Source organism: Streptomyces sp. NPDC053367, from assembly GCF_044545925.1.
Lineage (GTDB): Bacteria > Actinomycetota > Actinomycetes > Streptomycetales > Streptomycetaceae > Streptomyces.
Genome location: NZ_JBITYN010000003.1, coordinates 1 through 57,671, shown reverse-complemented (window position 1 = coordinate 57,671; position 57,671 = coordinate 1). Strand labels below are relative to the sequence as shown.

Below are 57,671 nucleotides of genomic sequence, written 5' to 3'. Positions count from 1 at the left end.
AGGCCGCGCTCGCCCGCATCCACGATCTTGCGGAATCCTTCCTCGCGAACACCGTGATCGAGGACTTCACCGTCAAGGTCGAGGAAGTCGCGGAGGCCGCGAAGTGACCGCTCGTATCGGCGTCGTCACTTTTCCGGGAAGTCTCGACGACCGGGACACCCAGCGCGCGATCCGTCTGGCGGGCGCCGAACCGGTCGCCCTCTGGCACAAGGACAAGAACCTCCACCAGGTGGACGCGGTCGTCCTGCCCGGCGGTTTCTCCTACGGCGACTATCTGCGCGCCGGCGCCATCTCCCGCTTCTCGCCGGTGATGGAGACCGTGATCGAGCAGGCGAAGGCCGGTATGCCGGTCCTCGGCATCTGCAACGGCTTCCAGATCCTCACCGAGGCCCACCTGCTGCCCGGCGGCATGCTCGGCAACGACCACCTGCACTTCATCTGCCGCGACCAGAAGCTGCGGGTGGAGAACGCGAACACGGCCTGGACCAGCGACTACGAGCAGGGCCAGGAGATCCACATCCCGCTCAAGAACATGGACGGCCGCTACGTGGCCGACCAGTACACGCTGGACAAGCTGGAGGCCGAGGGCCGGGTGGCGTTCCGCTACCTGGACTTCAACCCCAACGGCTCGCTCAACGACATCGCCGGCATCACCAACGAGGCCGGCAACGTCGTGGGCCTGATGCCGCACCCGGAGCACGCCACGGAGCCGCTCATCGGCACCGGCCGCACCGACGGCCTCCCGTTCTTCACCTCGATCCTCAAGAAGCTGGTCAACGCATGAGCCGGACGCCTCTGGACACGGTCGAGCACGCGGCCGCGACCCCCGACGTCGAGCTGCCCTGGGCCGAACTCGGCCTGAAGAAGGACGAGTACGAGCGCGTGGTCGAGATCCTCGGCCGCCGGCCCACCGGTGCCGAGCTCGCCATGTACTCGGTCATGTGGTCCGAGCACTGCTCGTACAAGTCCTCCAAGGTCCACCTCCGCCAGTTCGGCGAGAAGGCCCCCCGGTCCGACGCCATGCTCGTCGGCATCGGCGAGAACGCCGGTGTCGTCGACGTCGGCCAGGGCTACGCGGTCACCTTCAAGGTCGAGTCGCACAACCACCCGTCGTACGTCGAGCCCTACCAGGGCGCGGCCACCGGCGTCGGCGGCATCGTGCGCGACATCATCGCGATGGGCGCCCGGCCGGTCGCGGTCGTCGACCCGCTGCGCATGGGCGCGGCCGACCACCCCGACACCAAGCGCGTCCTGCCGGGCGTCGTCGCCGGCATCGGCGGCTACGGCAACTGCCTCGGCCTGCCGAACATCGGCGGCGAGGTCGTCTTCGACTCCTGCTACCAGGGCAACCCGCTGGTCAACGCCGGTGCCATCGGCGTCATGCGGCACGAGGACATCCACCTCGCGAAGGCGTCCGGCGCGGGCAACAAGGTCATCATGTACGGGGCCCGCACGGGCGGCGACGGCATCGGCGGCGCGTCGATCCTCGCCTCCGAGACCTTCGACGACGCGAAGCCCTCGAAGCGTCCCGCCGTGCAGGTCGGCGACCCCTTCCAGGAGAAGCTGCTCATCGAGTGCACCCTGGAGGCCTTCAAGGAGAAGCTCGTCGTCGGCATCCAGGACCTGGGCGCCGCCGGCATCTCCTGCGCCACCAGCGAGCTGGCCTCCAACGGCTCCGGCGGCATGCGCGTCACCCTGGACGACGTCCCGCTGCGCGACTCCACGCTCTCGCCCGAGGAGATCCTCATGAGCGAGTCGCAGGAACGCATGTGCGCGGTCGTGGAGCCGGAGAAGGTCGAGCGCTTCCTGGAGATCTGCGACAAGTGGGACGTCATCGCCACCGTCATCGGTGAGGTCACCGACGGCGACCGGCTGGAGATCTTCTGGCACGGCGAGAAGATCGTCGACGTCGACCCGCGCACGGTCGCCCACGAGGGCCCGACCTACGAGCGCCCCTACGCCCGCCCGTCCTGGCAGGACGAGCTGCAGGCCGACGACGCGAACAAGCTGCCCCGCCCGGCGACGAGCGAGGAGCTCAAGGACCAGGTCCTGAAGCTGGTCGCGTCCCCGAACCAGGCCTCCAAGAAGTGGATCACCTCCCAGTACGACCACTTCGTGCAGGGCAACACCGTCCTCGCCCAGCCCGAGGACTCCGGCATGATCCGCATCGACGAGGAGACCGGCCTCGGCGTCGCCATCGCCACCGACGGCAACGGCCGCTACGCCAAGCTCGACCCGTACACGGGCGCGCAGCTGGCGCTGGCGGAGGCGTACCGGAACGTGGCGACGACCGGTGCCAAGCCGCTCGCCGTGTCGGACTGCCTGAACTTCGGCTCGCCCGAGGACCCGGCGGTCATGTGGCAGTTCGCGGAGGCCGTACGCGGTCTGGCGGACGGCTGCCTCCAGCTCGGCACCCCGGTGACCGGCGGCAACGTCTCGCTGTACAACCAGACGGGCGAGGTCGCCATCCACCCGACGCCGGTCGTCGCCGTGCTCGGCGTGATCGACGACGTGGCCCGCCGCACCCCGGTCGCCTTCCAGGAGGAGGGCCAGCTCCTCTACCTGCTCGGCGACACCCGCGAGGAGTTCGGCGGCTCGGCCTGGTCCCAGGTGGTCCACGACCACCTCGGCGGTCTGCCGCCGAAGGTCGACCTGGAGCGCGAGCGGCTGCTCGCCGAGATCCTGATCTCCGCCTCCCGCGACGGCATGATCGACTCCGCGCACGACCTGTCCGACGGCGGCCTCGTCCAGGCCGTGGTCGAGTCGGCGCTGCTCGGGGAGAAGGGCGCCCGGCTGATCGTCCCCGACGGCCTGGACGCCTTCACCTTCCTCCTCTCCGAGTCGGCCGGCCGCGCGATCGTGGCCGTCCCGCGTTCGGAGGAGGTCCGCTTCAACGACATGTGCGGTGCCCGGGGCCTGCCCGCCACCCGCATCGGCGTCGTCGACGGGACCGGCCCGGACGCGGTGGTCGACGTCCAGGGCGAGTTCACCCTCACCCTGGCCGAACTCCGCGAGGCCCACGAGAACACCATCCCGGCGCTGCTCAAGTAGGCGACGCCGGACGGCTGTGAGGGCCCCGCCCGTCTCCACGGGCGGGGCCCCCGTGCGTCCCGCCCCGGCATAGGCTCGCCCCATGCCGGCCAAGAAGCGCACCCGTACCTATGACCCCGCCAAGATCCGCGCCGCGGTGTTCGCCCAGTTCGGGCACGTACGCCGGGCCGTGAGCACCCTGACGGCCGATCAACTCGCGCTGCCCACGCGGCTGGGCGAGTGGACCGTACGGGATCTGGCGGCGCACATCACGATGGCCGTGGAGACCGTCAGCCGGAACATCGAACGGGACGAGCCGGCCAGGCCCGAACTCACCCTCCTGGACTGGCCCTTCGCCACCGCCGCCCGGGCCGCCGACATCGCCGACGGCACCCGCGCCCTCGCCGAGGCCCACCCCGACCTCGACGCCCTGTACGCGCGCACCGAAGAACGCCTCGCCGAGCGCCTCGCCGACGCCCCCGGCACCCGGCTGCTCGCCGCCCGCACCGGCGCGATGGTCCTGGACGACTACCTGGTCACCCGCACCGTCGAACTGGTCGTCCACACCGACGACCTGAACGCCGCCGTGCCCGGCCTTGCCGTGCCCTTCGACAAGCAGGCCCTGGCCGCCTGCACCCGCCTGCTGGCCGACGCCCTCGCCGCGAAGGCGCCCGGCGGCGCGACCGAGGTGCGTATCCCGCCGTACGCCGTGGTGCAGTGCCTGGAGGGCCCCCGGCACACCCGCGGCACCCCGCCGAACGTCGTCGAGACCGGCCCGCTGACCTGGATCCGGCTGGCGACCGGCCGTCTGACCTGGGCGGACGCGCTGGAGGCGGCGCAGGTCAGCGCGAGCGGGGAGCGGGCCGACCTGAGCGGGCTGCTGCCGCTGATGGGCTGAGATCCGCAGGGGAACCGATCGCGGGCGGCCTCCGTCACACCGGCATGGACAAGCAGCGACTGACCCTCGCGGCCCTGACCCTGCTCCCGCTCCTGGCCGCCTGCGGAACCGAGAAGCCCGGCGGTGACGCCGTCGCCGCCGGGCCGGACGTCACCGGGGTGCGCTGGGCCGTCACCGACGTCACCGTCGACGGCCGCACCAGCAAGGCCCCGGCCGGCGCCCATCTGCGGATCGGCGCCGACGGCAGGGCCGACGGCAGCCTCGGCTGCAACGGCTTCGGTTCGGACGCCGACCTGGACGGCGACCGCATCGCCTTCAAGGGGCTCGGTGCCACCGAGATGGCCTGCGACGGCGTCCCCGCGCGGTTCGAGCAGACCCTCGCCGACACCCTCACCGACGGCAGCCTCACCGCCCGCGTGCGGGACGGGAACCTCACCCTGACCACCGCCGACGGCGACCGCGTCCGGCTCACCGAGCAGCGGCCGACCGCGCTGTCCGGCACCAGGTGGCAGATCACCCGCCCCGCCGCGAACGGCCGCGCCCACCTGGTCTTCGACACAGCGAAGGGAACCCTCTCGGGAAGCCTGGGCTGCAACCGCGTGAACGCCGAGGCGACCGTGCGCGACGGCCGTATCACGCTCGGCTCGCTCGCCACGACCCGAATGATGTGCGAAGCCTCACTCATGAACACGGAGCGAAGCATCGAACGGGTCCTCGACGGCGGCGTCGACTACCGCATCGACGCTCGCACCCTCACTCTGACCAGCGAAAACGGCGAATCTCTGACCGCTGTCGCCGCCGAGTGATCGATTACTGACGGGTATCCCCAATTCGGACCAGTGGTCGATCTCGCCTACACTCGAAGGCGTGCCACGTGGTGACGGTCGACTCAATCACGATCTACTTCCCGGCGAGAAAGGCCCCCAGGACGCGTGTGGCGTCTTCGGTGTCTGGGCTCCGGGCGAAGAGGTCGCAAAGCTCACGTACTTCGGGCTCTACGCCCTCCAGCATCGGGGCCAGGAATCCGCGGGAATCGCGGTCAGCAACGGCTCCCAGATCCTCGTCTTCAAGGACATGGGCCTCGTCTCCCAGGTCTTCGACGAGACCTCTCTCGGTTCGCTCCAGGGTCATATCGCGGTCGGACACGCCCGCTACTCGACCACCGGCGCCTCCGTGTGGGAGAACGCCCAGCCGACGTTCCGTGCCACCGCGCACGGCTCGATCGCGCTCGGCCACAACGGCAACCTCGTCAACACGGCCCAGCTGGCCGAGATGGTCGCCGCCCTCCCCGACGACAACAACAGCCGCTCGACCCGCGTGGCTGCCACCAACGACACCGACCTGCTCACCGCGCTCCTCGCGGCCCAGGTCGACGAGGACGGCAAGCCGCTGACCATCGAGGAGGCGGCCCACCAGGTCCTCCCCAAGGTCCGTGGCGCGTTCTCGCTCGTCTTCATGGACGAGCACACCCTCTACGCCGGCCGCGACCCGCAGGGCATCCGCCCGCTGGTCCTCGGCCGACTGGAGCGCGGCTGGGTCGTCGCCTCGGAGTCCGCCGCGCTGGACATCTGCGGCGCCAGCTACGTGCGCGAGATAGAGCCGGGCGAGTTCATCGCGATCGACGAGAACGGCCTGCGCACCTCCCGCTTCGCGGAAGCGAAGCCCAAGGGCTGTGTCTTCGAGTACGTGTACCTGGCCCGTCCCGACACCGACATCGCCGGCCGCAACGTCTACCTCTCCCGCGTGGAGATGGGCCGCCGCCTGGCGAAGGAAGCCCCCGTCGAGGCCGACCTGGTCATAGCGACCCCGGAGTCCGGCACCCCCGCCGCCATCGGCTACGCGGAGGCGTCCGGCATCCCCTTCGGCGCCGGCCTCGTCAAGAACGCCTACGTCGGCCGCACCTTCATCCAGCCCTCCCAGACGATCCGCCAGCTCGGCATCCGTCTGAAGCTGAACCCGCTGAAGGAAGTCATCAAGGGCAAGCGCCTGGTCGTCGTCGACGACTCCATCGTGCGGGGCAACACCCAGCGGGCCCTGGTCCGCATGCTGCGCGAGGCGGGCGCCGCCGAGGTCCACATCCGGATCTCCTCCCCGCCCGTGAAGTGGCCCTGCTTCTTCGGCATCGACTTCGCCACCCGCGCCGAGCTCATCGCCAACGGCATGACCATCGACGAGATCGGCACCTCGCTGGGCGCCGATTCGCTGGCGTACATCTCCATCGACGGCATGATCGAGGCGACCACCATCGCCAAGCCGAACCTGTGCCGTGCCTGCTTCGACGGCGAGTACCCGATGGAGCTCCCCGACCCGGAGCTGCTGGGCAAGCAGCTCCTGGAGACGGAGCTGGCCGCAGGGCCCGCCGCCACGGCTGCCGCGGACGCGATCCGCCGCCCCTAAGTTCTGCCGTACGACACGAAGGTTCTCACCACATGTCTGAGACGACTGGTGCCAGCTACGCAGCCGCGGGCGTCGACATCGAAGCGGGAGACCGCGCCGTAGAGCTGATGAAGGAGTGGGTGAAGAAGACGCAGCGCGCCGAGGTCGCGGGCCTCGGCGGTCTCGGCGGCTTCGCCGGCCTCTTCGACGCCTCCGCCCTCAAGCGCTTCGAGCGTCCGCTGCTCGCCTCCGCCACCGACGGCGTCGGCACGAAGGTCGACATCGCCCGCCAGATGGGCGTCTACGACACCATCGGCCACGACCTGGTCGCCATGGTCATGGACGACATCGTGGTGTGCGGCGCCGAGCCGCTGTTCATGACCGACTACATCTGCGTCGGCAAGGTCCACCCCGAGCGGGTCGCCGCCATCGTCAAGGGCATCGCCGAAGGCTGTGTGCTGGCGGGCTGCGCCCTGGTGGGCGGTGAGACGGCCGAACACCCCGGTCTGCTGGGCGCGGACGACTTCGACGTCGCCGGCGCCGGTACGGGCGTGGTGGAGGCCGACCGGCTGCTCGGCGCGGATCGCATCCGTACGGGTGACGCGGTGATCGCCATGGCGTCCTCCGGCCTTCACTCCAACGGGTACTCGCTGGTGCGGCACGTCCTGCTGAAGCAGGCCGGCCTCGCCCTGGACGCCCGTGTCGAGGAACTCGGCCGCACCCTCGGCGAGGAGCTGCTGGAGCCCACCAAGATCTACTCGCTGGACTGTCTGGCGCTCACCCGCACCACCGAGGTCCACGCCTTCAGCCACGTCACCGGCGGCGGCCTCGCGGCCAACCTGGCCCGCGTGATCCCGGACAGCCTGCACGCCACCGTGGACCGCTCCACCTGGACCCCCGGAGCGATCTTCGACCTCGTCGGCAGGACCGGGAGCGTCGAGCGCCTGGAGCTGGAGAAGACGCTGAACATGGGCGTCGGCATGATCGCGATCGTGCCGCAGAGCTCCGTGGACGTGGCCCTGACGACGCTGGCCGACCGCGGGGTCGACGCCTGGGTCGCGGGCGAGATCACCGAGCGCGGCGAGCACACCACGGGTGCTGAGCTGGTCGGCGACTACGCGTGAGTCACTCCGCCCCCTTCGGGGGGCGGAACTCCGTGAAGGCAGCACGAAACCCGGTCCGGTGCCCTGAGGCCCCGGACCGGGTGACGGTCAAACTGCTGCAAGCGTTACGCGCCGCGACGCTGCTGCGAGGAACCGTGTTCGTCCTCGTCGTCCTCGTCGTCGTCCTCATAGAGGTCGGCGTACCTGGAGTACAGATCGTCGTCGTCGTGCTCATCTTCCTCGAAGCGGTCGCCGTTCGGCGACTGGTTCGACGTCGATGCGCCCAGCTCTTCAGCCAGGCGTGAGAGGTCAGTCCCACCGCTGTTGTACTTCAGCTGGCGGGCGACCTTCGTCTGCTTGGCCTTGGCCCGGCCGCGCCCCATGGCTCGACCCCCTCAACGACGGGGCTCGACGGCCCCAGAGTCTGACACGCGTTCATGATCCGGAACGGACTCTCCATGGAGAGGCCGGTCCGTAGGGCTTCCACGGTACCTGAGCCCGCGCCCATACGGTACGTCGCCCGCAGCACGCGCGTGTGCACAGGACCTTCGAGGCGCCCTGTCCTCGCTGGTCAATGGCGATTTTAACCACTTATCGGGGGACGACCCGCCGGTTGAAGTGAGAGTTCTCTCTAACCGACCCCCGGCGGGTACCGCGCAAACCCTTGGCCCGCGCTCTCCGGAACGTCAGCGTCCGTGCGCGGCGGCGGCCTCGTGCATCCGCTGCTCGGCGATCCGGTCGGCCGCGGCGGCCGGCGGAATCCCATCGGCCTTCGCACGTGCGAATATGGCCAGCGTGGTGTCGAAGATCTTCGCCGCCTTCGCCTTGCACCGGTCGAAGTCGAACCCGTGCAGCTCGTCGGCCACCTGGATGACACCGCCCGCGTTCACCACGTAGTCCGGCGCGTAGAGGATCCCGCGGTCGGCGAGGTCCTTCTCCACGCCCGGGTGGGCGAGCTGGTTGTTGGCCGCGCCGCAGACGATCTTCGCCGTCAGCACCGGCACGGTGTCGTCGTTCAGGGCCCCGCCGAGCGCGCAGGGGGCGTAGATGTCGAGGTCCTCGACGCGGATCAGGGTCGCGGTGTCGGCGACGGCCGTGACGCCCGTCGGGTGCGCCGCGAGGATGCGGCCCACGGCGTCCTCGCGGACGTCCGTGACGACGACCTCGGCGCCCTCCGCGCGCAGGTGCTCCACCAGGTGGTGGCCGACCTTGCCGACGCCCGCGATGCCGACCTTGCGGCCGCGCAGCGACGGGTCGCCCCACAGGTGCTGGGCCGAGGCACGCATGCCCTGGTAGACGCCGAAGGCGGTCAGCACCGAGGAGTCGCCGGCGCCGCCGTTCTCCGGGGAGCGGCCGGTGGTCCAGCGGCACTCGCGCGCGACGACGTCCATGTCGGCGACATAGGTGCCGACGTCGCAGGCGGTGACGTAGCGACCGCCCAGCGAGGCCACGAACCGGCCGTAGGCCAGCAGCAGCTCCTCGCTCTTGATCTGCTCCGGGTCGCCGATGATCACGGCCTTGCCGCCGCCGTGGTCGAGGCCGGCCATGGCGTTCTTGTACGACATGCCGCGCGCGAGGTTCAGCGCGTCGGCGACGGCCTCCTCCTCGCTCGCGTACGGGTAGAAGCGCGTACCGCCGAGGGCGGGGCCGAGGGCGGTGGAGTGGATGGCGATGACGGCCTTGAGGCCGCTGGCGCGGTCCTGGCAGAGCACGACCTGCTCGTGGCCCCCCTGATCTGAGTGGAACAGGGTGTGCAGGACGCCGTCGGTTACGTCGGTCACTGTGGTGACTCCTGGGTAAGCAGAGGCGGTTGGGAAGAGGTCCCGTGCGGGTGGCGGGGCCCCTTTGGGGGGAAGAGTAGAGCCTGTCCGGGGCCGCTCACCTCGCCGTGCTCAGGATCACCTCCTCACGGAGTACCCCCGTGCGACGATTCGCATAGTTTTCCCGCTCTTTTGTGGGCGGGTTCCGCAGTTTTCCCCGGTCGGCGGCGGGGGAGGGAGCAGGCGTGCCCAAGGTGTCCTCGGTGATCGTCCCGTACACGGCCTACTTGCGGGTCTACGAGCCGCTGGCCGCCTTCCCCGAGCCGGAACGCAGTCACTGGGCCCGTTACGCCCGCCGCTCCGAGCGCCCGACGTACCAGGACGAACTGCGCCGGTCCCTGGCCGACTTGCTGCCCACCCCGCCGGTACCGGTGCCCGTGCACGAGAGCGGCGACGCCTTCGTCCTGGAGTCCGGGGGCGTGATCCACGTCTGCCCCTGGCGCACCCGGCTGCGCGGCTGGCAGGCCCTCGGTGACCTCGGGGAGGAGCTGCCCGCGTCGGTCCTGGACGCCGTACTGCCGCCGCTCGTACGTGATCAGGCGGCGCGGGACTACGAGCGCTGGCTGGTGCGCAACCCCGACGCCCGGCCGTGGATCCGTACGGCGACCTGGCAGGTGCCGCTGAACTGGTTCGTGCTCGTCGCCGACGAGGAGCGCGAGTACGCCAAGGGCTCCGGCGACACCGGCGGCGAGCCGCCCGTGCTGCGCTACCGCACCCCGATGGTGCAGGCCCGCCGCCGGGTCGCCCGGGGTCTGCGGGCGCTGAAGGACGCGATCGACGAGGGCCCGCTGATCGACGGCCTGGTCGACGTCGGCCGCTGGCTGGAGGAGTTCCACCCGCGCTCGGTGGTCGAGCTGGACTACGGCGGTCTGGTGCACGTCCTGCCGGCGGGCGACCTGGAGGGCGACCACTCGGCCGCGGACGTCGCCGAGGGGATCGACGCGCTGCGCCGGGACGACGGGGCCGCGGCGGGGGAGGCGTACGGGCGGCTGGTGGAGCGCTGGCGCGCGGTGCGGGACCTGCGGTCGGCGAACTGAGCGGGGCGCCCGTCCCGGCCCACCTGACGCCGCAACAGAAACGACACCTTACGAGTGACGTGCGTCACGGCCTTGAAGGCAGTGCACCGCGTACGGTCTACCGCACTTCCAGAAGTTGACGGGACGTAGGTCCCGATCCGGGCGTTTACCCCAAGCGTGACAGACCGCACGTACGCGGCCCTTGCGCCCCTTGCCCCTCCTCGTGCCAAAATAGGACAAGGAGCCCGGGGAGGGCTCTTCTCAGCATTGCACGCTTTGGGGGGTCTGGTGACTCCTGATCGCTCTGTGACTGATCGTCACAGTCGCGTGACTGTCCGCTATGGCATGGTCCATCGGCTTCCGTCGCTGATGAACACCTGGGAGGGCAATTCCATCGGTTTGGCCGACGCGGCTGGACAGATGGTGTAGTTGTAGTGCCGAGGACAAGCCGTTCGTCCTATAACCGACTCGACTCGCGTCCGCCATTTCGGGCAACGCGGGTCAAGGTGCAGAATTTAGAGGAAAGAACCGAGAAGGTTCGGTTCTCCCGAGGAGGCCGCTCATGACCGCTCGCACCCCTGATGCCGAGCCGCTGCTGACCCCGGCTGAGGTCGCCACGATGTTCCGCGTCGACCCGAAGACGGTCACGCGGTGGGCGAAGGCCGGCAAGCTCACGTCGATCCGCACGCTCGGCGGACACCGACGCTACCGCGAGGCCGAGGTCCGCGCTCTGCTCGCGGGCATCCCGCAGCAGCGCAGCGAGGCCTGAACAACTTCATAACCGGGCAAACCGGCCGGACCCCCAACCTGGCCGAGGTGCTCGAAACACTGGCTCCACACGACGCTGGACCTGCCCCAACAGGACCTTTGCATCGTTGATCGCGCTGGACTCCGCCGGGTCCAGCGCGATTTTTCATGCCCACGGAGAGTGTCCGACGGCGGGGTGGGGGAGGGTTCTGCGTGGCCGGGGGGCGACCCCTCGGTACTGGTGCAATTGCACATATTAAATTGACCACTTGTAGGAGTGGGGTAAGAACCACTGTTTCGGAAACTCGTCCGGTGACTCCCGTCACACGCCGCGGCACTTGTCGCCTCCGGCGCACCTGCGCTAATGGAAGCGCACGTTCCACCGCCCCATCGCCGTAAGGCCGTTGGGGCCACCGAGCGTCACGAAGCCGGCGCGCCCTCTTCGCGCTCCTCCTCCTCGGGGGTGTCAGTACCCCGCTGCGGGGAGTCCATGGCCAGCCGCAGCAACTGACGGCACACCGGGCAGTGCCGCGTCAGATGCCGGTACGACGACGCGGCCGCCAGATGCGCCCGCAGCAGCGCCCGCGTCTCATGCCTGACCGAAGCCGCCATACGCCCCCTCCAGCCCCCGCCACGCCATGACCCTGACTTCCGGGGTACCGAGGGAATGTGACGCCGTCAAGGCGGCTGCAGAGCCTTTGACGGGTCGCCAGACGGTTCCAGGGGGCTCAGGAGGGGGATTCAGGGACGGCGAAGCCGGCGAGAGCCGCACGGAACCCGACCGGGGCCCGCGTTCGCGAGGGGGGTGAGGGGGCGTGAGCAGGTCCCGCGGTCCCTTTCGGCCGGGGCCGGAATGGCGACAAGGCCCGCGGTCCCCCTCGACCGGGCCGGGACATGAGAAAGGCCCGCATCCCTCGCGGGGGCGGGCCTTACTCGATCGATGCGGTCCTGACGGGATTTGAACCCGCGGCCTCCACCTTGACAGGGTGGCGAGCACTCCAAACTGCTCCACAGGACCAGGTTTCGCGGCGTTTCGCGTTTCTGCGTTGCGCTGCGAGAAGGACTCTACAGGAGGGTGAGCCCCTGGTCGAACTCACCCTCAGTGCGGGTCCGGTCACGGCGCGGCGGCGTCGATCGCCTTCACGATCCGCTTGTCGGAGACGGCGTACGCCGTGCCCAGCGCGTGCGCGAAGTAGCTCACCCGCAGCTCCTCGATCATCCAGCGGATCTCCAGGACGGAGGCCGGCACGGGCCGGCCCTTCGGCAGCTGCTCCAGCAGCCACGCGTACTCGTCCTGCATGTCGTGGACCTTCTCCATGCGGGTCGTGTCCCGCTGGACGCCCGTCGGCATCTGCTGCAGCCGCCGGTCCGCCGCCACGAGATACCGCATCAGATGCGGCAGCCGCCCGATCCCCGCCTCCGTCACGAAGCCCGGCTTCACCAGGGCGTCCAGCTGCGCCCGCACATCCGCCAGGTTCGGCAGCAGCGCGGGGCTCCGTACGGCCTTCAGGCGCCGCTCACAGGCCTGCCAGGCCGCCAGCACCTGCTGCACCTGCCCGACCGTACGCACGGTCGTGTCGACGATCTCCGCCCGCACCTTGTCGTACAGCTTCCGGTAGGACTCCTCGTCCCACGCCGGTCCGCCGAAGTCGCCGATCAGCTTGTCCGCCGCCGCCATCGCGCAGTCGTCGAACAGCGCCTGCACCGAGCCGTGCGGATTCGCCGACAGCGCGAGCTTCTGGGCGTTGGTCAGCTTCTCGGACGCGAACTTCGCCGGGTTGACCGGGATGTTGCGCAGGATCAGCCGCCGCGTGCCCTTCCACATCGCCTCGGCCTGCTCGGCCTCGGTGTCGAAGAGGCGTACGGAGACGGTGTCGCCGTCGTCGACCAGCGCCGGGTACGCCTTCACCGGCTGCCCCGCCCGGCGCGTCTCGAAGACCCGGGTGAGCGTGCCGATCGTCCAGTCGGTGAGGCCCTTGCGCTCCAGCGACTCCCCGCCCTCACGGGACGCGGTCGCCGCGGCCGCCTGCGACAGCGCCTTGCGGGCCTTCGGCTTCAGCCGGAGCTTGAGCGCCTCCAGGTCCTTGTCCTCCGCGAGCTTGCGGCGCCGCTCGTCGACGATCCGGAAGGTGATGCGCAGATGGTCCGGCACCTTGGCCCAGTCGAAGTCGTCCGCCTCGAAGGGCACGCCGACCATCCGCTTCAGCTCGCGGGCCATGGTGACCGTGAGCGGCTCCTGGAGCGGGACGGCCGTGTCCAGGAAGCGCTTCGCGAAGTTCGGCGCAGGCACGTAGTTGCGGCGGATCGGCTTGGGCAGGGCACGGATCAGCTCCGTGACCAGCTCCTCCCGCAGGCCCGGGATCTGCCAGTCGAAGCCCTCGTCCGTGACCTGGTTGAGCACCTGCAGCGGGATGTGGACGGTCACGCCGTCCGCGTCCGCGCCCGGCTCGAACTGGTACGTCACCCGGAACTTCAGCTGCCCCTGCCGCCACGAGTCCGGGTAGTCGGCCTTGGTGACCGCCTCCGCCGACTCGCGGATCAGCATCTCCCGCTCGAAGTCCAGGAAGTCCGGCTGCTCGTGCCGCTTGTGCTTCCACCACGAGTCGAAGTGCGCGCCGGAGACGACGTGTTCGGGCACCCGCTGGTCGTAGAAGTCGAACAGCGTCTCGTCGTCGACCACGATGTCCCGGCGCCGCGCCCGGTGCTCCAACTCCTCGACCTCGCTGAGGAGTCTGCGGTTGTCGGCGAAGAACTTGTGATGGGTTCGCCAGTCGCCCTCCACCAGCGCGTTGCGGATGAACAGCTCGCGGGAGGCCTCGGGGTCGATACGGCCGTAGTTGATCTTCCGCTGGGCGACGATCGGCACGCCGTAGAGCGTGACCTTCTCGTACGCCATCACCGCCGCCTGGTCCTTCTCCCAGTGCGGTTCGCTGTACGTCCGCTTGATGAGGTGCCCGGCGAGCGGCTCCACCCACTCCGGCTCGATCTTCGCGTTGACCCGCGCCCAGAGGCGGGAGGTCTCCACCAGCTCGGCCGACATCAGGAAACGCGGCTGCTTCTTGAACAGCGCCGAGCCGGGGAAGATCGCGAACTTGGCGTTGCGGGCGCCCAGGTACTCGTTCTTGTTGCCGTCCTTCACGTCCTTCATGCCGATGTGCGAGAGCAGTCCGGCGAGCAGGGAGACGTGGACGCGGTCGGCGGGGGCGTCGTCCTCGTTGAGGTGGATGCCCATCTGCTTGGCGACCGTGCGCAGCTGGCTGTAGATGTCCTGCCATTCGCGGATGCGCAGGAAGTTCAGGTACTCCTGCTTGCACATGCGCCGGAAGGAACTGGACCCCCGCTCCTTCTGCTGCTCGCGGATGTAGCGCCAGAGGTTCAGGTAGGCGAGGAAGTCGCTGGTCTCGTCCTTGAAGCGGGCGTGCTGCTGGTCGGCCTGGGCCTGCTTGTCGGCCGGGCGCTCGCGCGGGTCCTGGATCGACAGCGCGGCGGCTATGACCATGACCTCGCGGACGCAGCCGTTGCGGGCCGCCTCCAGGACCATGCGGGCCAGCCTCGGGTCGACGGGCAGCTGCGCCAGCTTGCGGCCGGTGTCCGTCAGCCGCTTGCGCGGGTCCTTCTGGGCCGGGTCGAGCGCGCCCAGCTCCTGCAGCAGCTGCACACCGTCCCGGATGTTGCGGTGGTCCGGCGGGTCGATGAACGGGAACTTCTCGATCTCACCGAGCCCGGCCGCGGTCATCTGCAGGATGACGGACGCCAGGTTCGTCCGCAGGATCTCCGCGTCGGTGAACTCGGGCCGCGCGAGGAAGTCCTCCTCGCTGTACAGCCGGATGCAGATGCCGTCGGACGTACGGCCGCAGCGGCCCTTGCGCTGGTTGGCGCTGGCCTGCGAGATCGGCTCGATCGGCAGCCGCTGCACCTTGGTGCGGTGGCTGTAGCGGCTGATGCGGGCGAAGCCGGGGTCGATGACGTACTTGATGCCGGGCACCGTCAGGGACGTCTCCGCGACATTCGTCGCCAGAACGATCCTGCGCCCGGTGTGCTGCTGGAACACCCGGTGCTGCTCGGCGTGCGACAGCCGGGCGTAGAGCGGCAGCACCTCGGTGAACCGGTATCGCTTCTTGTTCAGCGCGTCCGCGGTGTCGCGGATCTCGCGCTCACCGGAGAGGAAGACGAGGATGTCGCCCTGCCCCTCGGCCATCAGTTCCTCGACGGCGTCGGTGATCGCGGTGATCTGGTCCCGGTCGGCGTCCTCGGACTCCTCCTCCAGCAGCGGCCGGTAGCGCACCTCGACGGGATACGTACGCCCGCTGACCTCGATGATCGGGGCGTCCCCGAAATGCCGGGAGAACCGCTCGGGGTCGATCGTCGCGGAGGTGATGACCACCTTGAGGTCGGGCCGCTTCGGCAGCAGCTGGGCGAGGTAGCCGAGCAGGAAGTCGATGTTGAGGGACCGCTCGTGGGCCTCGTCGATGATGATCGTGTCGTAGGCGCGCAGCTCGCGGTCGGTCTGGATCTCGGCGAGCAGGATGCCGTCCGTCATCAGCTTCACGAAGGTGGCGTCCGGGTTCACCTGGTCGGTGAACCGCACCTTCCAGCCGACGGCCTCGCCGAGCGGTGTCCGCAGCTCCTCCGCGACCCGCTCCGCGACCGTACGGGCGGCGATACGGCGCGGCTGGGTGTGGCCGATCATGCCGCGCACACCCCGGCCGAGCTCCATGCAGATCTTCGGGATCTGCGTGGTCTTACCGGACCCGGTCTCGCCGGCCACGATGACGACCTGGTGCTCGCGGATGGCGTCCGCGATGACGTCCTTCTTCTGGCTGACGGGGAGCTGCTCGGGATAGGTGACCTCCGGCACGCGCCGGCGGCGCGCGGCCATCCGCTCCTCGCCCCGGGCGACCTCCGCCTCGATCTCCTCGAGCACGGCGGCCCGGGCCTCCGGCTTACGGATCTTGCGCGCGCCTTCCAGCCGCCGCCCGAGCCGGTGCGCGTCGCGCAACGACAACTCGGTCAGACGGGCGGCGAGGGCGCCGAGGGCGGGGGCAGGCTGCGTAGACATACGCGATCCAGGATCTCATCCCCGCCAAATTCCTGGCGAACGCTTTTGCCCGGGGCGCGGGTACGTCAGCCGAGCGGCACCTCGGGTTGCCGCGGGGCCGGCACACCCTCGGTCGCCGGTTCCTGCGGCCGGGCGGGCGCGTTGCCGAGCGCGATGTTCTGCGCGGTGTTGGAGACGGCCTTGATCCCGAGGTAGGCGGTGGTCACCCCGCTGATCGCGGTGAAGGCGGTGGTGAGCACCCCCACGATCACCGCCTTGTCCCCGCCGAGCTGCCACACCCCGAACACGGCGACGACCACGATCGCCAGATTGCTCCCGAGCACGGCCTGCAACCCGTACCGGGCCCGCTGCCGTTCGACCTCGTTGTCCCGCGCGCCCTTCGCATCACCGCGACGCACCATGTCTCATGACCCCCTCGACATACGACAAGGCCCCGATCCGAAGATCGGGGCCTTGGGCTGTGGCTGGGGCCGGGGTCGAACCGGCGACCTTCCGCTTTTCAGGCGGACGCTCGTACCAACTGAGCTACCCAGCCACGAAGCTTCCGGGGAAGCTTCAGCGGTCCTGACGGGATTTGAACCCGCGGCCTCCACCTTGACAGGGTGGCGAGCACTCCAAACTGCTCCACAGGACCTTGCTTTTGTGTGCGAGCGACAGGCTCAAGTGTCGCACACCGTACTGCGTGCCCCCAACGGGATTCGAACCCGTGCTACCGCCTTGAAAGGGCGGCGTCCTAGGCCGCTAGACGATGAGGGCTATCGGCCCGCCTGGGCGCTTGTCAGCGCGTCGGGGACGTGAGAAGCATATGGGATGGCGGGAGGTATCGCCAAAACGGTTTACGGGCTGGTCCCGGGGGAGGGCGTGGCACCGGGGGTGTTCTCGTCCGGCAGGTGACGGCTGACCTCGGCCGTCGTCAGGCCGAGACCGCCCAGGCGGATCTCGTCCCAGGCCTGCAGGCGCCGGGTGTCGCGGTCGAAGTAGAGGACGGAGGTCTCGATCGGGTCGGGGTGTTCGCCCTCGATCGCGCGCAGCCCGCTGCCGCCCGTGGAGCCCTCGATGCGCAGGCGGGTGCCGTACTTCAGGATCTCCGTCTCCTGGTGGTGGAGGTGGCCGGACAGCACCAGGGGGACCTCGCCGTCCGTCTCCCGGGCCGCGGATGGCTCGTGCGCGATCGCCACGTCCACCGGCCTGCCCGCCGCCCGCTCGTCGCGCAGGGCCGTCGCGAGGCGCGCGCCGGCCAGTTCCTGGGAGGTCTCCTGCTCGCCGGAGCGGTCGGGGGTGAACTGCGGGTCGCCGATGCCGGCGAAGCGCAGCCCCGCGATCGTCTCCGCCCGGCCGTCGTCGAGGACATGGACGTTCTTCAGGCCCTCCAGATAGCGCTGGGTGACCTTCGAGTCGTGGTTGCCGCGCACCCAGACGTAGGGCGCGCCGAGGTCCTCGACGGGGTCGAGGAAGCCGTTCTCCGCGGCCGTGCCGTGGTCCATGGTGTCGCCGGAGTCGACGATGACGTTGACGTCGTACTGCTCCACCAGCGAGGCGATGATCTTCCAGCTCGCCGGGTTGAGGTGGATGTCCGAGACGTGCAGCACCCGGATGGTGGAGGGGTCGGGGGCGTAGGCGGGGAGCGTGGACGTGGCGTCGTAGAGCTTGGTGACGTTGGTGACCAGGCGGGCCAGTTCCTTCTGGTAGACGTCGAACTCGGTGACGATGCTGCGCGCGTTGCCCACCAGGGACGGGGCCGAGGTCAGCAGGCCGGAGAAGCGGGGTTCGAGGACCGACTTCGGGTTCCAGGTGGCGTACGCCGTGACGCCCGACGCCGCCAGCAGGGTGAGGGCGAGGCCGCCGGCGGCGAGCGCGCGGCGCGGGCGGCGGTAGACGGCGAGCCCGAGGGCGGTGGCGCCGGAGACGACGGCGACGCAGGAGCGGACGGCGAGGTCGAGGGTGCCGCGGCCGACGTCATCGGCGACCTCGTCCTGGAGGCCGGAGAGGCGTTCGGGGTGGTCGACGAGGGCCTGGGCGCGGTCCGGGTCGAGCTGGTCCACGTTGACGTCGAGGCGGACCGGGGCGGTGTGGCTGTCGAGGTGGAGGGCACCGAGCGGGGAGACGTTGATCTTGGTGCCGCCGGTGAGCGAGGGCCGCAGCGTCATCGTCGTGTCCATGGGCCCGACGGGGGTGCGGACGTTCCCGACGATCAGCAGCCCGAGCCAGGCGCCGACGAGGACGACGGTGAGGAGGCCGAGGGAGCGGAGCCAGGGGTTGGGGCGGTCGTCGAGGGCAGGTCGGGTCGGGGCGGTGACGCGGGCCATTGATGCCGTATGCCCCGGCGGGCGGGCGCGTATGCGGGGACTGCTCCGCGCCGCGTACGGGGTGAACGGGGGTGTCGTACCGGACAATGGCGGTGTGCTGGAGATGACGCGCGAGGAGTTCGAGGAGCTGGTCGCCGAGGCGCTGGACCGGATCCCGCCCGAGCTGACGCGGCTGATGGACAACGTCGCGGTGTTCGTCGAGGACGAGCCGCCCGCGGAGGATCCCGAGCTGCTCGGGCTGTACGAGGGGACTCCGCTGACGGAGCGCGGTGAGTGGTACGCGGGCGTGCTGCCGGACCGGATCACGATCTACCGGGGGCCGACGCTGCGGATCTGCGAGTCGCGGGAGGACGTCGTCGCGGAGACGGAGATCACAGTGGTGCACGAGATCGCGCACCACTTCGGGATCGACGACGCGCGCCTGCACGCCCTGGGTTACGGCTGAGCGGTGCCGCTCGGCCGGGGGTGGCGTGTCTTCTTGCGGGCGGCGGGAGTTGGGCAGGGCGACTTCCCGCCGCGCCCCCGGAGGTGGCTGCCCGTGCGCCCCTTGTACGTACCCGTCCGACTGGCCGCCACGGTGGTGGCGGTCGCCGCTGCCGCCGGCTGCATGAGTGTGGGAGACGACGACGGCAAGGGGGCGCCGCCCGCGCACTCGGCGGGGGAGCGGGGCGGTGAGGTGCCGGAGGGCGGTGTCCCCGCGCCGGGTGCGGGCGCCGGCTACGACGGGGGCGGTGGCGGTGCGGCCGGCGGGGCCGAGGATCCGCGGCCCAAGGGCGGGGGGAAGGGCGAGGCGGCGGGGTCGGCGGCGCCTTCGGGGTCCCCGTCGGCCAGTGCGAGCGCGTCGGTGCCGGCGCCCGCCGGGCCGGGGCGTCCGCCGGGGCGCCCCCCGGTGCGGCCGGGCGTTCCTGAGCCCACCCGGGCCGAGCCGACGCCGACGAAGGCGGAGCCGTCGCCCGAGCCGCCGCCGGCCTCGCCCGAGCCGCCGCCCACACCGACGCCGACCGAGGCGGAGCCCTCGTCGTCGGCGCACCCGGAGCCGGGACCGCAGCTGGAGCAGCGGGAGCCGGCACCGGAAGCGGGCACTCCGGCCTAGGCCGGCCTGACCTGCGGATATGAGGCCGGTTTGCCTTCAGGGGTGGTGAGTGCGTATGGTGGTAGATCGTTTGATCCCATTTGCCCGGCGCCACAGCAGAGCGCGCCGTGTGGCGCGTACTCTCCCTTGCCGTGGCGGACCGCATTGAGGCGGTCGTATGCGAATCACGGAGTTGACGGGCGCGTGCCGATGAGACTCCGGAAGGTTTCGCATACGCATGTCCATTTCCAGCACTGATCACACCGTCCTGCCCGAGAACGTCGAGGCCGACGAGGTCGTCCAGATCGTCGAGGTCGTCGAGACCGCGGCGGACGACGCGGCCGCTGAGGCTCCCGAGCTCACCTTCGCGGACCTCGGTCTGCCCGAGGGCGTCGTGCGCAAGCTCGCACAGAACGGCGTGACCACCCCCTTCCCGATCCAGGCCGCGACCATCCCGGACGCGCTGGCGGGCAAGGACATCCTCGGCCGTGGCCGCACCGGCTCCGGCAAGACCCTCTCCTTCGGTCTGCCGACCCTGGCCCAGCTGGCCGGCGGCCGCACCGAGAAGAAGCGCCCGCGTGCGGTCATCCTCACGCCGACCCGCGAGCTGGCCATGCAGGTGGCCGACGCGCTCCAGCCGTACGGCGACGTCGTGGGCCTGAAGATGAAGGTCGTCTGCGGCGGTACGTCGATGGGCAACCAGATCTACGCCCTGGAGCGGGGCGTCGACATCCTGGTCGCCACGCCCGGCCGGCTGCGCGACATCATCAACCGGGGCGCCTGCTCCCTGGAGGACGTGCAGATCGCCGTCCTCGACGAGGCCGACCAGATGTCCGACCTGGGCTTCCTGCCCGAGGTCACCGAGCTGCTCGACCAGGTCCCGGCCGGCGGCCAGCGGATGCTGTTCTCCGCCACGATGGAGAACGAGATCAAGACCCTCGTCGACCGCTACCTGACCTCGCCCGTCCTGCACGAGGTGGACGCGGCGCAGGGTGCCGTCACGACGATGTCGCACCACATCCTCATCGTGAAGCCCAAGGACAAGGCGCCGGTCACCGCCGCGATCGCCTCCCGCAAGGGCCGCACGATCATCTTCGTCCGCACCCAGCTGGGCGCCGACCGCGTCGCCGAGCAGCTGCGCGAGGCGGGCGTGAAGGCCGACGCGCTGCACGGCGGCATGACCCAGGGCGCGCGCACCCGGACGCTCGCCGACTTCAAGGACGGTTACGTCAACGTCCTGGTGGCGACCGACGTTGCCGCCCGCGGCATCCACGTCGACGGCATCGACCTGGTGCTGAACGTGGACCCGGCCGGCGACCACAAGGACTACCTGCACCGCGCCGGCCGCACCGCCCGTGCCGGCCGCACCGGCACGGTCGTCTCCCTCGCCCTGCCGCACCAGCGCCGCCAGATCTTCCGCCTCATGGAGGACGCCGGCGTCGACGCCTCGCGCCACATCATCCAGGGCGCCGGCACCTTCGACCCCGAGGTCGCCGAGATCACCGGTGCCCGGTCGATGACCGAGGTCCAGGCCGAGTCGGCGGGCAACGCCGCCTCGCAGGCCGAGCGGGACGTCGCCCACCTGACCAAGCAGCTGGAGCGCGCCCAGCGCCGCGCCACCGAGCTGCGCGAGGAGGCCGACCGCCTGCTGGCGCGCGTGGCCCGTGAGCGCGGCGAGGACCCGGAGGCGGTCGTGGCCGCGGCCGCCGAGGCCGCCGAGGCGGCTGTCGTCGCCGAGGTGTCCGTGCCGGAGCAGCCTGCGGCGCAGGACATGGACCGGTCGGAGCGGACCGAGCGCACGGAGCGCACGGAGCGCGAGGAGCGTCCGTACGAGCGCCGTGAGCGTTCCTTCGACCGTGACCGCGGCGACCGGGGCGACCGGGGCGACCGGGGCGGTTTCAACCGCGACCGTCGTGACGACAACCGCGGCGGCCGTTCCTTCGAGCGTCGTGACGACAACCGCGGTGGTGGCTTCAACCGCGACCGCCGTGACGACAACCGGGGCGGGTTCAACCGCGACGACCGCGGCGGCCGTTCCTTCGAGCGCCGTGACGACAACCGCGGCGGCCGCTCCTTCGAGCGTCGTGACGACAACCGTGGCGGTGGCTTCAACCGCGACCGCCGTGACGACAACCGGGGCGGGTTCAACCGCGACGACCGCGGCGGCCGTTCCTTCGAGCGCCGTGACGACAACCGGGGCGGTTTCAACCGTGACCGTCGTGACGACAACCGTGGCAGCCGTGGCTTCGAGCGCCGTGACGACAACCGCGGTGGCTTCAACCGCGACCGTGACGACCGTGGCGGCTTCCGCCGTGACGACCGCGGCGGTCACCGCGGCAGCGACCGTCCCTTCAACCGCGACCGTCAGGGCGACCGCCCGGGCTTCCGCTCCGGCGGCCACGAGCGCCCCTACGGCCGCCGTGACGACCACCGCAGCGGCGGCTCCTTCGGCCGCCGCGAGGACAAGCCGCGCTGGAAGCGCAACGGCTGACATCCTGTCCGACGCGCGTGACTGAACGCCGTGGCCCCCACCGAACGGGTGGGGGCCACGGCGTTTTCCGTTCCCCGCGCGTGGCCGGTAACCCCTTTCCCCGCGCCGGTGAGCCGACTGTAGGATCGGCTCACTTCTGCTGAGGCGGATGCGACGGCCGGGGGGCCAGGGACACCGGGAAGCGGTGTGCGTCCTGCCTCGTCTCTTCGGGGAGGGCCCTTGAACACGCGTGCCCGCACGCGCTCTTCCGCGATCCGGCGTGGCCGGATCGCCTCCACTCTGGTGGGCCTGGCCGCGCTCGGTGCCGGTTCACTGACCACCGCGGCGCCGGCGGCCGCGGAGACCACGCCCACGCCGATCCAGACGGACGGGGTGTGGGGGATCGATTACGCCGGTGGGTTCCTGACGACGGTGGAGTACACGCCCAGCGGCTACCAGTGGGTGGTCGGCCGCCAGGTCTCGGCCGACGGCTCCACGGTGCTGAACACGGAATACCGCGGATACGCCGACGAACTCGCGGGCGGCGCCCATGTGCAGCGCGTCCCGTGCGAGTCGGGGCCACGGGGCTGCGTGCCGATGCGCTCCTTCGGCAACTCCTGGGTGGGCAACTTCCTCGAGTACGCCGACGGACAACAGCAGGCGCAGATCCACCTGGAGGACGACACGTTGGCCGGCAACGACGAGCCGGACGTCACCGGCGGCCGGTTCGTGGACGCGACGGGCCGGTACTACATCTACAACGCGGCCTCCACCGGCAAGCAGTACGTCGACGACATCGACCACCACTACTGGACGGACGTGCGCCGCACCCGCCCGATCACCGCCGCCTCCGTATGGGGCTCGGTGCTCTGGACGCCCGGCACGGGCAACGGCGCCGTCACCGCGTACAACCTGGTCACGAAGAAGACACTGCTGACCCTCGCCACGGGCGCGCCCTGCACGGTCAGGGAGCTCCAGGCCATCGGCCGCTGGATCTACTGGAACTGCGGTCCGACGGGCGCGGCGGGCGTGTACGACCGTAATGCCAGGAAGAACATCAAGGTGCCGTCCGGCCCGGCGCTGATCGGTGACGGCTACCTCGTCCGGCACGACCGGACCGCCGGCAAGCTGCTGCTGACGGACTACCACACGGGTACGGCCGCCCCCGCGCGGGCGATCGCCGACCTGCCGGCCGGATCGACCGCGGACCAGCGGCGGCTGTCCTGGACCGTGGACAAGTTCGGCGGGGACATCGCGTACGTCGGGCCGGACAAGGTGATCCGGATCGTGCAGAGCGGTGTGCCGGCGCAGTCCCTGGCGAAGATCGACTCGGTGGTGGGCAGCGAGCTGGTCGACCCCAGCGGGCGCTACGGCTCAGCCGTATGGGACGCCTACTGGCAGCTCAACAAGCCCGCGAACTGGACCTTCACCGTGAAGGACGCTCAGGGCCAGGTCCAGCGCACGCTCAGGGGCAGTGGCGCGGCCATCGACCTGTCCTGGGACCTGAAGACCGACGCGGGCACGTACCTCTACAACGGGCGCAAGACCTGGAGCCTGAAGGCCGTCGCCGCGGAGGGCGCCGGCTCGTACACCACGAGCGGGACCTTCGATTACGGCGGCGGCCTCCAAGGCCACCACGACCAGGGCGGCTACAGCTTCGGCGAGCTGGTCACGCTCAATTCCTCGGGCGCTCTGTCCCTGCACTACACCCACGGCAAGGGCACCTTCGACTGGCGGAGCTCGGCCTCGGGCTGGCCGTCCGGCACCGTCGCGGTCCCCTTCGGGGACATGGGCAAGGACCGCTGCGCCGAGATGCTGATGCGCATGCCGACCGGTGAGCTGCGCCGGTACAACGGCAGGTGCGGCTACTCGTACGCCCCGTCGAACAGCCACGCCTCGCTCGGCACCGGCTGGAACGCGTACAGCGTCCTCACCACCCCCGGTGACCTCACCGGCGACAAGCGCCCCGACCTGCTGGCGCGGAGGACGTCGACCGGTGACGTCTACCTGTTCGCCAACGACGGCGCCGGAAAGCTCAAGGCCGGCGTCAAGATCGCGGCCGGCTGGGGCATCTACACGAAGGTCGTCGGCGCGGGTGACCTCACCGGTGACGGCGTCGGTGACGTGCTGGCCCGTGACCGGGCCGGGAACCTGTGGCGCTACGACGGCACGGGCACGGGCACGCTGAAGGGCCGCGTGAAGGTCGCGGCGAACTGGGGCGCCACCTACAACGCGGTCGTCGGCGTCGGCGACATCACCGGCGACGGCAAGAACGACCTGGTCGCGCGGGACACGGCGGGCAACCTGTGGCGACAGACCGGCAACGGCAAGGGGTCGTTCGCCGCCCGGGTGAAGATCGCGACCGGCTGGCAGACCTACAAGGGGATCTCCTGATGCGCAGGACCTACAGACTCGCGGCCCTGTCCGCGGTGCTCACGCTGGGGCTGAGCACGCTGCTGCCGGCCGCTTCGGCGGCGGGGGAGGAGGCACCGCAGGAGAGGGTGGTGCCGGCGACGCTGCGCGACACGAACCTGGGCGCGCAGCTGTACTACGCGGACGCGTACATGGGCATGAACGGGGCCGGCCCGGAGGGCGTCTTCCACCAGATGGAGGGCGCCGGCGGCCTGCTGTGGACGCGGTACGCCGACGGCCGGTCGTTCGAGACGCCCGTGAAGGACGGGGCGACCGTGTCTGCGACGGGCAGCGACGTGCTCGCCTACCGATACTCCGACCGCCGCGTCGACCTGTGGAACGCCGCTGACGGCACGACCCGCACTTTCCGCATGCCCGAGGGCCGTGGGTGGGCAGGGGCGTACGGGAACACCGTGGTCGGCACCAGCGGAGTGACGGGCCCCGACGGCACGGTGACCCGCGTGTACCACCTGCTGGACGTGGCCGAGGACGGGACGGTCACGGACACGGAAGTCGGTGGTCTGCCCGAGGGCATGAAGCTCCGGGTTCCGCGCGGTGCGGACGCTTCGGACGTGATGTTCGACGCGACGCTGGACGGCACGCCCCGCGTGGTCGCGATCGACCGTGCAACCGGCCGGGTGAAGGGCTGGTCAGGGCCACTGCCGAGCACGGCCTATGCCGAGGTCGAGCTCTCGCCCGAGTACGTGCTCGTCTTCAGCGACACGGAGGACACCAAGCTGCTGGTGCTGCCCCGCAACGACCTGTCGGCCACGCCGGTCGAGGTGGATCTGGCCGGCCTCAGCCCCAGGAACTGGGTCAACGACCTCGCGGTGGTCGGCGACTGGCTGGTCCACGATTTCACCGGCCAGATCACGGCCAAGCCCATCGCGGGCGGTGACGCGGTTCCCCTGATGGCGCAGGGGCGGATGGACATGTCCTCCGTGTCGAACGGCACGGCCGTGGCCATCGGCCGGACCGGCGCCGACGACTGGGGCATCCAGCGCATCCACGAAGGCCCGGACGGCAGGCCGGTCGTCAGCCAGGTGAAGGCGCTGCCCGAACCGCCCGCCGAGATCCGGGGCCTCTCCCTGGACCAGGGCCGTCTGGTCGTCAGGGACGACAGCGAGCGGCTGCGCTGCTCGGCCTTCGGGCGCACCGTCGCGGTCACCGGCACTCCCGAGTTCGGTGAGCGTTCCGAGTTCGTCCGCGGGACCTCCTCCTGCCCCGCTCAGGACGTCCGGCTGTTCGGCACGGCCGACGGGCGAGTCGCGTGGCTGGAGTCCGACGGGTCGAACAACCTGCTGCGCGTCGACGGGCCCGCTGACCGGGACCCGTGGGAGCGGAGCGTGCCCGCCGGCGGTGCCATCGCCGACGTATCAGGGCAGTACGTGCTGCACACCACCCCCACCACGACGTACGTCTACCGGATCGGCGATCCCGGGAACCCGGTCGCCACGCACCCGGCGGGTGCTGCCGCGCTCTCCGGCGACATGCTGTGGGCGGCAGGGCCGATTCCTGGCAATGTGACGCTGTTCCGGCTGGGCACTGCGGGGTCGGGCAGAATCGGCCTGGACGTGGACTGCACCCCCACCGAACTCCAGGCGCTCGGCCGCTATCTGTACTGGACCTGCGACGGCAAGGCCGGCGTGTACGACCGTACGGCGCGGAAGTCGGTGCCCGTGCCGACCGGTGAGGCCAAGCTGGGGGACGGATACGTCGTCACCCACGACAAGCAGGCGGGCACGCTCGTCCTCACGGCGGTCGCCGGCGGCACGCCGGAGAGCCGCGTGATCGGGGAACTGCCCGACACCGGTGTCTCGCAGCGGGACGTGCGCTGGACGGTCGACGAGGCGGGCGCCAACGCGGCCTATGTGGACGACCGCGAGCAGGTCCACCTGGTCCCGTCCGGTGTGCCGCAGCAGCCGCTGCGGCCGCTCGGACCGGCGCGGAGCGCGTCGTACGTCGAGCCGCACGAGTTCGACGCCGTCCCCGACACACTCACCACCGTGCTGCTGTCCAAGCCCTCCTCCGGCTGGGATCTGACCGTGCGCAACCGTGCGACTGGCAAGGTCTACACCGACGGCATGCAGGGCGGTCCCGCGCGCGGCGAGCTGAGCGTCGGCTGGCACGGCGACGACCCCGCGCGCACCGGTGACGCGTTCGTGCCGAGCGGCACCTACGACTGGACCCTCACGGTCACGCCGGCCGACGGCGTCGGCGGTCCGCTGACGGTGGTCGGCTCGGTACGGCTGCTGCACGGCGACGCCGTGCGCCACGACCACGTGGGCTCGGACGGGCTGCCGGACGGCAACGCCGATCTGCTCGGCGTCGACTCGGCGGGACGGCTGAACTTCCTGCGCGGCACGGGAAGGGGCACCTTCTCGGTGAAGGAGCCCGGCGGTGTGTGGTCGGCCTCGACGGTCGCGGTGCCGTTCGGCGACCTGAACGGCGACCGCTGCAACGACGTGCTGGTGCGGATGAACGACGGCTCGCTGCGCGGCTACCGGGTCAAGTGCGGTCTGGCGCCGTCGCCGTCGATGACGTACAGGAATCTCGGCACCGGCTGGAACGCCCACAACGTCCTCACCTCCCCCGGCGACCTCACCGGGGACAAGCGGGCGGACCTGCTGGCGCGGAGGGCGTCGACCGGCGACCTCTACCTCTACGCGGCGAAGTCGGACGGCACGCTGGCCCCGGCGAAGAAGGTCGCGTCGGGCTGGGGCATCTACACCAAGGTCGTCGGCGCGGGTGACCTCACCGGTGACGGCGTCGGTGACGTGCTGGCCCGTGACCGGGCCGGGAACCTGTGGCGCTACGACGGCACGGGCACGGGCACGCTGAAGGGCCGGGTGAAGGTCGCGGCGAACTGGGGCGCCACCTACAACGCGGTCGTCGGCGTCGGAGACATCACCGGCGACGGCAAGAACGACCTGGTCGCGCGGGACACGGCCGGCAACCTCTACCGCCAGGCCGGCACCGGCAGGGGAACCTTTGCCGCCCGGGTGAAGATCGGCACGGGCTGGCAGGGCTACAAGGGCCTGTTTTAGCCAAGCTGTGACGCATGTCACGCCCCCGGTGAGGGAATTGCTGGGGGCATGACAGATGACGTCAACGCGAGCGGGCGGCCGACGGACGAAGAGCGGCTGGCCCAGCTCGGCTACACGCAGGTGCTCGCCCGCCGGATGTCGGCGTTCTCCAACTACGCGGTGTCGTTCACGATCATCTCGGTGCTGTCGGGCTGCCTGACGCTGTATCTGTTCGGCATGAACACCGGCGGCCCGGCCGTGATCACCTGGGGCTGGGTCGCCGTCGGCCTGATGACGCTGTTCGTGGGCCTGTCCATGGCCGAGATCTGCTCGGCCTACCCGACCTCGGCCGGCCTGTACTTCTGGGCGCACCGGCTCGCGCCCGCCCGCACCGCCGCCGCGTGGGCGTGGTTCACCGGCTGGTTCAACGTCCTCGGCCAGGTCGCCGTGACCGCGGGCATCGACTTCGGCGCGGCCTCCTTCCTCGGGGCGTACCTGAACCTGCAGTTCGGGTTCGAGGTGACACCGGGCCGCACCATCCTCCTCTTCGCGGCGATCCTGATCCTGCACGGCCTGCTGAACACCTTCGGTGTCAGGATCGTCGCGCTGCTGAACAACGTCAGCGTCTGGTGGCACGTCCTCGGTGTGGCGGTCATCGTCGGCGCGCTGGCCCTCGTCCCCGACCGCCACCGGTCGGCGTCGTACGTCTTCGGCGAGTTCGTGAACCACACCGGCTGGGGCAGCGGCGCGTACGTGGTGCTGCTCGGCCTGCTCATGGCCCAGTACACCTTCACCGGCTACGACGCCTCCGCGCACATGACGGAGGAGACGCACGACGCGTCGACGGCCGGCCCGAAGGGCATCGTGCGGTCCATCTGGACGTCGTGGATCGCGGGCTTCGTCCTCCTGCTGGGCTTCACGTTCGCCATCCAGTCGTACGAGGGCGCGCGCACGTCCCCGACCGGCGCGCCGCCCGCGCAGATCCTGCTCGACGCGCTGGGCGCGAGCGCCGGCAAGCTGCTGCTGCTCGTGGTGATCGGGGCGCAGCTGTTCTGCGGCATGGCGTCGGTGACGGCCAACAGCCGCATGATCTACGCCTTCTCGCGCGACGGCGCCCTGCCCTGCTCCCGCCTCTGGCACACGGTCAGCCCGCGCACCCGCACCCCGGTCGCGGCGGTGTGGCTGGCCGCCCTGGGCGCGCTCGTGCTGGGACTGCCGTACCTGATCAATGTGACGGCGTACGCGGCGGTGACGTCGATCGCCGTCATCGGCCTCTACATCGCCTACGTCATCCCGACGCTGCTGCGGCTGCGCAAGGGGGAGGCGTTCGAGCGGGGCCCGTGGCATCTGGGCCGCTGGTCGGGGATCGTGGGCGCGGTGTCGGTGGGGTGGGTCGGCCTGATCACGGTCCTCTTCATGCTGCCCCAGGTCTCCCCGGTCACCTGGGAGACCTTCAACTACGCCCCCGTCGCCGTCCTCGTCGTCCTCGGTTTCGCCGCCGCCTGGTGGCTGGCCTCGGCCCGGCACTGGTTCCTCAATCCCCGGCACGAACGGACCATCGCCCGCGAGGCGGCCCGCGCCGGCGCCCCCGAACCGGTCGATCCCTAGCCATTCACCACGCCGACGTGGCCGGGTCCGCGATACCCGATCGGAGACACGGCCACGTCCGGCTATGCTCGGGTAGGCAACATCGCCAGGGCCCTTAGCTCAATTGGCAGAGCAGTGGACTTTTAATCCATTGGTTGTGGGTTCGAGTCCCACAGGGCCTACCGCCGGCAGGCGCCCGGGTGGACTTCGGTCGACCCGGGCGCCGCTGTCATCTCCACCAGAAGCTGTACGCCCGCCCCAGCGCGTCGAGCGCGGTCTCGTCGAGCTCGGGGTGCCGGGCGCGGGCGTCGGCCCGGTAGGCGCGGGTGGCGGTCTGCAGGTCGTGGGCGGCCCAGTCGACGTCGAAGGCGTTCATCTCGGTGACCACCGCCTCCGCGTACGACAGGAGGCGTTCGGCCTCGGCGGGCTCGAACGCCTCCCTCACGGACTCGGGGCTGGGCTTCGGGTAAGGCAGTCCAGCGCCCAGCAGGTACAGGGCGACGGCCCGGCTGCGGTGCTCGTCCGTCACCCGGGCGTCACCGGTTCGGCTGCTCTCCACGGGTGTAGAGCGTAGTCTCCGAGCCGTTCTGCGAGTCGACGGAGACCACCTTGGTGACCTTGGCGTTGCGCTTGAGGTTGTCGAACTCCGTGTACCAGATCGCGTTGGGCCGCACATACGGGCCGAGGATCACATGCACCACCCCACTGGCCTGCCGTGCGTACTCCTCCGACACCGCCGACCAGGCCACCTCGACCTTCTTCGACCCGTCCCAGGTCGGCATGGTGATGTTCCGCTGCTCCAGCAGCATCCCCAGCGTGACGCCCTTGCGGTCGGTGGCGGTCTTCTCGGCGATGTCCTCGCCGCCGGCCCCGAGCCCCGACCAGAAGTAGGCCGTGCTCCGCCGCGTCGAGAAGTCCCCGACGATCACCTCCGACCCGACCGCCCGCAGCGCCGAGGCGACCTGCGGCACGGCGGCCGGCGACGGGTGGAAGGTGGCGTGCCGCCACTCACCGGCGTGCTCCTGGTCCGGGTACACCGCGATGACGGCCGTCCTGCCCGTCTCCGGCGCCGCCGCCGCCGCCCGCTCCTGCGCGACCGCCCCGCCCGCCTGCCCCCCGACCAGCAGAAAGACGGCGGCCAGGGCCGTCAGGGTCTTCGACAGCCATGCCTTCATTACGGCATCACGCTCCTCGCCACATGATCACTGTGTGAGCTCGGGAGGCTACAACAAGTGACGCGGCGGAAGTGTGCGACAGGCCCCGGCTAACTCGCCTCCCGCCGCACCAGCAGATAAGTCCGCCGGCTCGGGTGCTCCGTGTCCGGGTAGGGCTCTCGGTCCAGGCGGGCCGTGAGGGTCAGGCCCGCTTCGGCGAGGGAGCGGGTCTCCGTGGCGGGGTCGAGGAAGTGGAAGGTGAGGTCGACCTCGTGGTCCCACCAGGTGGTGAGGTGGCGGGAGTCGCCGGGGGCGGCGTCGGGGTCGCTGGTGTGGAAGGAGAGGAGGGCGTGGCCGCCGGGGCGCAGGACGCGGGCGAACTCGGCGTAGGCGAGGGGGCGTCGGGCGGCGTCCAGGTGGATGACCGCGTACAGGCAGCACAGGGCCGAGACCGAGGCGGAGCGGACGGGGAGGCCGGTCATGTCGGCGGCTGCGAAGGGGAGGGCCGTGGTGCGGCGGGCGATCGCGCACATGGCGGGGGAGAGGTCCAGGCCCGTGGTCCGGGCGCCTCGGGCGGCGAGGTGGGACGTGGCGTGGCCGGGACCGCAGCCGATGTCCAGGACGGGGCCGTCGCCGGCGAGTTCGGCCAGGGTGTCCAGGAGGGCGCGGTCGAGGGGCTTGCCCGTGAGTTCGCCGGCGATCTCGGCGGCGTAGCGCTCGGCGACCGTGTCGTAGCTGTGGCTGGTGGGTGAGGGCAACGGGGGACCTCGCTGTCGGTGTTCCCGTCCGTCCGCGGGCTCGTCCTCCAGTATCGCGTCCAGCTCACCGTCAGCCCACCGGTCAGCCCACCGTCAGGTCCGTCAATTCGCCCAGCGCAAGCGTGTGTTGGGTCTGGAGGACCTTCGCGCGCAGGTAGCGGACGTTGTGCGCGGTGGTGAACACCCCGGTGGGGACGCGGTCGTGGACCGTGATGCCCAGGCCGCTCAACTGGGTCGCCTTGTCGGGGTTGTTGGAGAGCAGGTCCAGCTCGGTGATGCCGAGGGCGCGCAGCATCTGGGCCGCCGCGGTGTAGTCGCGGTCGTCCTCCGGGAGGCCGAGGGCGGCGTTCGCCTCGTAGGTGTCGAGGCCCTGGTCCTGGAGGGCGTAGGCGTCGAGCTTGTTGTAGAGGCCGATGCCGCGGCCCTCCTGGCGGAGGTGGAGCAGGACGCCGCCGCGCTCGGCTATGCGCTCGACCGACTCGCGCAGCTGGGGGCCGCAGTCGCAGCGGGCCGAGCCGAACACGTCGCCGGTGAGGCACTCGGAGTGCAGGCGGACCAGGGGGGTCCCGGCGCCCGGCTCGCCCAGGATCACCGCCAGGTGCTCGGCGCCGTCCGCCAGCCCGTGGAAGGTCACCAGCTCGGCGTCGACGCGGTAGCCGTCGGCGAAGCTCAGCGGGACCCGGACGCGGGCGCGCTGGGTGGCGGCGGGCAGGTCGGGCATGGGATCTCCGTCCGGTCGGCGGGCACGGCGGCATGCTTCAGATTTGAAGCAGCTGCGGACACGAACCTAGCCCGTGCTTGAAACTTTAAGCAACCGGAGTGGCGCATCTCACGAGCGGCGCAGCCACGGCACGTCGTCGTCCTCCTCCGCGCCCTGGATGGCCGTGCAGATCTCCTCCAGCTGCCCCACCTGCTCCGGTGCCAGCCGGTCGAACAGGCGCCTGCGGACCGTCTCGACATGGCCGGGTGCCGTGCGCTCCAGGACCGACATGCCCTGCGCCGTCAGCGCGGCGATGCTGCCGCGCCGGTCCGAGGGGCAGCCCTCGCGGGCCACCAGGCCGTCCTTCTCCAGACGGGCGACGCCGTACGTCAGCCTGCTGCGGGTGATCTTCAGTGCCCCGGCCAGCTCCGTCATGCGCAGCCGCCGCTCGGGCGCCTCGGACAGGGTGGCCAGGATGGAGTAGTACAGATGAGGCATGCCGGCGTCCTGCTGGAGCTGCCGGTCCAGCGCGTCCTCCAGGAGGTGCGTCGCGGCGACGTAGGCGCGCCAGGCGCGCTGCTCGTCGGGGGTGAGCCAGCGGGTCGTCATGCCGCCAGTGTAGGTTTGCTTCAAACTTGAACCAAGTTCACCTCTTTGAGGGAGACCGCGCACCGATGCCGTACCCGTACGTCCTCCTCTCCGCCGCCGTCTCCCTCGACGGCTACCTCGACGACACCGGCCCCGACCGCCTGCTGCTCTCCTCCCCGGCCGACTTCGACCGGGTCGACGCCGTACGGGCCTCCTGCGACGCGATCCTCGTGGGCGCAGGCACCCTGCGCGCCGACAACCCCCGGCTGCTGGTCAACTCCGCCGAGCGGCGCGCCGCCCGGGCGGCCGAGGGCCGGCCCGAGTTCCCGCTGAAGGTCTGCGTCAGCGCCACCGGCGACCTCGACCCCGCCGCCCGCTTCTGGCACACCGGCGGCGAGAAGGTCCTGTACACGACCGAGAAGGGCGCCGAGCGCGCCGGGCGGGCGGGGATCGCCGCCGACGTCGTCGCCCTCGGCCCGGCGCTCGACTGGCGGGCCGTCCTGGAGCATCTGCACGACGTACGAGGAGTGCGGCGGCTCATGGTCGAGGGCGGCGGCACCGTCCACACCCAGCTGCTCCGGCAGCAGCTCGCCGACGAACTCCAGCTCGTCCTCGCGCCCCTGCTGGTCGGCACGCCCGAGGCACCCCGGCTGTTCGGGCCCGGCGGCTACCAGGGCGGGCGGCTGCGGCTGGTCGAGACGCGGCGGATCGAGGACGTGGTGCTCATGCGCTACGAGCCCACCGCGCCCGGCACGGCAGGCACCGCCGTGCCCGCCGACCGGCACTGGCTCGCCCTCGCCTGCGAGCTGGCGGCCATGTGCCCGCCGTCGCAGAGCGCCTTCAGCGTGGGTGCGGTCGTGGTCGCCGCGGACGGGACCGAGCTGGCCCGCGGCCACTCCCGCGAGGGCGACGACCCCGTGGTGCACGCCGAGGAGGCCGCCCTCGCCAAGATCGACCCGGCGGACCCCCGGCTGCCCGGCGCCACCGTCTACTCCAGCCTCGAACCCTGCGCCCGGCGCGCCTCCCGGCCGGCACCCTGCGCCCGGCTGATCCTCGACGCCGGTGTACGCCGGGTGGTCACCGCCTGGCGGGAGCCCGACACCTTCGTCGCCGACGCGGACGGCAGCGGGCTGCTCGCCTCCCAGGGGGTCGACGTCGTCGTCCTGCCGGAGTACGAGGAGCGGGCCAAGGCGCCCAACGCGCATCTGCCCGGCTGACCCGCGACCGGCCCCGGAAGCGAAACCCGCAGGTCAGAGGGGTGGGCCTAAACGTTTCGCTTTCTGTCCCGCAGATGGCGTACACTGGTTTCACCGACGCGGGGTGGAGCAGCTCGGTAGCTCGCTGGGCTCATAACCCAGAGGTCGCAGGTTCAAATCCTGTCCCCGCTACTGAAGACTCAGGGCCGGTGTCCATGCAGATGGACACCGGCCCTGAGTCGTTCCCGCAGACGCTGTCGCCCGGGTGGACCACCCCGCTCGCCGCCCCGCGCCCGCCACGGCAAGGCTGGACGGACGGGGCCCGACGCGCGGCCCGCGACGACATGCTCTGCGGGAGTACGAGTGGTGCCGCCTGGTGAGCTGTGGCCCGAGCCGAGGGACGCGAGCGCGCACCGAGGGGCTGCCGAGCGGACCGGTGCGCACCTCGCGCGGCCACCGCGCCCGCGCCGCAGGCGGCGGCCCGACGGGCGGCGGCTCACCTTCATCCGCACCTGCGTCCGCGCCCTGCCCGCCCTGCTCATCGCCGGCGGCGCCGCCTACGACTGGCTCACCCCGGCCGCGTACGCCGCGGTCCCCTTCTTCACCGCGGCCCCCCTCGTCGCCGCCCCGCTCTACTCCCGGCGCGGCACGCTGCTCACCGGGGCCGCCGCGATCGTCGTCGTCCTGGGCGTGCACCTGCTGATGGGGATCGTCCTGGACGTCGATTCGGTCACCGAGCTGGTCACCGTGGTGACGGTGTCGGCCCTGGCCGTCGTCATCAACGTCCTGGTGCGCCGCAGCGACGAGCGGCTCGCCTCCGCGCGGGCGATCGCCGAGGCCGCCCAGCGGGCCGTCCTGCCCGAACCGGCCGAGCGGATCGGCGAGTTCGAGATCGCCGCGCGCTACGAGGCGGCGCAGGCGGACGCCTTCATCGGCGGCGACCTGTACGCGGTGCAGGACAGCCCCCACGGGGTGCGGCTCATCGTCGGGGACGTCCGCGGCAAGGGCATGGGCGCGGTGTCCGCGGTCGCCGTCGTCATCGGGGCGTTCCGGGAGGCGGCCGAGCAGGAGGCCACCCTGGAGGCGGTCGCCCGGCGGCTGGACCGCGCCCTGGACCGGGAGGGCGCACGGCGCGAAGGGCCGGACGCCCACGAGGGGTTCACCACGGCCGTGCTCGCCGAACTCCCGCACGGCGACGGTGTCGTACGCCTCGTCAACCGCGGCCACCCCGCCCCGCTGGTGCTGCACGTCAACGGCACGCTGGACGCCCTCGCCGCCCGCCGGACCGCGCTGCCGCTCGGGATGAGCGAGCTCGGCGGCCGGCCGGACCACGCCGAGGAGCACCCCTTCCCCGCCGGAGCCACCCTGCTGCTCCACACCGACGGCCTGTCCGAGGCGCGCGACGCCCGCGGGAGGTTCTACGACCCCGAGGCGCGGCTCGCCGGACGCACCTTCCGTGGCCCCGGCCATCTGCTGCGCACCCTCGCGGAGGAGGTCCGCCGGCACACGGGCGGCGCCCTCACCGACGACATGGCGCTGCTCGCCGTACGGCGCCCGGCCCCGAAGTGACGTGCTGTGACCGGACGAGCGCCCTGCGCATAACATCTGAGTCACCATCAAAAACTCGTACGGTGCTGAGCCGGGGTCAACTCGCCCGTTTTTCGCCGTCCGTGGGCCGTACGTCCCGGCCGGGAAGTTTAATGATCAAGCCGAACGGCTTGGAATTGCGGCCCCGGTTCTATTAACGTCCGATAACGCAGCGCGGTCGTCCCAGCCGTCACAAGAGACGGCTCCGTGCGCACGCGCCGAATCCCGTCAGGGAACCGGGGAACCACCAACTTGGGGTGAATCGGGCGTATTTCGCCGTGGACACACGGTCGCATATACGCGCGTAGGAGACCTTCCTGCTCCGAACCCGTCAGCTAACCCGGTAGGCGAGAAGGAAGGAAAGGAGCACGCCCACGTGGCGTCCAACCGCCCTGCCCCGCACGTCCCGTTCGTGCCGGGCCAGCGCACCGCCGAGACCGAGGAAACGTTCGTCTACGGCGGCCACCCCACCGACGAGGGACCGTGGGAGGAGTGGAACCCCACCGCGGACTCCGTCCGCCCCGTCCGCGGCCGCCACCGCGTCGCCAAGCAGCGCGGCGGACTCGCCCGCAGCTCCACCGTCCTCGGCGTCGGCGTCATAGCCGCCGTGGGCGCCGGCGGCATGGCCAGCGCCCAGTCCGGCAAGCCGCCGGTCGCCATCTCCATGCCCGACCTGCCCTCCATCGGCTCCCTCATCTCCGACGGCGACGCGCCCGCCGAGGAGACCACCGAGGCCGTCGCCCCGCTCAGCAGCCTCGGCACCGACACCGCCGACACCGCCACCGAGGGCACCGCCGACGCCGGCGAGGCACTGCGCGCCCGGATCATGGCCCAGGCCGCCCAGCAGCAGGACCAGGCCGACACCAAGGCCGCGGAGGCCGCCCAGGCCGCGGCTCAGGCAGCCGCCGAGAAGGCCGCGGCCGAGGCCGCCGCCCAGGCCGAGAAGGAGGCGGAGGCCAAGGCCGCCGCCGCGAAGGCCGCCGCGGAGGAAGAGGCCCGCAAGAAGGCCGAGGCCGAGCGCCTCGCCGAGCTGGCCCGCCAGTACACGCTGCCGACCTCCTCGTACACGATCACCTCCACCTACGGCCAGGCCGGCTCCATGTGGTCCTCCGGCTACCACACCGGCCTCGACTTCGCCGCGCCCACCGGCACGCCGATCAAGGCCGTCCACACCGGCACGATCACCGAGGCCGGCTGGAGCGGGTCGTACGGCTACAGCACCGTGCTCACCCTCGAGGACGGCACCGAGATCCGCTACGCCCACCAGTCCTCGATCAACGTCAGCGTCGGCCAGCAGGTCAACACCGGCGACGTCATCGGACGGGTCGGCGCCACCGGCAACGTCACCGGACCGCACCTGCACCTCGAGGTCCACATCGACGGGGCCGGCGTGGACCCCATGGCCTGGCTGCGCGACCGGGGCCTGAACCCCTGACGCCCCTGCGGCCGGCGCGACGGCTTCACTGAAACCCCGGCGGTCCTGACGGCAACCCCCCGACGTCAGGGCTGCCGGTTTCGTCGTGCGCGGCCCCGCTCCAGGAGCGGTACGGGTTGTACGCGGGGTACTGCGGGTGGGCCGGGTGCAGCGGCTGGGCCGGATGGGGCCGGCCCCCGTAGCCGTACCCGTGGTACGCCGGGACGGGTGCCGTGGCGCGTGCCGCGTACTGCAGGGCCGGGCGGGCGACCTCGTGCCGGCTCCACAGCTCGCCCAGCAGTTCCCGCTCCCGTACGGCGAAGTCGGCGCCGGCTCCGCCGCGGCGTGCGCGGTGGCGCAGGAAGGCCAGGGACGTGGCGTACGCCTCGTACTGCGCCACGGCTCGCTTCGCCTGCCTGCCCAGGTGATGGCCGGCGTACTCGCGGGCCAGCCGGCGGGCGCGCATCGAGCCGAGCGCGTACGGCTCCGCCGGGGTCAGCCAGCCCGCCACGACGTACGGCGGGAGTTCCTCGCGGACCGTGCGCAGCTCGCGCTGCCGGGTCCAGATCACCAGCCAGGTCAGCAGCCCGAACGCGGGCACCATGAAGACCCCGTACACCGCGAAGAACCCGTAGTCGCCGAAGGTCGCCGAGCCGTTCCACAGCGCGTGCATGCCCATCGCCAGGAGGAGGCCCGAGAGGGGCAGCGCCGTGCGGCGCAGGGTCCGGCGTTCGCCGGCGAGGGCGGCGATGCCGAAGCCGATGCCGGTCAGGACGGTGAACAGCGGGTGCGCGAACGGCGACATGATCACGCGGACGAAGAAGGTCGCGGCGGTGACCGACGCGATGCCGGTGTCACCGGTGAGCTGGTCGGTGCCGAAGGCGTTGCCCAGGTAGAGGATGTTCTCCGTGAACGCGAAGCCGGTCGCGGTGACACCGGCGATGACGACGCCGTCGACGATTCCCGTGAAGTCCGCTCTGCGGAACAGGAACAGCAGCAGGATCGCGGCGGCCTTCGCGGACTCCTCCACGACCGGCGCTATCACCGTGGCGCCCAGGGTGTCGGCGCTGGACGGGTCGGCCGTCGCCGTCGCTATCCAGCGCGTCGCGAAGCTGTTCGCCACGATCGCGATCAGTGCCGCCGCGCAGGCCCCCCAGGCGAAGCAGAACAGCAGATTGCGCCAGGGGCCCGGCTCCACCCGGTCCAGCCAGCGGAAGACGGCTATGAGCAGGGGGACGGGCAGCACCGCGAGCCCCAGACCCACCAGGAAGCCGTCCGTGCCGGTCTGCTCGCGCACCAGAGCCAGGATGACGAGCCCGGACAGCGCCAGCAGGGTGATCAGCGCGCCGTAGCGCACCCAGCCGCGTTGCCACCAGTGCGGGTGCCGTGGGCCGCCGGCCGGGCCCGGGGGACGGGGCGGATACGCCGGGTGAGCCGGATACGGGGGACAGGTGGCCACGACATCGACCCTAACGAGACAGGGGCGCCGGCCGCAGGCGGGTGAGCGGGCTCAGGCGCCGGTGGGGGGTTGGGGTTCGGCTGTGTGCTGTACGCGACGGAAGAGCAGGTCGTTCACCACATGTCCCTTGTCCAGTCCCTGGCCCTCGAAACGGGTCAGCGGCCGGAAGCCGGGGCGTGGCGCGAAGCCGCCGCCGGGCTGGGTGTTCTCGAAGTCGGGGTGCGCGGTGAGCACCTCCAGCATCTGCTCCGCGTACGGTTCCCAGTCCGTCGCGCAGTGCACCAGCGCGCCCGGCCTGAGGCGGGTGGCGGCCAGGCTCAGGAACTCGGGCTGGATCAGACGCCGCTTGTGGTGGCGCTTCTTCGGCCAGGGGTCCGGGAAGTAGACGCGCAGGCCGTCGAGGGAGTCCGGGCCGAGCATCTCGCGCAGCAGGATGATCGCGTCGCCGTTGGCGACCCGGATGTTGGTGAGGCCGCCTCGGTCGGCCAGGCCCAGGAGGTTGCCCTGGCCGGGTGTGTGGACGTCCACCGCGAGGATGTTGGTGTCCGGGTCGGCGGCGGCCATCTGGGCGGTGGCCTCGCCCATGCCGAAGCCGATCTCCAGCACGACGGGGTGGTCGTTGCCGAACAGCTCGCCCAGGTCGGGGATCTTGTGGCCGTCGATGTCCAGGCCCCACTTGGGCCACAGACGGGCCAGGGCGTCGGCCTGGCCGGCGGTGACGCGGCTGCGGCGGGGCTGGAAGCTGCGGATCCTCCGCTCGAAGTGGGATCCGGCGGGGTCGGGCTGCGGGCCGTCCGGGAAACGGGGCACGCCCTTGGGGCGGGTGCGGCCGGGGGCTTCGGGGGTGTTGGGGGTGTCAGACACAGTGGCTCGATTTTACGTGCGGCGGTCGAGGAGCGCGGCGGGACGTCACCCGGTGCCCAGCGCTCGCAGCGCCAGGCGGGCCACCTCCCTGCCGATCGGCAGGGACGCCGTGGCCGCCGGGGACGGGGCGTTCAGGACGTGGACCGCTCTGGCTCCTTCCTTGATCAGGAAGTCGTCGACCAGGGTGCCGTCGCGCAGGACGGCCTGGGCGCGGACGCCGGCCGGGGTGGGGAGGAGGTCCTCCTCGGTGACGGCCGGCAGCAGTCTGCGGACCGCCTCGGTGAAGGCGGCCTTGGACAGGGAGCGGTGGAGCTCGCCGGCGCCGTAGCGCCAGTGGCGGCGCGCTATGCGCCAGGAGCCGGGCCAGGCGAGGGTGGCGCCCAGCTCACGCGGCCGGACGGTCCTCCAGTCGTAGCCCTCGCGGGCCAGGGCGGGTACGGCGTTGGGCCCGATGTGGACACCGCCGTCGAAACCGCGGGTGAGATGGACGCCGAGGAACGGGAACGCCGGGTCCGGCACCGGGTAGACCAGGCCCCGCACCAGCTCGGGCCGCGCCAGCTCGTAGTACTCGCCGCGGAACGGCACGATCCGCATGTCCGGCTCGTCGCCGGTCGTCCGGGCGATCTCGTCGCAGCGCAGCCCGGCGCAGTTCACCAGGACCCGGCCGCGGACGACGTCCCCGCGCGCGGTGCGCACGGCCACGCCGAGCGCGGGCCGGCGGTCCACCTGGACGACCTGCGCGCCGTAGCGGATCTCGGCGCCGGAGGCATCGGCCAGCTGCCGGGCGACCCCGACGAAGTCGCACACGCCCGTGCTGCCGACGTGTATCGCCGCGAGGCCGCGCACCTCGGGCTCGTACTCCGTGATCTGGGGCGATCCCAGCTCCCGTACCGGAATGCCGTTCTCCCGGCCGCGCTGGACCAGCGCGTGCAGCCGGGGCAGCTCCTCGCGCTCGGTGGCGACGATCAGCTTGCCGGTGACGGCGTGGTCGATGCCGTACTCGGCGCAGAACTTCACCATCTCGGCGGCGCCCCGCACCGCGTAGCGCGCCTTGAGCGAGCCCGGGCGGTAGTAGATCCCGCTGTGGATGACGCCGCTGTTGCGCCCGGTCTGGTGCCGGGCGGGGCCCGATTCCTTCTCCAGCACCGTCACCCGTGTGCCGGGCGCTGCCCGCGTGATCGCGTACGCCGTCGACAACCCGACGATCCCCCCGCCGATCACCAGCACGTCGCAGTCGTACGCGAACCCGGATCGCACCTGCACCACCTCCCGCATCGATAGTGCACTGCGCCACTGACAACGCCTTCAAACGCATGTCCCCGAAGGGGCGCGCGGCCGTGCCCACCGGCGGCCCCGCCGCGTTGGCGCGGGGGAAAGCGCCCCGGCGCTCGGCGCGGGCGCGGCGGACCGCCCCGGCCCCTCGGCCCGGGCGCGACCGAAGCCGTCCCTACGCCGGGGCCATCAGCAGGGGCCGGGCCCTCTCCCGCAGCTCCACCACCCGGGGCTCGTCCCCGTACGGCTCCAGCCGGTGCAGCAGGTCCTTGACGTACTCCGTGGTCCGGGCGGACGAGATACGCCCGGCCACCTCCACCGCCCGCACCCCCTGCTCGCACGCGGCGTCGAGGTTGCCGGACTCCAGCTCGGCGACGGCCGAGACGACGAGCCGCAGCCCGTGCGACCGTACGAACTCCTCGGTCGGCTTCGACAGGGCGTACTCGGTGAAGCGCCGCACCTGCCGGGGCGCCTTCAGGTCGCGGTAGCACTCGGCCGCGTCCGCGGCGAAGCGGTCGTAGGAGTAGAAACCCAGCCAGCTCGGGTCGCTGTCGCCGGGACGGGCCCGTTCCAGCCAGCTCTCGGCGGCCTTCAGTGCGGCGCCGGCCGCCTGCGCGTCTCCGGCGCGCGCGTGCGCGCGTGCCTCGACGAGGCGGAAGAAGCTCATCGTGCGCGCGGTGGCCAGGCCCCGGTTGCGCTCCAGGGCGGCCTGCGCGAGGTCGACGCCCTCGTCGCCGAAGCCGCGGTAGGTGGCCTGCAGGGACATGGAGGCCAGCACATAGCCTCCGAGGGGGACGTCAGCGGCCGCGCGGGCCAGGCGCAGGGCCTGGATGTAGTAGCGCTGGGCGGCCTCCTGCTGGCCGGTGTCGAAGGCCATCCAGCCCGCGAGCCGGGTGAGCTCGGCGCTCGCGCCGAACAGGGCGCGCCCGACGTCGTCGGAGTAGGAGCCCAGCAGGAGCGGGGCCGCCTCCACCCGTAAACACTCCGGGACCATGGAGGAGCGCCAGTCGCCGCCGCCGTACTTGGAGTCCCAGCGCCGGGCGTCCTCGGCGGCCTCCCGCAGCTTCTGCACATCACTGTGGCCGACTTTGAGCGGTGAGCCGTTGCCCTCCGCGTGGCTCGGCTCGCGCGCGACCGAGCTGTCGGCCGGGGTTATCAGCCAGCGTGAGGCGGGCGTCGCGTACGCCGTGACGGCGAAGGATCCGGCCAGCGACTGCCAGATGCCACCGGAGCCGGCACGGCGTCCGGCGAGATCCAGCCGGTAGAGCTCGGTGGCCGATTTCACCGCCTGGCCGACGTCCCGGGGGAAGGCGAGCCCCACCTCCGGCGCCGGGTCGGCGTCCGCGAGGCCGATCTCGTGCAGCGGCACCGGCCGGCCGAGCTTCTGGCCGATCGCGGCCGCGATCAGATGCGGCGCCGCGCCCTGCGGCACCATGCCCTTCGACACCCAGCGCGCCACCGACGTCTTGTCGTAGCGAAGCGTCAAACCCCGTTGCGCGCCAAGGTCGTTGACGCGGCGTGCGAGGCCTGCGTTGCTGATTCCCGCGAGGGCGAGAACGGCGCCGAGTTTTTCGTTCGGCCCGCGTTGCTCCCTGGACATGCGCCACCCCTCGACACAGACGGCTGCCGCGCTGGCATAACCATGCGGCATTCGTAAACCCAGCGTAGTTCGCCGCATCCCAAGCGTTAAGGGGCATTGTTCCGGATGGCGGGATTGTGGTCCGTACTGAAGTACGGCCCGGGCACGGTGCGTTGCGGCGTGCCCCCGACGTGTGGCCGTGCGCCCGTGCGTGCGCTCTTCTCCGGCCATCGGGGGAGCGATTCCATGGCTTCTGCGTGGGTCGGCCCGCTGTACTGGATCCAGTGGGCTGGGGGACACCGCCGCCTTCATCCCCGCGGGCGGCGGACCGGTCCGGGGGGCGCACTCCGCCTCCCGGGCTGCGCGCACCGGGCGGTGCGCAGAGCCTGTACGGAGCGTGCACGCCAGCGGATCAACACCCGCGGCTGCGCCGTTTTTTGGCTGAAAATCGACCCCGTCGAGCGGGGGGAACATCGCTCTCACCACGGGAGTTGAGGGCGCGCAAGGGGTTTCGGGGGAGCACTCAGGGGGCGCATTCGCGTCGCACGCGCCCCGTGCCCGGCGGCCGCCGGCCCGTCGAACCCCCCGCACACCGCCGCCGTTCAACTGTGGCGCAAGCGGCTCCGCCGAGCCGCTGGGACGCGTTCTTCGTGGCAGCATGGTGAACCGATTCGTACGGTGCACTGGTTGTCCACAGCCTGTGGAGGCGTCCATGCGGTGGTTGGTGGGATGGAGCAGCGCCGCCGCGCGAGCCGCCCGGCCCGGCTCGGCGGGAGCCACCGGATACGACGGCGAGACCCTCCATCCCGTCGGCTCCCACCTGTTGTGGGGCGACCCCGACCCGCTGTGGGCCGTCGGCGACTGGCGCCCCGACGAGATCAGGGTCGTCAGGGCCGACGAACAGAACCGCATCGCCGTCCTCGGCACCTGCGGCGCCAGCGACGAGGAACTGCGGCTCGGCCTGTTCACCGCGCGCGGGGGCGCCCTGCGCCATCTGACGGCCTGGCCCGGCAGCTACACGGCCGTCGTCCAGGTCGGCCGCCGCATCACCGTCTGCGGCGACCTGGCGGGCGCCCGCCCCGTCTTCTACGCCCCCTGGGCCGACGGCACCGCCTACGCCACCGCCGCCCTGCCCCTCGCCGACCTCGTCGAGGCCAACCTCGACTTCGGCCACCTGGCCGCCCTCCTGGCCGCCCCGGACGTCCCCGCCGCCCTCTACGACTCCACCCCCTACGACGGCGTACGGCGCGTCCCGCCGGGGCACGCGCTGATCCTGCGCACCGGCGCACGCGAGGTCGCCGGCTACGAGCCCTTCGCCTCCCTCGCCGTGGCCGCGCCCCCCGCCGACCCCGACAGCGCCGTCGACGCCGTACGCGACGCCCTCATCGAGGCCGTACGCACCCGGCTGGCCGCACCCCGCCACGTCCCCGGCACGGGCATCGACCCCGGCCCGGTCCCCGGCATGGGCCCCGCCGAACGACGCGCCGCGCGCGGGATGCCCGTCCCCGGCATCGGCGCCGACCTCTCCGGCGGCCCCGCCTCCAGCACCCTCGCCCTCCTCGCGGCCGGCCTGCCCGGCATGCCCGGCACCGTCCTGGGCCACGGCACAGGCGCGGGCGAACGCCTCCTCGCGGTCACCTTCAACGACCTGGCGACCGCCGGCCGCGAGGCCGAGCTGGAACGCGCGGGCGCCCTGGCGGCCAACCCCCGCCTGCACCACGTGGTGGTCACGGGAGGCGAGGACACGCTCCCCTACGCCGACCTGGACGGCCCCCTGACCGACGAGCCGAGCCCCGCCCTGGTCACGGCCGCCCGCCACCGGGCCCGCCTCTCCGCGGGCAGCGCCGACCACTTCACCGGCTACGGCGCCCGCCAGGTCCTGGACGCCCACCCGGCCCGCCTCGCCGACCTCCTGATGGACCGCAAGAGAAGGCACCTGGTCCGGCCCGTCGCCGCCCTCGCCAGGGCCGACGGCTCCGTCATGGTCCCCGCGCGCGTGTACGGCGCCGCCCGCCGCCTCGCCCGCACCGCCTACAGCACCGGCGTGGAGACCCTCGCCGCCCGCCTCCTCGACCGCCGCTTCGACGACCCCGGCAGCGCGGTGGGCGCCTCCCTGGCCGCCCTGGCCTGGGCGTGCCCCGGCCCGGCGGCCCGCTGGCTCACGGGGGAGGCCCTGGCGGAAGTATCGATTCGTTTGCAGTCCGCCACCCACCGCTCCGCCGCGGGCCCCGGCCAGCGCCCCGGAGACCACCGCGCGCGTGCCGCCCTCGCCCGCGCGGCGGCCGACATCCGCGTCCTCGAACAGGCCGCGGAGATCCGCTTCCAGCGCCTGCACGCCCCGTTCCTCGACAATCAGGTCGTCCGCGCCTGCCGCGACCTCCCCGAGGCGCTGCGCGTCCAGCCGGGCGCCCGCGCCGCCATCCTCAGCGCCGTCCTCAAGGGCGCCGGCGTCCCCGACGTCCCTCCCGGCTGGGGCGCCTCCACCAACGCCCCGGCCGCGGCAGCCGCCCGCACCGGCCTGCGCGTGGCCGCCGACTCCCTCATCGCCCTCTTCGACACGCCCCTCCTGGCCCAGGCCGGCCTGGTCGAGGCCCGAGTCGTCCGCAAGGCGCTGCGCTCGGCCGCCGCCGGTGAACCCCTCCCCCTGGACGGCCTCGCCCACCTCGTCTCCCTCGAACTCTGGCTCCAGCGCCTCCTCGCCCGCCGCGGCACCTGCTGGACCGGCACGCCCGCGCGTGCGCGCGCCGTACCGGCGGGCATCACCCCCCAACGGGGCGCGCTGGGGGCGGGGGCCGCGGTACGGCGCGCCTGAGCTGGGCCGCCCCCCCGGCGCGCGTGGCCTGCGCTCCGGCCCACCCGGGTCTTCACCGCCGTACGCGACTGCGGGCTGTCGGTGGCTGGTCGCGCAGTTCCCCGCGCCCCTGAAAGACCGCCATCCCGGCCGGGTTCGTTCCGCTGTGCGCGGGTGCGGGCCGTCCGTGGTTGATCGCGCAGTTCCCCGCGCCCCTAGAAGGCCGCCCATCCGGCCGGGCCCGCCCCGACCCACCCACCACACCGGATGCGCTACATCAAGCCCCACCGAGCCCGCGCAGGCCGCCGCAGGCACGCCCCGGCCACAATGGCCCGGTGCGGTACAGAATCCTGGGCATCACCGAGGCAGACGACGACAACGGCAACCCCCTCCCCATGGGCGGCCCCCGCCTACGCGCGCTTCTCACGGCCCTGGCCCTCCGCCCCGGCCGCATCACGCCCACCGACACCCTGATCGACGAGGTCTGGCCGGACGACCCACCCCGGGACGCCCCCGCCGCGCTCCAGGCCCTCGTCGGCCGCCTACGCCGCACCCTCGGCCGAGAGGCCATCGTCTCCGCCCCGGGCGGCTACCAACTCGCCGCACACCCTCACGACATCGACCTCCACCACTTCGAGCACCTCGTCCGCACCGGCACCACCGCCCTCGCCCACGACGACCCCCACACCGCCGCCCATCACCTCACCACCGCCCTCACCCTCTGGCGCGGCCCCGCCCTCGCCGACCTCCCCGACCGCACCACCGCCGCCACCCGCCCGGAGGCCCTCCGCCTGGAGGCGACCCGCAGCCGCATAGAGGCCCACCTACGCCTCGGAAAAGCCCAGGACGTCGTACCGGAACTACAGGAGCTCACCAAGACACACCCGTACGACGAACCGCTGCACGCCCTCCTCATCCGAGCCCTCCGCGACACGGGCCGCACGGCAGACGCCCTGAACGCCTACGAGACGGCCCGCACAGCCCTGGCGGACGCCCTCGGCACGGACCCGGGCCCCCAACTCCGAGCCCTGCACGCGGAGCTCCTGCACACCGCGCCCCTGCACACCGAACCGCCGCACACCGAACCCCTGCACACCGAACCGCCGCACACCGAACCCCCGCCCATAGCCCCCGCACCCCAAACCGACTCTCCGCCGCTCCCCCCGAGACGCCCTGAACGGAACGGCAACCTCCGTCCGCGCCTTACCTCTTTCGTGGGCCGGGAACTCGAGATCGAAGCGGTTCGTTCCGAATTGCACAGGGCCCGACTGGTCACGCTCACCGGACCGGGCGGCTCCGGCAAGACCCGCCTCGCCGAGGAAGCCGCCGCCGGGCTCCCACAGGCCTGGCTGGTCGAGCTGGCCCCGCTCGACCGGCCGGAGGCGGTACCAGGCGCGGTGGTCAGCGCGCTCGGTCTGCGCGAGACCGTGCTGCTGACCAACGACCTGGCCACCCCGCAGGAGGACCCGGTCACCCTCCTCATCGAGCACTGCGCAACCCGTAGCGAGCTCCTGATCCTTGACAACTGCGAACATGTCATCGGCGCGGCGGCGGACCTCGCCGAGACCCTGCTCACCCACTGCCCGGGGCTCACGATCCTCGCCACCAGCCGTGAACCCCTGGGCGTGCCGGGCGAGTCGGTGCGCCCGGTCGAGCCGCTGCTCCCCGACCAGGCGCACCGGCTGTTCGCGGAGCGCGCCGCGGCGGTACGGCCCGACGCCGCGGAGGTGCTGCGCGACAAGGAGGCCGTAGGGGAGATCTGCCGCCGCCTGGACGGCCTTCCGCTGGCGATCGAGCTGGCCGCGGCGCGGCTGCGGCTGCTCACACCTCGGCAGATCGCCGAGCGGCTGGACGACCGGTTCAGGCTGCTGACCTCCGGAAGTCGCACGGTCCTGCCCCGCCAGCAGACGCTGCGCGCGGTTGTCGACTGGTCGTGGGACCTGCTGGAGGAGCCGGAGCGGACGATGCTGCGCGAGGCATCGGTCTTCACGGGCGGCTGGGACCTGGCGGCGGCGGAGGCGGTGTGCGGCGGCCCGGCCGCGGACCTGCTGGGCGCGCTGGTCGACAAGTCCCTGGTGGTGGCGACCCCGTGCGAGCTTGAGGGCGCGCAGGGGATGCGCTACCGCATGCTGGAGACGATCCACGAGTATGCCGTGGAGCGGGCGGCGGAGAAGCCCGAGCAGCGCGCCGAGACAGAGCGACGACACCGCGCGTGGGTGCGCTCTTTGGTGGAGGAGGCCGAGCCCAAGCTGCGCTCCAGGGAGCAACTGCCCTGGATCGCCCGCCTGGAGGACGAGCTGGACAACATCAGGGCGGCACTGACCAGCGCCCTCACGGCGGGCGAGGAGGCCGAGGCGGGAGCGATCGCGCTGGCCATGGGCTGGTTCTGGTGGCTGCGCAACTACCGCAAGGAGGGCGCGGACTGGATCACCCGAATCCTGTTGCCGAGCACAAGCGAAACGACCCGGACCCCCGGATCCACCCGCAACCCTGAAACCATCCCCCATCCCGAAGCCACCCCCCATCCCGAAGCCATCCCCCATCCCGAAACCGAAACCACGCCCGACCCCGAGACCACCCCCGACCCCGAGACCACCCCCGACCCCGAAACCACCCCCACAACCGACGGGACCCCCCGCCCCCTCCACAGCCTCCGCATGGACCTGAGGATGCTGCACCTCTTCCTCACCTCGGACTCCGAGCCACCGGACGCCACCCAGGACCCGCGCCGCCGGGCGTACCTCGCGCGGCTGCGGCGGCGCTACGAGCATGGTGGGCCGGAGGCGGCCAGGATGCCGGGGATCATCTGGCCCCTGACCGTGTTCCACCTGCGCGGCACGCTCGACCCGAGGCCCGCTCTGGACGCGGCGGTCGCGAACTGCAGGCGGTACGGCGGGGACTGGGAGCTGGCGGCCACCCTGATGTTCCGGGTGCACCTGGCCGTGGACTCGGCCGGCGGCCTCCACGGCGTGGACGACGACCTGGCCGAGCTGCGCGAGCTCAGCCGACGGGTCGGCGACCGCTGGATGGGCGCGCAGGTGTGCAGCGCGGCGGGCGAGGCGGCGATGGCCCGCGGCCGTTTCGAGGAGGCCGGGGGCGAGTACCGGGAGGCGCTGCGGCTCGCTCATGAGGTCGGCGCGTACGGAGAGACGCCGTTCCTGGTGGCCCGTCTCGCCGAGATCGCCTATCGCTCGGGCGACCGCCCCACCGCCCTGGCCGCGCTGGACGAGGCGAGCGACGCGGCCGGCCGGTACGGGGTGCCGGAGTCCCGGGCGTTCATGAACCTGCTGCGGGCCTATATGTACCTGGAGGACGAGGACATCGCAGGCGCACGCGAGTGGGGCGAGGCGGCTCGCTCGGCGGCTGCGCGCAGCCCTCTGCCGCCGCAGTTCACCGCCGCGCTGGACGCCCTCGACGCGTTCGTCGTCGCCGCGGAGCGGGGGCCCGAGCACGGGCTTCCGCTGCTGGTGGAGACCCTGCGCAGGGCGGTGGCCGACCACTGCGCGGACCTGGTCACGGCGGGTCTGACGGAGTCACTGGCGGTGCTGCTGGGCAGGCTCGGGGACCACCCGCGCGCGGCGCGTTTCCTGGCGGCGGCGGACCGGCTGCGGGACGGCCGGCCGAGTCCCATGCCGGAGGCGGCCCACGCCGAGCGCACCCTGGCGGCCGCCCGTGAGGCGCTGGGCGCCGAGCGCCTGGAGCGGGAGACCGCCGAGGGACGACAGCTGACCCTGGCCGACGTCCTGGACGAGCTGACCCCGCCCGCGAGCGGCAGCCGGCGGCAGAGCGGCAGCGACCGAGTGGGGACCGACAGCGACCGAGTGGGGACCGGCAACGGCCAAGGGCCCGGCGACTAGGAACAGGTGAACCGCGACTGCGCCCAGTCGGCCATGGCCAGGTGGTCGAAGTGGCTGTGGGGTTCGACGACCAGCCGGACGGTCCTGTGGCCGGTGAGGTTCACATGCACGGGCACCGCCGGGTCGCCGCCCTTGATCCGGTCGGACTTCCACAGCGGGACGCCGTCGGCGAAGACGGAGAAGTACACATGGCCGAGCTTCATCGTCATGTCGTCGACCCCGACGACGGCGTCGTAGGCCGTGCACTCGCGGTTGAGGTCGATGATGACGGAGGACTGGCCGTTGACCGTCACGCCGTGCGTGTAGGTCTGCTCGCTGATCGACAGGCCCTGGCGCTGCCACACCCAGCTGCTCTCGCCGAGCCGCATCTCCGGCGCGGTCCCGTCGCCGGCGACGTCGTAGGCCAGCTCGCTCCACTGGTAGACGGCCGGTGGCGGCGGGGGAGTGGGCGTCGGAGTCGGGGTGGGCGTGGGAGAGGGCGTCGGCGACGGCGACGGCGTGGGTGTGGGTGTGGGCGTCGGGCTGGGAGTCGGGGCGGGCGTGGGAGTCGGGGTGGGTGTCGGCGTGGGTGTCGGGGCCGGGGCCGGCGCGGGGGCGGCGACCACGGGCCGCGGGGCCGGCTTCCGCGACGGTGCGGGCGTCGGAACGGGCGGCTCCGGCTCCATGACCGGCGTGGAGGCGGGCGGCTTGGCCACCGGTTCCTTCGGGGTCGTGTCGCCGACCAGGGCGAGCGCGATCGCGGCGGCGGCCACGGCGACCACACCGGCGGCGATACCGGCTTTCACCGGCGCGCCGAGCCCCTCGGAGGCGGCCGCGCCGCCGCCCGCGCTGGACCCCGACGAGCCGCTCGCCGCGGCGGCGGCGCCCGCCGCTCCCGCGGCCCCCGCGCCGGTCCCGCCGGCGATGAGCGCGGCGGCCTTGGCGTACCCGGCGGCACCGAACCAGCCGATGACGGCGACCGGCACGACGGCGGGGATGCTGCTGGCGACCTCTTCGATCTGGCTTGCCGCCAGCCGGCACTGGGCGCACTCCTCCAGGTGCTTGCGCAGCCCCCGCTCGGCACGGGTGCGCAGCTTGCGGCGGGCGTACGTGCCGAGCTGGTCGGCGTAGCGGGCGCACTCCTCGTCACCGGCGAGCGAGGCGCTGACATGGGCCTGGAGGTAGGCCTGCTTCAGCCCCTCGCGGGCCCGGCTGGCCAGCACGCGCGTGCCGTTGGCGTCGAGCCCGAAGAGCGTGGCGACGGCACTGGGCGACTCGTCCTCGACCTCGGTGTGCCACAGCACGGCCTGCCAGCGCTCGGGCAGCGACCGGAAGGCCCGCATGGCCATGGACTGCTCGGCCTCGTGCATCGCGAGCACATCCGCGCCGAGATGCAGTTCGAGGGTGTCCGTGTCCGAGGTCTCCGAGACCCGCGCCGCCTGGGTGGCGAACACCGCGAAGTCGTCGACCAGTTGCTCCCGCTTCGCGGAATTCGTCCAGTTCGCGGCGACGCGCCGGACGCTGGTGAGCAGATAGGCGCGCACCGCGTGCTCCGGGCCCGAACCGCCACGCACCGCCTGGAGCATGCGGGCGAAGACCTCGGCGGTGAGGTCGTCGGCGGTGTGGGCGTCACGGCAGCAGGTGCGGGCGTAGCGGCGTACGGCGTCGGCGTGGCGGCGGTACAGCTCCTCGTAGGCCGAGTCGTCGCCCGAGCGCATCCGCCCGATCAGCTCGGCGTCGGACGGCGGCAGCTCGATGGGCGGCGGCAGCACACTGTCCTCGCGCCACCCGTCCTCCCGCCGGTCCCACTGTGCAGGAACGCTTCCCTCAGCGGGAACGCCGCCCTGTCCCGGAACGCCGCCCTGTCCCGGAACGCCACCCTGTGCAGGAACGCTTCCCTCGACGAGGACGCCATCGTCGGCAGGCACACCACCCTGAGCGGGGACACTGCCCTGACCAAGGACACCGCCGGAAGCGGCGATGCCCCCTTGAGTCGGAACGCCGCCTTGAGTCGGAACGCCCCCCTGAGACGGGACACCCCCCTGGGTCGGCACGCTGTCGGCCGCAGAAGGCTCACCCTCGGCGGGAAGATCCCGCTCCGCCGCAGGCCCCCCGACCACCGGCCCCCCGACCACCGGCTCTCCGCCCACCGGCTCTCCGCCCACCGGCTCTCCGCCCACCGGCTCTCCGCCCACCGGCTCTCCGCTCACCGGCTCTCCACCAGCCGGTACTCCGGCGCGGCCGCCCTGGTTCGGCACCTGCGGCGAGGTGCGGTCACCGGCCTCCGCGTCACCCTCACCGAGCGACTCGTCCCGCCCGTCAACACTCATCGCGGAAAGCCTCCGCCGCCAGCCCAACCAGTCCCGACCACCGGGCCAGACTGCCACAGGCGATTTCGGCAGGAGACCCGCAAGAGCGGATCAGCCACTCGTCCGAGGGGATCGAGCGGCGAGGAGTACTGGCGTTCACTCATTCGGGGGAGAAGCAACCGACAGGTGACGCGGCCGAGTTCAAGGCGGCACCGGACATTTTCCGGCACCGCCCAGGGCGACGGCGGCACCGCCCCACGGCGAAGGCGGCACCGCCCGTAGCCGCGACGGCACCGCCCTTGGCGACGGCAGCGCCGCCCCATGGCGACGGCGGGAGCCGAGAGCGCCCCGGACATCCCCGCCGCCGTCACCATCACTCGATCAGCACTCGATCAGCAGTCGACGATCACTCGATCATCACTCGGCAGACGAGCTCACCGCGCTCACGCGGGCCGCGAGCGCAGGCCCTCCAGCAGGATGTCCAGCAGCCGCGCCGAGGCAGCCGCCTGCTGCGCCGCGTCGGGCAGCGAGGGCGCCGCCGTGGCGATCACCAGCAGCACGTCCGACACCGATACGTCCGGCCGCAGCTCACCGGCCGCACGCGCCCGGTCCACGAGCTGACCCACCACCTCCAGCAGCGCGGCGGCGCCCGCGTCGTCGGCCGGGTCGTCCTGCACCAGCCGCAGCTCCCCCGAGACCGGCTGGGGCTGGCTGCGCTGCTGCGGCACCCGCGCCTCGTCGAGCGGGTCCCCGTCGTCGGCCACGCCGACCCGCAGCACCTGCGGCGGCAGCAGCCGCCCGGCGCCGGAGGCGACCGACGTCCGCAGGAAGCGCGACAGCGCCGACCACGGCTCGTCCTCCTGGCCCAGTGCCGCGCGCGCCTGGTCGGTCAGCCGGGAGGTCTCCTCCTCGGCTATCCGGCGCACCAGCACGTCCTTGCTCGGGAAGCGCCGGTACACCGTGCCGACACCGACCCGGGCCCGCCGCGCCACGTCCTCCATGGGCGCGCCGTACCCGAGCTCGCCGAACACCTCGCGCGCGGCACGCAGCACGTGCTCGAGGTTGCGCTGGGCGTCCACTCGCAGCGGCGTCGAGCGCGGGCCCTCCCCGCGTCCGTTGCCCACCGCCCCGCCGGCGGCGACGGCCGACGCGGAAGCCCAATGAGAATCCTGAATGTGCATACGAAATCCCCCGGTAATGACGTCTCCCCCCGGAGACTCTCCCCGCCATTTGGATGCCGGAGCGCGCGGAAGAGACCCCGAACCCGGATCCGCCCGCAGCGGACCCGAGGAGCGCATCCCCCTACACCCCGTCGACACACGAACATAGTTGAGAGGGAGTCAATTCAGAAGGGGCAGGTTCCGCACAGAGCGCCCCCCGATCGGAGTACGAGCCGTATACGTCCCGGTTGCGCCCGCTTGCGACCCCCGCTACACACGCACTGACCTGCACACCTTCCCCTACTCCGGCACCGCGCCCGACGCGGCGCGCCGACGGCCCTTCGGTCACACAAATTGCCGAGGCTGTGGACAAACGAAGGCGCCGGGTGCGTCATGGGATGGTGAAGGAACGTGCGCGCATTCTCGTTGTCGGCGGCGGCTACGTCGGGATGTACACGGCCCTGCGTCTCCAGCGGCATCTCAGGGCGGAACTGAGGCGCGGCGACGCCGAGATCACCGTCGTCACCCCCGACCCGTACATGACCTATCAGCCGTTCCTCCCCGAGGCGGCCGCCGGATCCATCTCGCCACGCCATGTCGTCGTGCCCCTGCGCCGCGTGCTGCCGCACTGCCGGGTGATCGTCGGCGAGGTCACGGGCATCGACCACGCCCGTCGCACCGCCACCCTCACCACCCTCGCGGGCGAGGAGGGCGCCGGGCCCGAAGACCTCCCCTACGACGAGCTCGTCCTCGCCCCCGGTTCCGTCTCGCGCACTCTGCCCGTGCCCGGCCTCGCCGAGCACGGCATCGGCTTCAAGACGGTCGAGGAGGCCATCGGCCTGCGCAACCACGTCATCGAGCAGATGGACATCGCCTCCTCCACCCGCGACCCCGCGGTCCGCGACGCCGCTCTCACCTTCGTCTTCGTCGGCGGCGGCTACGCCGGGGTCGAGGCCCTCGGTGAACTGGAGGACATGGCCCGCTACGCCGCGCGCCACTACCACAACGTCCGCCCCGAGGACATGAAGTGGATCCTCGTCGAGGCCTCCGACCGCATCCTGCCGGAGGTGGGCCCCGACCTCGGCCGCTACACCGTCGCCGAGCTGCGCCGCCGCAACATCCAGGTCCTCCTCGGCACCCGCCTGGAGTCCTGCGCCGACCGCGTCGCCGTCCTCAGCGACGGACAACGTTTCCCGACTCGTACGGTCGTATGGACCGCCGGCGTCAAACCGCACCCCCTGCTCGCCGCGACCGGCCTGCCCCTCACCGACCGCGGCCGGCTGCGCTGCACCGCCCAGCTCGCCGTCGAGGGCGCCGAACACGCGTGGGCGGCGGGCGACGCCGCGGCCGTCCCCGACGTCACCGCGGACGACGGCCGCGACTGCGCCCCCAACGCCCAGCACGCCCTGCGCCAGGCCCGCACCCTCGGCGACAACATCGCCCACGCCCTGCGCGGCGAACCCCTGGACACCTACGCCCACAGGTACGCGGGTTCCGTGGCGTCCCTCGGCCTGCACAAGGGCGTCGCCCACGTCTACGGGCGCAAGCTCAAGGGCTACCCCGCCTGGCTCATGCACCGCGCCTACCACCTCAGCCGCGTGCCCACCGTCAACCGCAAGGCACGCGTCCTGGCCGAATGGACCCTCGCCGGCCTGTTCAAACGGGAGATCGTCTCGCTCGGTTCACTCGAACACCCCCGAGCGGAGTTCGAACTCGCGGCCGGGGGAATGCCTCCGGGGAACCCGAAGGGGTCGTCCTGACCGAAGCCAGGAACTCGACGCACCGGCCGGGCGTCTGACGGATGTCGGCCCGGTCCGTCACACTGCCAGACTGGTCCACCGTCAGGACGGGCCCCCACCCGCCCTGCGACCCCACGAGGCTTTTCCCAAGTGCTGCATTTCCCGGGGACGGCACCCACCCGCGCCCCGGGGGCCCCGGCCGGGTCCGGAGCCGGCCGACGACCACTACCGAGGCAAGGATTCGTGAACTTCACGCGTTGGAGCGCCCGGCTCCCCGGAACGCAGCGCCGCGCCGCAGCGCGGACCGAACCCACGGTCGCTCCCGAGCGCAGAGCGGACCACCGAGGCGAAGGCTCCGTGCCCGCGGCCCGCGCCGAACAATGGACCGACGGCTCGTCCCCCGTGCCCGCCGTCGACGACCTGCCCGTGCGCGAGGTCCTCGACCGCGTGCCCGCCCTCGTCGCCCTCGTACACGGCACCGACCACCGCCTCGCCTACGTCAACGACGCCTACACCTCCGCCTTCGGTCCCAGACCGCCCGGCGAACCCGCGGGCGAGGCCCTGCCCGAACTCGTCGAACTCGGCCTCATGCCGCTGCTCGACCAGGTCCTGCGCAGCGGCAAGCCCCGCACGGTCAAGTCCCGCAAGGCCTGCGACGGCCGCTCCTACACCTTCACCTGCACCCCCGTGACCGAAGGCGGCCCCCACACCGGCGTCCCCGGCGTGCTCGTCTTCGCCACCGACGTCACCGACCACGCCGAGGCCGCCGAACGCCTGCGCGCCAGCGAACGCCGCCAGCGCGAGACGGCCGTCACCCTCCAGCGCTCCCTGCTCCCGCAGGAACTCGAAGAACCCGACGACCTGCGCATCGCCGCCACCTACCAGCCCGGCGGCACCGAGGCGGCCGTCGGCGGCGACTGGTACGACGTCATCACCCTCGGCGGCGGCCGCACCGCCCTCGTCATCGGCGACGTCATGGGCAGAGGCGTCCGCGCGGCAGCGGTCATGGGCCAGCTCCGGACGGCCGTCCGCGCCTACGCCCGCCTCGACCTGCCCCCGCACGAGGTGCTCCAGCTCCTCGACGGCCTCGCCACCGAGATCGACGCCAACCAGATCGCCACCTGCGTCTACGCCATCCATGACCCGAACGAGGGACGGCTCGTCTACTCCTCGGCCGGCCACCTGCCGATCCTCGTCCGCGACGAGAGCGGCACCGTCCTGCGCGCCGACGAACCCACCGGCCCACCGCTCGGCACCGGCGGCTGGATGCACGCCTCCGGCTCCGTCCCCCTCGGCCCCGGCGCCACCGCCGTCCTCTACACCGACGGCCTCGTCGAACGCCGCGACGAGGACCTCGACGAAGGCATCGCCGCCCTGGAACGCGCCCTCTCCGGCGCCACCGGCAGCCCCCAGGTCGTCTGCGACCGCCTGCTGCGCTCCGCGGGCGTCGCCGCCGACCACGACGACGACGTGGCCGTCCTCGTCCTCCAGCAGCCCGCCCGCACCGGCGCGGAGAGCGACCTGTTCCGCAACGCCGCGCTGGAGCTGCTGGGTGGTGTGGAGGCGGCCCCACGCGCCCGTGCGTTCGCCTCCGGCGTGCTGACCAGCTGGCGGTTCCCGACCGAGCTGCACGACCTGGGTGTCCTGGCGGCGAGCGAGCTGGTCGCCAACTCGCTGCAGCACGGCACGCCGCCGATGCGGCTTCGGCTCCGCCGTACCGACCGACGTCTGATCGTCGAAGTCACCGACGGGGACGATCACCTGCCCCGACGGCGGCGGGCCGAGCCCGGGGACGAGTCGGGGCGGGGCATCGCGATCGTCGCCACGATCGCCTCCAGCTGGGGGTGCAGGCGTACTCCCGGTGGGGGCAAGGCCGTGTGGTGCGAGTTCGCTCTGCCGAAGGGATGACGCAACGGCCGGCCGAGGAGGTGGTCCCCGTCCTCGGCCGGCCGTCTGCCGTCTGTGGCTGTTCGCGCAGCTACCCGCGCCCCTAGGCGTCCGCGGCCACGGTCTCCGGAACAGCGCTGCCGCCCCTTGCCACCACACGGTTGCGGGCCACCCACGGCTGGTCCTGGGCCTCGGTCAGCCGTCGGCCCAGGCGAAGCGCCAGGACACTGATGCCGAGGGAGAACAGCAGGAAGGTCACGATGTACGGCGCGTGCAGCGAGGCGCCCATCGGGCCGCCCACCGCCGGGCCGACCGCCAGGGCCAGCTGCTTCACCAGGGCGAAGGCGGAGTTGTACTGACCGGCCATGCCCTCCGGAGCCAGGTCGGCCACCAGCGGCGCCACCGTCGGCGACAGCATCGCCTCACCGAGCCCGAACAGGGCGTACGTCGAGACGAACGCGGCCGTCGCCATCGCCTGACTGGTGTGGCCCAGCCCCGCGTACCCGGCCGCGAGCCAGGCGACCGCCCAGATCAGACCGACGGCCGCGATCACCTTGGACCGCCGGCGGCGCTCGACGAACTTCAGCACGGCGAACTGGGCCACGACGATCATCGCGGTGTTGGCGGCCAGCGCCGTCCCCAGCGCGGACGTCGATATACCGGCGGCCTCGACCCCGTACGCGCTCAGGCCCGACTCGAACTGTCCGTAGCAGGCGAAGAAGAGCACGAAGCCCAGAACCATCAGCTGGACCATGGCACGGTTGCCGAGCAACTGCTTCCAGCCGCCCCTGGCCGACTGCGCCGGGCTGTCGGCCATGCGGGGCGAGTGCGGCATCCGCACGGTCGACATCACGACGACCAGCAGCAGGAACACCGCCGCCTCGATCGCGAAGAGCAGGGTGAACGACGACACCTGCGAGGTGTCCACCAGGTGGCCGCCTATCAGGCCGCCCACACCGAGGCCCAGGTTCTGCAGGAAGAACTGCATCGCGAACGCCCGCGACCGGGTCTCCGCCGACGAGCAGTCCACGATCATCGTGGCCAGGGCCGGCTGCATCACGGCCTGACCCGCGCCCAGCGCCGCCGCCGACAGCAGCACGGTCGACGCACTGCCGGCCAGCCCGAGGCTGAGCGCACCGAGAGCGGCTGTGACCAGGGCGGTGAGCAGCACCGGAAGCGGGCCGCGCCGCACGATCGCCCGACCGGCGAACGGCAGCACTGTCAACGCGGCCACGGCGAAGACCGCGAGGACCAGCCCCGCCGTCGTGGCACCCAGCCCCCGCACCTGCGCCACATAGACGTACAGGTAGGGGACCGTGAAGCCGAGCCCGAACGCGCTGAGTGCGTTGCCCACGTGGATCCGGCGCATCGCTGCGCCCATCTGCCTGGTCACGTTCACCTCTCTCACTAGTTAGGAGTGAAGACTTCGAAACTAAACTTCGAAGCTAAAGAGTACATGTGCAAGGACTTCGACGCCAAGCCCCGGCGTGCGATACTTCGGCCATGGGTGACACCCCCGGCATCAGCGAGCCGACACTCGAAGAACAGATCGCCGCCTACCAGCGCGAGTTCCAGGACCTCGACCCCCAGGTCGAGAAGATCGTCTCGGCGCTGTCCCGCCTGAACCGGCGTATGAACGTCGCCTACGGCCGCCAGACCGCCGCGCTCGGCATCAGCAACGCCGAGTGGGAGGTCCTCAAAGCACTCGTCCTGTCCGGCGCCCCCTACCGCATGGGCCCCAGCGACCTCGCCAAGCGCCTCGGCCTCACGCCGGCCGCGATGACCCACCGGATCGACCGCATGGTCGCCGAGGGCCTCGTCACCAGGGAGCGCGACGAGTCCAACCGGGTCCGCGTCATCGTGGAGCTGACGCCCGAGGGCCGGGAGAAGTGGCTGGAGGCCATGCGCCTCGCCTCCGTCTTCGAGGAGGGACTCCTCCAGGACCTCACCCCGGCCGAGCGCACCGTCCTCGGCGAGGTCCTCGCCCGGCTGCTGCGCCGCGTGGAGGACGCCCAGCCCGACGCCGGCGGACGCCTCACCGACCTCGACTGAGCAGGTCACGGACGGTCCCGGCGAGGCGCTTGACACGGCCCCTGCCAGTGCGTAGAGTTCTTCGGGTTGCCGGGGAGCCGTAACGGTTCTGGACAGCACCTTCCGCCGCATCAGCGGCAACAAACCACTCAGCAAGATCTCCCGACGGGGTTGATTTCCGCTTGCCGGAATTCAATTCGAATAGGGCTCTGCGAACCCGATCCACGCGATTGGGAATCACGGAGCGGATCCGCTAAGGTTTGAGACGTCGGAACGGCCCAGCGGCCGGGAAGACAAACCCTCCTGACAGGGAGTCAGACGCCGAAAGGGTCTGATAGAGTCAGAACCGCCGGAAAGGGAAACGCGGAAGCGGGAACCTGGAAAGCACCGAGGAAATCGGATCGAGAAAAGATCTGATAGAGTCG

41 protein-coding genes, 6 tRNA genes and 1 riboswitch (1 of these 48 running past the window's edge) are annotated in these 57,671 nt (G+C 71.9%); of the genes, 24 read left to right on the top strand and 23 right to left on the bottom strand.

From position 1 onward, the window contains the following. The 7 genes from purS to purM all read left to right on the top strand — a co-directional run. Nucleotides 1-107 carry the 3' end of a phosphoribosylformylglycinamidine synthase subunit PurS gene (gene purS / locus ACIGXJ_RS09835; RefSeq protein WP_015659417.1) on the top strand. 157 nt of this gene lie to the left of the window's left edge, so 107 of the gene's 264 nt are visible here — the last part of the coding sequence; its start codon lies beyond the left edge, outside the window; the stop codon is at nt 105-107. After that, nucleotides 104-784 carry a phosphoribosylformylglycinamidine synthase subunit PurQ gene (gene purQ / locus ACIGXJ_RS09830; RefSeq protein ID WP_399642843.1) on the top strand — a complete coding sequence of 227 codons (681 nt, stop codon included), beginning with the start codon at nt 104-106 and terminating at the stop codon, nt 782-784. The genes purS and purQ overlap by 4 nt, the downstream gene beginning before the upstream one ends. Continuing rightward, nucleotides 781-3,051 (top strand): phosphoribosylformylglycinamidine synthase subunit PurL, encoded by a 2,271-nt coding sequence (purL, locus tag ACIGXJ_RS09825; protein ID WP_399642842.1) that lies wholly within the window; start codon nt 781-783, stop codon nt 3,049-3,051. The genes purQ and purL overlap by 4 nt, the downstream gene beginning before the upstream one ends. Nucleotides 3,052-3,133: 82 nt before the next feature. Continuing rightward, the gene (locus tag ACIGXJ_RS09820; RefSeq protein ID WP_399642841.1) at nt 3,134-3,928 is read left to right on the top strand and encodes a sterol carrier family protein; all 795 of its coding nucleotides are present in this window, start codon (nt 3,134-3,136) and stop codon (nt 3,926-3,928) included. 44 nt (nt 3,929-3,972) lie between these two features. Then, nucleotides 3,973-4,734: an META domain-containing protein gene (locus ACIGXJ_RS09815; protein WP_399642840.1), complete on the top strand. Its 762-nt coding sequence runs from the start codon at nt 3,973-3,975 to the stop codon at nt 4,732-4,734. Between the two features lie 61 nt (nt 4,735-4,795). Next, nucleotides 4,796-6,325 (top strand): amidophosphoribosyltransferase, encoded by a 1,530-nt coding sequence (purF, locus tag ACIGXJ_RS09810; protein WP_399642839.1) that lies wholly within the window; start codon nt 4,796-4,798, stop codon nt 6,323-6,325. 32 nt (nt 6,326-6,357) lie between these two features. After that, the gene (gene purM, locus ACIGXJ_RS09805; protein WP_399642838.1) at nt 6,358-7,428 is read left to right on the top strand and encodes a phosphoribosylformylglycinamidine cyclo-ligase; all 1,071 of its coding nucleotides are present in this window, start codon (nt 6,358-6,360) and stop codon (nt 7,426-7,428) included. 104 nt (nt 7,429-7,532) lie between these two features. Here purM and ACIGXJ_RS09800 read toward each other — a convergent pair whose 3' ends face one another. Beyond that, the gene (locus ACIGXJ_RS09800; RefSeq protein ID WP_399642837.1) at nt 7,533-7,790 is read right to left on the bottom strand and encodes a DUF3073 domain-containing protein; all 258 of its coding nucleotides are present in this window, start codon (nt 7,788-7,790) and stop codon (nt 7,533-7,535) included. 303 nt (nt 7,791-8,093) lie between these two features. Next, nucleotides 8,094-9,188, bottom strand: a complete 1,095-nt coding sequence (locus ACIGXJ_RS09795) for a Leu/Phe/Val dehydrogenase (RefSeq protein ID WP_399642836.1) — start codon at nt 9,186-9,188, stop codon at nt 8,094-8,096. Nucleotides 9,189-9,412: 224 nt separating this feature from the next. Between ACIGXJ_RS09795 and ACIGXJ_RS09790 the strand changes: the two genes are divergently transcribed. Then, nucleotides 9,413-10,264 carry a hypothetical protein gene (locus ACIGXJ_RS09790; protein ID WP_399642835.1) on the top strand — a complete coding sequence of 284 codons (852 nt, stop codon included), beginning with the start codon at nt 9,413-9,415 and terminating at the stop codon, nt 10,262-10,264. Nucleotides 10,265-10,805: 541 nt separating this feature from the next. Continuing rightward, nucleotides 10,806-11,012, top strand: coding sequence for a developmental transcriptional regulator BldC (gene bldC / locus ACIGXJ_RS09785; protein WP_003949541.1), 207 nt, complete (start codon nt 10,806-10,808; stop codon nt 11,010-11,012). A 398-nt stretch (nt 11,013-11,410) separates the two neighbouring features. On the opposite strand, the gene ACIGXJ_RS09780 is transcribed toward bldC, so the two are convergent. The 8 genes from ACIGXJ_RS09780 to ACIGXJ_RS09745 all read right to left on the bottom strand — a co-directional run bounded on the left by ACIGXJ_RS09780 (nt 11,411) and on the right by ACIGXJ_RS09745 (nt 18,355). Next, nucleotides 11,411-11,602 (bottom strand): DUF6274 family protein, encoded by a 192-nt coding sequence (locus ACIGXJ_RS09780; protein WP_399642834.1) that lies wholly within the window; start codon nt 11,600-11,602, stop codon nt 11,411-11,413. A gap of 331 nt (nt 11,603-11,933) precedes the next feature. Beyond that, nucleotides 11,934-12,008 (bottom strand) — tRNA-Asp (locus ACIGXJ_RS09775). Between the two features lie 96 nt (nt 12,009-12,104). Beyond that, nucleotides 12,105-16,049 (bottom strand): ATP-dependent RNA helicase HrpA, encoded by a 3,945-nt coding sequence (gene hrpA / locus ACIGXJ_RS09770; protein WP_399642833.1) that lies wholly within the window; start codon nt 16,047-16,049, stop codon nt 12,105-12,107. Nucleotides 16,050-16,114: 65 nt separating this feature from the next. Next, nucleotides 16,115-16,450 (bottom strand): hypothetical protein, encoded by a 336-nt coding sequence (locus ACIGXJ_RS09765; RefSeq protein ID WP_399642832.1) that lies wholly within the window; start codon nt 16,448-16,450, stop codon nt 16,115-16,117. Between the two features lie 60 nt (nt 16,451-16,510). Further along, nucleotides 16,511-16,584: transfer RNA gene (locus tag ACIGXJ_RS09760), tRNA-Phe, on the bottom strand. 24 nt (nt 16,585-16,608) lie between these two features. Beyond that, nucleotides 16,609-16,683 (bottom strand) — tRNA-Asp (locus tag ACIGXJ_RS09755). Nucleotides 16,684-16,732: 49 nt separating this feature from the next. Beyond that, nucleotides 16,733-16,805 (bottom strand) — tRNA-Glu (locus ACIGXJ_RS09750). Nucleotides 16,806-16,885: 80 nt separating this feature from the next. Further along, complete coding sequence (locus ACIGXJ_RS09745; RefSeq protein WP_399642831.1) at nt 16,886-18,355, bottom strand: metallophosphoesterase; 1,470 nt, start codon at nt 18,353-18,355, stop codon at nt 16,886-16,888. 94 nt (nt 18,356-18,449) lie between these two features. Between ACIGXJ_RS09745 and ACIGXJ_RS09740 the strand changes: the two genes are divergently transcribed. Then, nucleotides 18,450-18,800, top strand: a complete 351-nt coding sequence (locus ACIGXJ_RS09740) for a metallopeptidase family protein (RefSeq protein ID WP_399642830.1) — start codon at nt 18,450-18,452, stop codon at nt 18,798-18,800. A gap of 272 nt (nt 18,801-19,072) precedes the next feature. Here ACIGXJ_RS09740 and ACIGXJ_RS09735 read toward each other — a convergent pair whose 3' ends face one another. Next, a complete protein-coding gene (locus tag ACIGXJ_RS09735; RefSeq protein ID WP_399642829.1) occupies nt 19,073-19,438 on the bottom strand; it encodes a hypothetical protein in 366 nt (121 codons plus the stop codon). Between the two features lie 227 nt (nt 19,439-19,665). On the opposite strand from ACIGXJ_RS09735, the gene ACIGXJ_RS09730 reads away from it, so the two are divergent. The 5 genes from ACIGXJ_RS09730 (at nt 19,666) to ACIGXJ_RS09710 (ending at nt 29,104) form a co-directional block, all read left to right on the top strand. Then, on the top strand, nt 19,666-21,918 hold the full coding sequence (locus ACIGXJ_RS09730) for a DEAD/DEAH box helicase (protein ID WP_399642828.1): 2,253 nt from the start codon (nt 19,666-19,668) through the stop codon (nt 21,916-21,918). A 219-nt stretch (nt 21,919-22,137) separates the two neighbouring features. Next, a complete protein-coding gene (locus ACIGXJ_RS09725; RefSeq protein ID WP_399642827.1) occupies nt 22,138-24,291 on the top strand; it encodes an FG-GAP repeat domain-containing protein in 2,154 nt (717 codons plus the stop codon). Then, complete coding sequence (locus ACIGXJ_RS09720) at nt 24,291-27,356, top strand: FG-GAP repeat domain-containing protein (RefSeq protein ID WP_399642826.1); 3,066 nt, start codon at nt 24,291-24,293, stop codon at nt 27,354-27,356. The genes ACIGXJ_RS09725 and ACIGXJ_RS09720 overlap by 1 nt, the downstream gene beginning before the upstream one ends. Before the next feature lie 48 nt (nt 27,357-27,404). Beyond that, complete coding sequence (locus ACIGXJ_RS09715; protein WP_399642825.1) at nt 27,405-28,943, top strand: amino acid permease; 1,539 nt, start codon at nt 27,405-27,407, stop codon at nt 28,941-28,943. Nucleotides 28,944-29,031: 88 nt separating this feature from the next. Further along, nucleotides 29,032-29,104: transfer RNA gene (locus ACIGXJ_RS09710), tRNA-Lys, on the top strand. A 47-nt stretch (nt 29,105-29,151) separates the two neighbouring features. Here the strand turns inward: ACIGXJ_RS09710 and ACIGXJ_RS09705 are convergent. The 5 genes from ACIGXJ_RS09705 to ACIGXJ_RS09685 form a co-directional block, all read right to left on the bottom strand. Continuing rightward, a complete protein-coding gene (locus ACIGXJ_RS09705; RefSeq protein ID WP_399642824.1) occupies nt 29,152-29,481 on the bottom strand; it encodes a hypothetical protein in 330 nt (109 codons plus the stop codon). After that, complete coding sequence (locus tag ACIGXJ_RS09700; RefSeq protein ID WP_399642823.1) at nt 29,459-30,097, bottom strand: hypothetical protein; 639 nt, start codon at nt 30,095-30,097, stop codon at nt 29,459-29,461. Before ACIGXJ_RS09700 ends, ACIGXJ_RS09705 begins: the two co-directional genes overlap by 23 nt. 89 nt (nt 30,098-30,186) lie before the next feature. Continuing rightward, the gene (locus tag ACIGXJ_RS09695; RefSeq protein ID WP_399642822.1) at nt 30,187-30,834 is read right to left on the bottom strand and encodes a class I SAM-dependent methyltransferase; all 648 of its coding nucleotides are present in this window, start codon (nt 30,832-30,834) and stop codon (nt 30,187-30,189) included. A gap of 82 nt (nt 30,835-30,916) precedes the next feature. Next, nucleotides 30,917-31,555: a GTP cyclohydrolase II gene (gene ribA / locus ACIGXJ_RS09690; protein WP_399642821.1), complete on the bottom strand. Its 639-nt coding sequence runs from the start codon at nt 31,553-31,555 to the stop codon at nt 30,917-30,919. A gap of 108 nt (nt 31,556-31,663) precedes the next feature. Next, the gene (locus tag ACIGXJ_RS09685) at nt 31,664-32,143 is read right to left on the bottom strand and encodes a MarR family winged helix-turn-helix transcriptional regulator (protein WP_399642820.1); all 480 of its coding nucleotides are present in this window, start codon (nt 32,141-32,143) and stop codon (nt 31,664-31,666) included. A 65-nt stretch (nt 32,144-32,208) separates the two neighbouring features. Here ACIGXJ_RS09685 and ACIGXJ_RS09680 point away from each other — a divergent pair, with 65 nt between their 5' ends. The 4 genes from ACIGXJ_RS09680 (at nt 32,209) to ACIGXJ_RS09665 (ending at nt 36,340) form a co-directional block, all read left to right on the top strand. After that, complete coding sequence (locus ACIGXJ_RS09680; RefSeq protein ID WP_399642819.1) at nt 32,209-33,339, top strand: dihydrofolate reductase family protein; 1,131 nt, start codon at nt 32,209-32,211, stop codon at nt 33,337-33,339. 97 nt (nt 33,340-33,436) lie between these two features. Further along, a tRNA-Met gene (locus tag ACIGXJ_RS09675) sits at nt 33,437-33,510 on the top strand. Between the two features lie 171 nt (nt 33,511-33,681). Further along, nucleotides 33,682-34,887, top strand: coding sequence for a PP2C family protein-serine/threonine phosphatase (locus tag ACIGXJ_RS09670; protein WP_399642818.1), 1,206 nt, complete (start codon nt 33,682-33,684; stop codon nt 34,885-34,887). Between the two features lie 224 nt (nt 34,888-35,111). Further along, nucleotides 35,112-35,270: riboswitch (cyclic di-AMP (ydaO/yuaA leader) on the top strand. An 11-nt stretch (nt 35,271-35,281) separates the two neighbouring features. After that, nucleotides 35,282-36,340, top strand: a complete 1,059-nt coding sequence (locus tag ACIGXJ_RS09665; protein ID WP_399642817.1) for a M23 family metallopeptidase — start codon at nt 35,282-35,284, stop codon at nt 36,338-36,340. 25 nt (nt 36,341-36,365) lie between these two features. Here the strand turns inward: ACIGXJ_RS09665 and ACIGXJ_RS09660 are convergent, their stop codons facing one another. The 4 genes from ACIGXJ_RS09660 to ACIGXJ_RS09645 form a co-directional block, all read right to left on the bottom strand. Beyond that, nucleotides 36,366-37,778, bottom strand: coding sequence for a PrsW family intramembrane metalloprotease (locus ACIGXJ_RS09660; RefSeq protein WP_399642816.1), 1,413 nt, complete (start codon nt 37,776-37,778; stop codon nt 36,366-36,368). 51 nt (nt 37,779-37,829) lie between these two features. Next, nucleotides 37,830-38,642: a tRNA (guanosine(46)-N7)-methyltransferase TrmB gene (gene trmB, locus ACIGXJ_RS09655; RefSeq protein ID WP_399642815.1), complete on the bottom strand. Its 813-nt coding sequence runs from the start codon at nt 38,640-38,642 to the stop codon at nt 37,830-37,832. A 45-nt stretch (nt 38,643-38,687) separates the two neighbouring features. Further along, nucleotides 38,688-39,917, bottom strand: coding sequence for an L-2-hydroxyglutarate oxidase (gene lhgO, locus ACIGXJ_RS09650; protein WP_399642814.1), 1,230 nt, complete (start codon nt 39,915-39,917; stop codon nt 38,688-38,690). 172 nt (nt 39,918-40,089) lie between these two features. After that, the gene (locus ACIGXJ_RS09645; protein ID WP_399642813.1) at nt 40,090-41,514 is read right to left on the bottom strand and encodes an MFS transporter; all 1,425 of its coding nucleotides are present in this window, start codon (nt 41,512-41,514) and stop codon (nt 40,090-40,092) included. Between the two features lie 691 nt (nt 41,515-42,205). Between ACIGXJ_RS09645 and ACIGXJ_RS09640 the strand changes: the two genes are divergently transcribed. Both ACIGXJ_RS09640 and ACIGXJ_RS09635 read left to right on the top strand, forming a co-directional pair. Beyond that, nucleotides 42,206-44,305, top strand: coding sequence for an asparagine synthase-related protein (locus tag ACIGXJ_RS09640; RefSeq protein ID WP_399642812.1), 2,100 nt, complete (start codon nt 42,206-42,208; stop codon nt 44,303-44,305). 314 nt (nt 44,306-44,619) lie between these two features. Further along, nucleotides 44,620-48,141 (top strand): AfsR/SARP family transcriptional regulator, encoded by a 3,522-nt coding sequence (locus ACIGXJ_RS09635; protein ID WP_399642811.1) that lies wholly within the window; start codon nt 44,620-44,622, stop codon nt 48,139-48,141. Here the strand turns inward: ACIGXJ_RS09635 and ACIGXJ_RS09630 are convergent. Both ACIGXJ_RS09630 and ACIGXJ_RS09625 read right to left on the bottom strand, forming a co-directional pair. Continuing rightward, complete coding sequence (locus ACIGXJ_RS09630) at nt 48,138-50,450, bottom strand: sigma-70 family RNA polymerase sigma factor (RefSeq protein ID WP_399642810.1); 2,313 nt, start codon at nt 50,448-50,450, stop codon at nt 48,138-48,140. The two genes, ACIGXJ_RS09635 and ACIGXJ_RS09630, sit on opposite strands and share 4 nt — an antisense overlap. Before the next feature lie 422 nt (nt 50,451-50,872). Beyond that, complete coding sequence (locus ACIGXJ_RS09625) at nt 50,873-51,610, bottom strand: TetR/AcrR family transcriptional regulator (protein WP_399642809.1); 738 nt, start codon at nt 51,608-51,610, stop codon at nt 50,873-50,875. 377 nt (nt 51,611-51,987) lie between these two features. Between ACIGXJ_RS09625 and ACIGXJ_RS09620 the strand changes: the two genes are divergently transcribed. Next, nucleotides 51,988-53,349 (top strand): NAD(P)/FAD-dependent oxidoreductase, encoded by a 1,362-nt coding sequence (locus tag ACIGXJ_RS09620; protein WP_399642808.1) that lies wholly within the window; start codon nt 51,988-51,990, stop codon nt 53,347-53,349. Between the two features lie 222 nt (nt 53,350-53,571). Then, nucleotides 53,572-55,236, top strand: a complete 1,665-nt coding sequence (locus tag ACIGXJ_RS09615) for a SpoIIE family protein phosphatase (protein ID WP_399642807.1) — start codon at nt 53,572-53,574, stop codon at nt 55,234-55,236. Nucleotides 55,237-55,318: 82 nt separating this feature from the next. Here the strand turns inward: ACIGXJ_RS09615 and ACIGXJ_RS09610 are convergent, their stop codons facing one another. Then, entirely contained in the window at nt 55,319-56,596 is a 1,278-nt protein-coding gene (locus tag ACIGXJ_RS09610) for an MDR family MFS transporter (protein WP_399643652.1), read from the bottom strand. 122 nt (nt 56,597-56,718) lie between these two features. Here ACIGXJ_RS09610 and ACIGXJ_RS09605 point away from each other — a divergent pair, with 122 nt between their 5' ends. Beyond that, the gene (locus ACIGXJ_RS09605; protein WP_399642806.1) at nt 56,719-57,267 is read left to right on the top strand and encodes a MarR family winged helix-turn-helix transcriptional regulator; all 549 of its coding nucleotides are present in this window, start codon (nt 56,719-56,721) and stop codon (nt 57,265-57,267) included. The last annotated feature ends 404 nt before the right edge of the window (nt 57,268-57,671 follow it).

Excerpts from the sequence above, each read along its gene's own strand:
- ACIGXJ_RS09765 (WP_399642832.1), bottom strand. The coding sequence starts at position 16,450 with ATGGTGCGTCGCGGTGATGCGAAGGGCGCGCGGGACAACGAGGTCGAA.
- ribA (WP_399642821.1), bottom strand. The coding sequence starts at position 31,555 with ATGCCCGACCTGCCCGCCGCCACCCAGCGCGCCCGCGTCCGGGTCCCG.
- ACIGXJ_RS09680 (WP_399642819.1), top strand. The coding sequence starts at position 32,209 with ATGCCGTACCCGTACGTCCTCCTCTCCGCCGCCGTCTCCCTCGACGGC.
- ACIGXJ_RS09605 (WP_399642806.1), top strand. The coding sequence starts at position 56,719 with ATGGGTGACACCCCCGGCATCAGCGAGCCGACACTCGAAGAACAGATC.
- ACIGXJ_RS09820 (WP_399642841.1), top strand. The coding sequence starts at position 3,134 with ATGCCGGCCAAGAAGCGCACCCGTACCTATGACCCCGCCAAGATCCGC.
- ACIGXJ_RS09715 (WP_399642825.1), top strand. The coding sequence starts at position 27,405 with ATGACAGATGACGTCAACGCGAGCGGGCGGCCGACGGACGAAGAGCGG.
- ACIGXJ_RS09640 (WP_399642812.1), top strand. The coding sequence starts at position 42,206 with ATGCGGTGGTTGGTGGGATGGAGCAGCGCCGCCGCGCGAGCCGCCCGG.
- ACIGXJ_RS09685 (WP_399642820.1), bottom strand. The coding sequence starts at position 32,143 with ATGACGACCCGCTGGCTCACCCCCGACGAGCAGCGCGCCTGGCGCGCC.
- ACIGXJ_RS09625 (WP_399642809.1), bottom strand. The coding sequence starts at position 51,610 with ATGCACATTCAGGATTCTCATTGGGCTTCCGCGTCGGCCGTCGCCGCC.
- ACIGXJ_RS09700 (WP_399642823.1), bottom strand. The coding sequence starts at position 30,097 with ATGAAGGCATGGCTGTCGAAGACCCTGACGGCCCTGGCCGCCGTCTTT.
- ACIGXJ_RS09645 (WP_399642813.1), bottom strand. The coding sequence starts at position 41,514 with ATGTCCAGGGAGCAACGCGGGCCGAACGAAAAACTCGGCGCCGTTCTC.
- purM (WP_399642838.1), top strand. The coding sequence starts at position 6,358 with ATGTCTGAGACGACTGGTGCCAGCTACGCAGCCGCGGGCGTCGACATC.
- ACIGXJ_RS09800 (WP_399642837.1), bottom strand. The coding sequence starts at position 7,790 with ATGGGGCGCGGCCGGGCCAAGGCCAAGCAGACGAAGGTCGCCCGCCAG.
- ACIGXJ_RS09815 (WP_399642840.1), top strand. The coding sequence starts at position 3,973 with ATGGACAAGCAGCGACTGACCCTCGCGGCCCTGACCCTGCTCCCGCTC.
- purL (WP_399642842.1), top strand. The coding sequence starts at position 781 with ATGAGCCGGACGCCTCTGGACACGGTCGAGCACGCGGCCGCGACCCCC.
- ACIGXJ_RS09610 (WP_399643652.1), bottom strand. The coding sequence starts at position 56,596 with ATGGGCGCAGCGATGCGCCGGATCCACGTGGGCAACGCACTCAGCGCG.
- ACIGXJ_RS09745 (WP_399642831.1), bottom strand. The coding sequence starts at position 18,355 with ATGGCCCGCGTCACCGCCCCGACCCGACCTGCCCTCGACGACCGCCCC.
- lhgO (WP_399642814.1), bottom strand. The coding sequence starts at position 39,917 with ATGCGGGAGGTGGTGCAGGTGCGATCCGGGTTCGCGTACGACTGCGAC.
- ACIGXJ_RS09630 (WP_399642810.1), bottom strand. The coding sequence starts at position 50,450 with ATGAGTGTTGACGGGCGGGACGAGTCGCTCGGTGAGGGTGACGCGGAG.
- ACIGXJ_RS09720 (WP_399642826.1), top strand. The coding sequence starts at position 24,291 with ATGCGCAGGACCTACAGACTCGCGGCCCTGTCCGCGGTGCTCACGCTG.
- ACIGXJ_RS09780 (WP_399642834.1), bottom strand. The coding sequence starts at position 11,602 with ATGGCGGCTTCGGTCAGGCATGAGACGCGGGCGCTGCTGCGGGCGCAT.
- bldC (WP_003949541.1), top strand. The coding sequence starts at position 10,806 with ATGACCGCTCGCACCCCTGATGCCGAGCCGCTGCTGACCCCGGCTGAG.
- ACIGXJ_RS09730 (WP_399642828.1), top strand. The coding sequence starts at position 19,666 with ATGTCCATTTCCAGCACTGATCACACCGTCCTGCCCGAGAACGTCGAG.
- hrpA (WP_399642833.1), bottom strand. The coding sequence starts at position 16,049 with ATGTCTACGCAGCCTGCCCCCGCCCTCGGCGCCCTCGCCGCCCGTCTG.
- ACIGXJ_RS09620 (WP_399642808.1), top strand. The coding sequence starts at position 51,988 with ATGGTGAAGGAACGTGCGCGCATTCTCGTTGTCGGCGGCGGCTACGTC.